The organism is Bacillus sp. FSL M8-0350, from assembly GCF_038593345.1.
GTDB lineage: Bacteria > Bacillota > Bacilli > Bacillales > Bacillaceae > Bacillus > Bacillus safensis.
Genome location: NZ_CP151985.1, coordinates 1 through 57,671 on the forward strand (window position 1 = coordinate 1; position 57,671 = coordinate 57,671).

Annotated in this window: 50 protein-coding genes, 5 tRNA genes, 6 rRNA genes, 1 other RNA gene and 1 other annotated feature (1 of these 63 running past the window's edge); of the genes, 55 read left to right on the forward strand and 7 right to left on the reverse strand. The window is 42.7% G+C overall.

The annotated features are described in order from the left end of the window. From dnaA to rrf (NSS80_RS00060), 12 genes are all read left to right on the forward strand, one after another. Window positions 1-1,341 (forward strand): chromosomal replication initiator protein DnaA, encoded by a 1,341-nt coding sequence (gene dnaA / locus NSS80_RS00005; RefSeq protein ID WP_024424073.1) that lies wholly within the window; start codon window positions 1-3, stop codon window positions 1,339-1,341. A 196-nt stretch (window positions 1,342-1,537) separates the two neighbouring features. After that, window positions 1,538-2,674 carry a DNA polymerase III subunit beta gene (dnaN, locus tag NSS80_RS00010; protein WP_317222426.1) on the forward strand — a complete coding sequence of 379 codons (1,137 nt, stop codon included), beginning with the start codon at window positions 1,538-1,540 and terminating at the stop codon, window positions 2,672-2,674. Window positions 2,675-2,824: 150 nt separating this feature from the next. Next, on the forward strand, window positions 2,825-3,040 hold the full coding sequence (yaaA, locus tag NSS80_RS00015; protein ID WP_008360916.1) for a S4 domain-containing protein YaaA: 216 nt from the start codon (window positions 2,825-2,827) through the stop codon (window positions 3,038-3,040). A gap of 16 nt (window positions 3,041-3,056) precedes the next feature. Beyond that, window positions 3,057-4,169: a DNA replication/repair protein RecF gene (gene recF / locus NSS80_RS00020; RefSeq protein ID WP_041105878.1), complete on the forward strand. Its 1,113-nt coding sequence runs from the start codon at window positions 3,057-3,059 to the stop codon at window positions 4,167-4,169. A gap of 17 nt (window positions 4,170-4,186) precedes the next feature. Next, entirely contained in the window at window positions 4,187-4,432 is a 246-nt protein-coding gene (locus tag NSS80_RS00025) for an extracellular matrix/biofilm biosynthesis regulator RemA family protein (protein ID WP_034283648.1), read from the forward strand. A gap of 57 nt (window positions 4,433-4,489) precedes the next feature. Continuing rightward, entirely contained in the window at window positions 4,490-6,406 is a 1,917-nt protein-coding gene (gene gyrB / locus NSS80_RS00030) for a DNA topoisomerase (ATP-hydrolyzing) subunit B (RefSeq protein WP_041118480.1), read from the forward strand. A 232-nt stretch (window positions 6,407-6,638) separates the two neighbouring features. After that, window positions 6,639-9,143 (forward strand): DNA gyrase subunit A, encoded by a 2,505-nt coding sequence (gyrA, locus tag NSS80_RS00035; RefSeq protein ID WP_034283649.1) that lies wholly within the window; start codon window positions 6,639-6,641, stop codon window positions 9,141-9,143. A 364-nt stretch (window positions 9,144-9,507) separates the two neighbouring features. After that, window positions 9,508-11,056: ribosomal RNA gene (locus tag NSS80_RS00040) — 16S ribosomal RNA — on the forward strand. Window positions 11,057-11,151: 95 nt separating this feature from the next. After that, window positions 11,152-11,228 (forward strand) — tRNA-Ile (locus NSS80_RS00045). A 14-nt stretch (window positions 11,229-11,242) separates the two neighbouring features. Next, window positions 11,243-11,318: transfer RNA gene (locus NSS80_RS00050), tRNA-Ala, on the forward strand. A 98-nt stretch (window positions 11,319-11,416) separates the two neighbouring features. Next, window positions 11,417-14,347: ribosomal RNA gene (locus tag NSS80_RS00055) — 23S ribosomal RNA — on the forward strand. A gap of 61 nt (window positions 14,348-14,408) precedes the next feature. After that, window positions 14,409-14,524 (forward strand): 5S ribosomal RNA (rrf, locus tag NSS80_RS00060). Together the 16S, 23S and 5S rRNA genes with 2 tRNA genes alongside form the textbook arrangement of a ribosomal RNA operon. An 11-nt stretch (window positions 14,525-14,535) precedes the next feature. On the opposite strand, the gene NSS80_RS00065 is transcribed toward rrf (NSS80_RS00060), so the two are convergent. Next, on the reverse strand, window positions 14,536-15,504 hold the full coding sequence (locus NSS80_RS00065; protein WP_041115184.1) for a YaaC family protein: 969 nt from the start codon (window positions 15,502-15,504) through the stop codon (window positions 14,536-14,538). A 121-nt stretch (window positions 15,505-15,625) separates the two neighbouring features. On the opposite strand from NSS80_RS00065, the gene guaB reads away from it, so the two are divergent. After that, window positions 15,626-17,092, forward strand: coding sequence for an IMP dehydrogenase (gene guaB, locus NSS80_RS00070; protein WP_024426749.1), 1,467 nt, complete (start codon window positions 15,626-15,628; stop codon window positions 17,090-17,092). 160 nt (window positions 17,093-17,252) lie between these two features. Then, window positions 17,253-18,578, forward strand: a complete 1,326-nt coding sequence (locus tag NSS80_RS00075; protein WP_041115182.1) for a D-alanyl-D-alanine carboxypeptidase family protein — start codon at window positions 17,253-17,255, stop codon at window positions 18,576-18,578. Window positions 18,579-18,620: 42 nt separating this feature from the next. Here NSS80_RS00075 and NSS80_RS00080 read toward each other — a convergent pair whose 3' ends face one another. Further along, window positions 18,621-20,099: a PLP-dependent aminotransferase family protein gene (locus NSS80_RS00080; RefSeq protein ID WP_041115180.1), complete on the reverse strand. Its 1,479-nt coding sequence runs from the start codon at window positions 20,097-20,099 to the stop codon at window positions 18,621-18,623. 246 nt (window positions 20,100-20,345) lie between these two features. On the opposite strand from NSS80_RS00080, the gene pdxS reads away from it, so the two are divergent. The 5 genes from pdxS (at window position 20,346) to NSS80_RS00105 (ending at window position 24,590) form a co-directional block, all read left to right on the forward strand. Then, window positions 20,346-21,230: a pyridoxal 5'-phosphate synthase lyase subunit PdxS gene (pdxS, locus tag NSS80_RS00085; protein ID WP_039175840.1), complete on the forward strand. Its 885-nt coding sequence runs from the start codon at window positions 20,346-20,348 to the stop codon at window positions 21,228-21,230. Between the two features lie 20 nt (window positions 21,231-21,250). Further along, window positions 21,251-21,841 carry a pyridoxal 5'-phosphate synthase glutaminase subunit PdxT gene (gene pdxT / locus NSS80_RS00090; RefSeq protein ID WP_041115178.1) on the forward strand — a complete coding sequence of 197 codons (591 nt, stop codon included), beginning with the start codon at window positions 21,251-21,253 and terminating at the stop codon, window positions 21,839-21,841. Between the two features lie 53 nt (window positions 21,842-21,894). Beyond that, window positions 21,895-22,111 (forward strand) — a binding site (T-box leader). A gap of 49 nt (window positions 22,112-22,160) precedes the next feature. Beyond that, window positions 22,161-23,435, forward strand: coding sequence for a serine--tRNA ligase (gene serS, locus NSS80_RS00095; protein WP_024426746.1), 1,275 nt, complete (start codon window positions 22,161-22,163; stop codon window positions 23,433-23,435). 101 nt (window positions 23,436-23,536) lie between these two features. Continuing rightward, window positions 23,537-24,367 (forward strand): methyl-accepting chemotaxis protein, encoded by an 831-nt coding sequence (locus NSS80_RS00100; protein ID WP_024425758.1) that lies wholly within the window; start codon window positions 23,537-23,539, stop codon window positions 24,365-24,367. Between the two features lie 130 nt (window positions 24,368-24,497). After that, window positions 24,498-24,590, forward strand: a tRNA-Ser gene (locus tag NSS80_RS00105). A gap of 89 nt (window positions 24,591-24,679) precedes the next feature. On the opposite strand, the gene NSS80_RS00110 is transcribed toward NSS80_RS00105, so the two are convergent. The 4 genes from NSS80_RS00110 to NSS80_RS00125 all read right to left on the reverse strand — a co-directional run bounded on the left by NSS80_RS00110 (window position 24,680) and on the right by NSS80_RS00125 (window position 27,946). Then, on the reverse strand, window positions 24,680-25,339 hold the full coding sequence (locus NSS80_RS00110; RefSeq protein ID WP_041115176.1) for a deoxynucleoside kinase: 660 nt from the start codon (window positions 25,337-25,339) through the stop codon (window positions 24,680-24,682). Next, window positions 25,336-25,959 carry a deoxynucleoside kinase gene (locus NSS80_RS00115; protein ID WP_024425759.1) on the reverse strand — a complete coding sequence of 208 codons (624 nt, stop codon included), beginning with the start codon at window positions 25,957-25,959 and terminating at the stop codon, window positions 25,336-25,338. Before NSS80_RS00115 ends, NSS80_RS00110 begins: the two co-directional genes overlap by 4 nt. Before the next feature lie 85 nt (window positions 25,960-26,044). Further along, entirely contained in the window at window positions 26,045-27,346 is a 1,302-nt protein-coding gene (locus NSS80_RS00120) for a glycoside hydrolase family 18 protein (protein WP_041115174.1), read from the reverse strand. Between the two features lie 45 nt (window positions 27,347-27,391). Continuing rightward, on the reverse strand, window positions 27,392-27,946 hold the full coding sequence (locus NSS80_RS00125; RefSeq protein WP_041115173.1) for an isochorismatase family cysteine hydrolase: 555 nt from the start codon (window positions 27,944-27,946) through the stop codon (window positions 27,392-27,394). Between the two features lie 79 nt (window positions 27,947-28,025). Between NSS80_RS00125 and tadA the strand changes: the two genes are divergently transcribed. The 25 genes from tadA (at window position 28,026) to rsmI (ending at window position 47,033) form a co-directional block, all read left to right on the forward strand. Beyond that, complete coding sequence (gene tadA, locus NSS80_RS00130; RefSeq protein ID WP_034284264.1) at window positions 28,026-28,502, forward strand: tRNA adenosine(34) deaminase TadA; 477 nt, start codon at window positions 28,026-28,028, stop codon at window positions 28,500-28,502. A gap of 76 nt (window positions 28,503-28,578) precedes the next feature. Beyond that, an RNA gene (gene ffs / locus NSS80_RS00135) (signal recognition particle sRNA large type) lies at window positions 28,579-28,843 on the forward strand. Window positions 28,844-29,173: 330 nt separating this feature from the next. Beyond that, window positions 29,174-30,886, forward strand: coding sequence for a DNA polymerase III subunit gamma/tau (dnaX, locus tag NSS80_RS00140; RefSeq protein ID WP_041115172.1), 1,713 nt, complete (start codon window positions 29,174-29,176; stop codon window positions 30,884-30,886). 26 nt (window positions 30,887-30,912) lie between these two features. Next, window positions 30,913-31,236, forward strand: coding sequence for a YbaB/EbfC family nucleoid-associated protein (locus tag NSS80_RS00145; RefSeq protein ID WP_008342011.1), 324 nt, complete (start codon window positions 30,913-30,915; stop codon window positions 31,234-31,236). Window positions 31,237-31,251: 15 nt separating this feature from the next. Continuing rightward, complete coding sequence (recR, locus tag NSS80_RS00150; protein WP_003218094.1) at window positions 31,252-31,848, forward strand: recombination protein RecR; 597 nt, start codon at window positions 31,252-31,254, stop codon at window positions 31,846-31,848. A gap of 18 nt (window positions 31,849-31,866) precedes the next feature. Then, complete coding sequence (locus tag NSS80_RS00155; protein WP_024425764.1) at window positions 31,867-32,091, forward strand: YaaL family protein; 225 nt, start codon at window positions 31,867-31,869, stop codon at window positions 32,089-32,091. Window positions 32,092-32,157: 66 nt separating this feature from the next. Continuing rightward, on the forward strand, window positions 32,158-32,421 hold the full coding sequence (locus NSS80_RS00160) for a pro-sigmaK processing inhibitor BofA family protein (protein WP_034284261.1): 264 nt from the start codon (window positions 32,158-32,160) through the stop codon (window positions 32,419-32,421). Between the two features lie 276 nt (window positions 32,422-32,697). Continuing rightward, a 16S ribosomal RNA gene (locus tag NSS80_RS00165) occupies window positions 32,698-34,246 on the forward strand. A 95-nt stretch (window positions 34,247-34,341) separates the two neighbouring features. Continuing rightward, window positions 34,342-34,418 (forward strand) — tRNA-Ile (locus NSS80_RS00170). Window positions 34,419-34,432: 14 nt separating this feature from the next. After that, window positions 34,433-34,508, forward strand: a tRNA-Ala gene (locus tag NSS80_RS00175). Window positions 34,509-34,606: 98 nt separating this feature from the next. Then, window positions 34,607-37,537, forward strand: a 23S ribosomal RNA gene (locus tag NSS80_RS00180). Between the two features lie 61 nt (window positions 37,538-37,598). Beyond that, a 5S ribosomal RNA gene (rrf, locus tag NSS80_RS00185) occupies window positions 37,599-37,714 on the forward strand. 171 nt (window positions 37,715-37,885) lie between these two features. Continuing rightward, the gene (locus tag NSS80_RS00190; RefSeq protein WP_024425620.1) at window positions 37,886-38,077 is read left to right on the forward strand and encodes a sigma factor G inhibitor Gin; all 192 of its coding nucleotides are present in this window, start codon (window positions 37,886-37,888) and stop codon (window positions 38,075-38,077) included. A gap of 128 nt (window positions 38,078-38,205) precedes the next feature. Beyond that, window positions 38,206-38,820 (forward strand): 5-bromo-4-chloroindolyl phosphate hydrolysis family protein, encoded by a 615-nt coding sequence (locus NSS80_RS00195; protein ID WP_041115189.1) that lies wholly within the window; start codon window positions 38,206-38,208, stop codon window positions 38,818-38,820. Window positions 38,821-38,838: 18 nt separating this feature from the next. Then, a complete protein-coding gene (locus NSS80_RS00200) occupies window positions 38,839-39,903 on the forward strand; it encodes a toxic anion resistance protein (protein ID WP_041115191.1) in 1,065 nt (354 codons plus the stop codon). Window positions 39,904-39,980: 77 nt separating this feature from the next. Continuing rightward, window positions 39,981-41,396 carry an aminotransferase class I/II-fold pyridoxal phosphate-dependent enzyme gene (locus tag NSS80_RS00205; RefSeq protein WP_041115193.1) on the forward strand — a complete coding sequence of 472 codons (1,416 nt, stop codon included), beginning with the start codon at window positions 39,981-39,983 and terminating at the stop codon, window positions 41,394-41,396. Then, the gene (gene tmk, locus NSS80_RS00210) at window positions 41,393-42,031 is read left to right on the forward strand and encodes a dTMP kinase (RefSeq protein ID WP_024427207.1); all 639 of its coding nucleotides are present in this window, start codon (window positions 41,393-41,395) and stop codon (window positions 42,029-42,031) included. The genes NSS80_RS00205 and tmk overlap by 4 nt, the downstream gene beginning before the upstream one ends. A 79-nt stretch (window positions 42,032-42,110) precedes the next feature. Beyond that, window positions 42,111-42,440 carry a cyclic-di-AMP receptor gene (locus NSS80_RS00215; RefSeq protein WP_024425625.1) on the forward strand — a complete coding sequence of 110 codons (330 nt, stop codon included), beginning with the start codon at window positions 42,111-42,113 and terminating at the stop codon, window positions 42,438-42,440. Window positions 42,441-42,452: 12 nt separating this feature from the next. Beyond that, complete coding sequence (locus tag NSS80_RS00220; RefSeq protein ID WP_024425626.1) at window positions 42,453-42,893, forward strand: YaaR family protein; 441 nt, start codon at window positions 42,453-42,455, stop codon at window positions 42,891-42,893. Window positions 42,894-42,904: 11 nt separating this feature from the next. Beyond that, the gene (holB, locus tag NSS80_RS00225) at window positions 42,905-43,894 is read left to right on the forward strand and encodes a DNA polymerase III subunit delta' (RefSeq protein WP_034624445.1); all 990 of its coding nucleotides are present in this window, start codon (window positions 42,905-42,907) and stop codon (window positions 43,892-43,894) included. Between the two features lie 2 nt (window positions 43,895-43,896). Then, entirely contained in the window at window positions 43,897-44,724 is an 828-nt protein-coding gene (locus tag NSS80_RS00230) for a stage 0 sporulation family protein (RefSeq protein ID WP_024425628.1), read from the forward strand. A gap of 14 nt (window positions 44,725-44,738) precedes the next feature. Continuing rightward, on the forward strand, window positions 44,739-45,092 hold the full coding sequence (gene yabA, locus NSS80_RS00235) for a DNA replication initiation control protein YabA (protein ID WP_024425629.1): 354 nt from the start codon (window positions 44,739-44,741) through the stop codon (window positions 45,090-45,092). A 55-nt stretch (window positions 45,093-45,147) separates the two neighbouring features. Then, entirely contained in the window at window positions 45,148-45,891 is a 744-nt protein-coding gene (locus NSS80_RS00240; protein WP_024427205.1) for a tRNA1(Val) (adenine(37)-N6)-methyltransferase, read from the forward strand. Then, a complete protein-coding gene (locus NSS80_RS00245; protein WP_034284140.1) occupies window positions 45,878-46,177 on the forward strand; it encodes a GIY-YIG nuclease family protein in 300 nt (99 codons plus the stop codon). The genes NSS80_RS00240 and NSS80_RS00245 overlap by 14 nt, the downstream gene beginning before the upstream one ends. After that, on the forward strand, window positions 46,152-47,033 hold the full coding sequence (gene rsmI / locus NSS80_RS00250) for a 16S rRNA (cytidine(1402)-2'-O)-methyltransferase (RefSeq protein WP_034284141.1): 882 nt from the start codon (window positions 46,152-46,154) through the stop codon (window positions 47,031-47,033). Before NSS80_RS00245 ends, rsmI begins: the two co-directional genes overlap by 26 nt. Before the next feature lie 45 nt (window positions 47,034-47,078). On the opposite strand, the gene NSS80_RS00255 is transcribed toward rsmI, so the two are convergent. Beyond that, window positions 47,079-47,369: an AbrB/MazE/SpoVT family DNA-binding domain-containing protein gene (locus NSS80_RS00255; protein ID WP_087975202.1), complete on the reverse strand. Its 291-nt coding sequence runs from the start codon at window positions 47,367-47,369 to the stop codon at window positions 47,079-47,081. A 520-nt stretch (window positions 47,370-47,889) separates the two neighbouring features. Between NSS80_RS00255 and metG the strand changes: the two genes are divergently transcribed. From metG to ridA, 11 genes are all read left to right on the forward strand, one after another. Then, the gene (gene metG / locus NSS80_RS00260) at window positions 47,890-49,890 is read left to right on the forward strand and encodes a methionine--tRNA ligase (RefSeq protein ID WP_041115197.1); all 2,001 of its coding nucleotides are present in this window, start codon (window positions 47,890-47,892) and stop codon (window positions 49,888-49,890) included. An 80-nt stretch (window positions 49,891-49,970) separates the two neighbouring features. Continuing rightward, window positions 49,971-50,738 carry a TatD family hydrolase gene (locus tag NSS80_RS00265; protein ID WP_024425634.1) on the forward strand — a complete coding sequence of 256 codons (768 nt, stop codon included), beginning with the start codon at window positions 49,971-49,973 and terminating at the stop codon, window positions 50,736-50,738. Between the two features lie 244 nt (window positions 50,739-50,982). Continuing rightward, a complete protein-coding gene (locus NSS80_RS00270) occupies window positions 50,983-52,185 on the forward strand; it encodes a G5 and 3D domain-containing protein (protein WP_034284147.1) in 1,203 nt (400 codons plus the stop codon). A gap of 161 nt (window positions 52,186-52,346) precedes the next feature. Next, a complete protein-coding gene (gene rnmV, locus NSS80_RS00275) occupies window positions 52,347-52,907 on the forward strand; it encodes a ribonuclease M5 (RefSeq protein ID WP_024427200.1) in 561 nt (186 codons plus the stop codon). Beyond that, window positions 52,900-53,778, forward strand: a complete 879-nt coding sequence (rsmA, locus tag NSS80_RS00280; RefSeq protein WP_034284149.1) for a 16S rRNA (adenine(1518)-N(6)/adenine(1519)-N(6))-dimethyltransferase RsmA — start codon at window positions 52,900-52,902, stop codon at window positions 53,776-53,778. The genes rnmV and rsmA overlap by 8 nt, the downstream gene beginning before the upstream one ends. Window positions 53,779-53,892: 114 nt before the next feature. Beyond that, window positions 53,893-54,777: a sporulation peptidase YabG gene (yabG, locus tag NSS80_RS00285; protein WP_041115201.1), complete on the forward strand. Its 885-nt coding sequence runs from the start codon at window positions 53,893-53,895 to the stop codon at window positions 54,775-54,777. A 213-nt stretch (window positions 54,778-54,990) separates the two neighbouring features. Then, a complete protein-coding gene (locus NSS80_RS00290; RefSeq protein WP_003217979.1) occupies window positions 54,991-55,248 on the forward strand; it encodes a Veg family protein in 258 nt (85 codons plus the stop codon). Between the two features lie 163 nt (window positions 55,249-55,411). Beyond that, complete coding sequence (locus tag NSS80_RS00295) at window positions 55,412-55,597, forward strand: small, acid-soluble spore protein, alpha/beta type (protein WP_012008653.1); 186 nt, start codon at window positions 55,412-55,414, stop codon at window positions 55,595-55,597. Window positions 55,598-55,743: 146 nt separating this feature from the next. Continuing rightward, on the forward strand, window positions 55,744-56,613 hold the full coding sequence (ispE, locus tag NSS80_RS00300; protein ID WP_019743558.1) for a 4-(cytidine 5'-diphospho)-2-C-methyl-D-erythritol kinase: 870 nt from the start codon (window positions 55,744-55,746) through the stop codon (window positions 56,611-56,613). Window positions 56,614-56,668: 55 nt separating this feature from the next. Next, window positions 56,669-57,502 carry a pur operon repressor gene (gene purR, locus NSS80_RS00305; protein WP_024427197.1) on the forward strand — a complete coding sequence of 278 codons (834 nt, stop codon included), beginning with the start codon at window positions 56,669-56,671 and terminating at the stop codon, window positions 57,500-57,502. Window positions 57,503-57,540: 38 nt separating this feature from the next. Next, a protein-coding gene (gene ridA, locus NSS80_RS00310; RefSeq protein ID WP_317222394.1) for a 2-iminobutanoate/2-iminopropanoate deaminase crosses the window boundary here: on the forward strand, window positions 57,541-57,671 show its 5' portion. 247 nt of this gene lie beyond the right edge of the window; 131 of the gene's 378 nt are visible here — the first part of the coding sequence; the start codon lies at window positions 57,541-57,543; the stop codon falls past the right edge of the window.

Below are 57,671 nucleotides of genomic sequence, written 5' to 3' on the forward strand. Positions count from 1 at the left end.
ATGGAAAATATTTTGGATCTGTGGAATAAAGCACTTCAAAAAATAGAGACAAAATTGAGCAAACCCAGTTTTGAGACATGGATGAAATCGACAAAAGCCCATTCTCTTCAGGGAGATACGCTTACAATTACGGCACCTAATGAATTTGCTAGAGATTGGCTAGAGTCAAGATATCTTCACTTAATTGCTGATACCATCTATGAACTAACAGGTGAAGAGCTCAGCATTAAATTTATTATTCCTCAAAATCAGGATGAAGAGGAAGCCATGCCAAAGTCTCCTATCAAAAAAATGTCTAAAGAAGAGCCCGTTGACATTCCACAAAATATGCTGAATCCAAAATATACATTTGATACTTTTGTTATTGGTTCAGGCAACCGTTTTGCTCATGCCGCTTCACTTGCAGTCGCGGAAGCACCAGCAAAAGCATATAACCCGCTTTTTATTTATGGGGGCGTTGGTTTAGGAAAGACTCACTTGATGCATGCGATTGGTCATTACGTGATCGACCATAATCCATCAGCCAAAGTGGTCTATCTATCATCTGAAAAATTTACTAATGAATTTATCAACTCAATCCGAGATAACAAAGCTGTCGACTTCCGTAACCGCTATCGGAATGTAGATGTGCTTTTGATAGATGATATTCAATTTTTAGCAGGAAAAGAACAAACACAAGAAGAGTTTTTCCATACATTCAACACACTTCACGAAGAAAGTAAGCAAATCGTCATTTCAAGTGACCGGCCTCCGAAGGAAATTCCGACACTTGAAGACAGATTACGCTCTCGATTTGAATGGGGCTTAATTACAGACATTACCCCGCCAGATCTAGAAACGCGTATCGCGATCCTGCGAAAAAAAGCAAAGGCAGAAGGCTTAGACATTCCAAATGAAGTCATGCTGTACATTGCCAATCAAATCGACAGCAACATTCGTGAGCTGGAGGGTGCTTTGATTCGTGTCGTTGCTTACTCATCTTTAATTAATAAAGACATTAATGCAGATCTAGCAGCTGAGGCGCTAAAGGACATCATTCCTTCATCAAAGCCTAAGGTCATTACAATTAAAGATATTCAAAGAATTGTAGGGCAGCAATTTAATATTCGATTAGAGGATTTCAAAGCAAAGAAACGTACAAAGTCAGTTGCTTATCCAAGACAAATTGCCATGTACCTCTCTAGAGAAATGACCGATTCCTCTCTGCCTAAAATCGGAGAAGAATTTGGCGGTCGTGATCATACGACTGTCATTCATGCTCATGAGAAGATTTCGAAATTAATTGTTGAAGATGAACAGCTTCAGCAGCATGTCAAAGAGATCAAAGAACAATTAAAATAATCAAGCTGATATAATGAGTACGGGAAAATGTGAATAACTAGAGCATAGTCATACACAGTCTGTCCACATGTGGATAGGCTGTCTTTCCTTTCTTTTTCTCGACTTATCCACATATTCACAAGCCCTACTATTACTTCTACGATTTTTATTAATAAAATATATATACATGTCATTAAGAAAATTTAGGAGGACCACTATGAAATTCACGATTCAAAAAGATCGTCTTGTCCAAAGTGTCCAAGATGTATTAAAGGCCGTATCCTCTAGAACAACGATTCCTATTTTGACAGGGATTAAAATTGTTGCGTCTAATGAAGGGGTTTCTCTAACAGGAAGCGATTCTGATATCTCAATTGAATCTTTCATTCCTCAAAGAGATGGAGATTTAGAGGTTATCACCATTGATCGTCCGGGAAGTATTGTGCTTCAAGCTCGCTTCTTTAGTGAAATTGTAAAGAAACTGCCTATGTCTACTGTCGAAATTGAAGTAGAACAAAATCACCTGACGATCATCCGCTCTGGTTCAGCGGAATTTAACTTAAACGGCTTAGATGCTGAAGAATATCCGCATCTTCCACAAATTGAAGAGCATCATGCATTTCAAATTCCGACAGATCTGCTTAAAAACTTAATTCGTCAAACTGTTTTTGCAGTGTCCACCTCAGAAACACGACCTATCTTGACAGGTGTAAACTGGAAGGTGGAAAAAGGTGAATTAATATGCACAGCAACGGATAGCCACCGTCTTGCATTAAGAAAAGCGAAGTTAGATATTAACGAGGAAAGTTCGTATAATGTCGTGATTCCAGGGAAGAGTTTAACTGAGCTAAGTAAAATTCTTGATGATGGACAAGATCTTGTGAGCATCGTCATTACAGAAACCCAAGTTCTTTTTAAAGCACAAAACGTACTGTTCTTCTCAAGGTTGCTGGATGGAAATTATCCAGATACGGCCCGTCTGATCCCGCAAGAAAGTAAAACGGATGTCGTGGTCAACACGAAAGAGTTCCTTCAGGCCATTGATCGTGCATCACTTTTGGCAAGAGAAGGACGTAATAATGTCGTGAAACTGTCAGCTGATCCTGAACAAAGCCTTGAAATCTCTTCTAATTCGCCTGAGATCGGTAAAGTGGTGGAGACGGTTCAAGCAGATGACATTAAAGGGGAAGATCTTAAAATCTCCTTCAGTCCAAAATATATGCTGGATGCGTTAAAAGTATTAGAGGGAACAGATATTCATGTAAGCTTCACTGGTGCAATGAGACCGTTCCTGCTGCGTACGCCAAATGATGATTCTATCTTGCAATTGATTCTTCCGGTAAGAACGTATTAATTCATTCTAAAATGGCTGCTGTGTGAGTGCACAGCAGCTTTTCTTCTCGTTTTCCATGCTTTCTTTCATCCCAGTTCGCTTTCCCCCTTTCCTTCTTGTCTTGTTTTTTAGTACAATTAGATATTAGTGATATTGAAAGAGGTCGATACAATGCCTAATCTTATAACCATTGAAACAGAAATGATTACATTAGGGCAGTTTTTGAAATTAGCCGAAGTCATCCAATCTGGCGGAATGGCGAAATGGTTTTTAAGTGAACATGAGGTGTTCATTAATCAAGAGCCAGATAATAGACGGGGACGCAAACTATACCCAGGAGATGTTGTCGAGATTGAAGGTTACGGCACATTTCAAGTTGTGAATTAGAAACGGGTGACAATACATGTACATTCAAAGTCTGGCGTTAACTTCATACCGAAACTATGAACACACCGAGCTTCAATTCGACAATAAGGTGAATGTCATGATCGGTGAGAATGCCCAAGGTAAAACGAACTTGATGGAAGCGATCTATGTATTGTCGATGGCAAAGTCTCATCGTACGTCAAATGATAAAGAACTTATCCGATGGGACCAAGACTATGCTAAAATAGAAGGTAGAGTTATTAAAAAAAATGGTCCACTCCCAATGCAGCTCGTGATCTCAAAAAAAGGGAAAAAGGGCAAGGTCAATCACATTGAACAACAGAAGCTCAGTCATTATGTTGGTGCGTTAAACACCATCATGTTTGCGCCAGAGGACTTAAGTCTTGTGAAGGGCAGCCCGCAAATCCGCAGAAGATTCCTCGACATGGAGATTGGACAAGTTTCTGCTGTCTACTTGCATGATTTATCGCTCTATCAAAAAATCCTTTCTCAGCGGAATCATTACTTGAAACAATTGCAGACAAGAAAGCAATCGGATCAAGCGATGCTGGAGATTTTAACAGAGCAGTTGATTGATGCGGCAGCGAAAGTGGTCAAAAGACGACTGACTTTTACGAAACAGCTCGAAAAATGGGCGCAGCCGCTGCATTTTGGGATTTCTAGAGAGCTAGAAACACTTACGCTCCAATACCAGACGGCAATAGAGGTATCAGAAGCGTCAGACTTGTCGAAAATAAAGAATAGCTATGAAGAATCGTTTCAGAAACTAAGAGAGAGAGAAATCGACCGAGGGGTGACACTGTGGGGACCTCACAGAGATGACCTGCTTTTCTTTGTGAATGGTCGGGATGTTCAGACATATGGCTCTCAAGGGCAGCAAAGAACAACAGCTCTTTCACTAAAGCTGGCAGAAATTGATCTGATACATGAAGAAATCGGAGAATATCCTATTCTTCTACTTGATGATGTGTTATCTGAACTTGATGATTACAGACAGTCTCATTTGCTCCATACCATTCAGGGGCGAGTACAGACCTTCGTCACCACAACAAGTGTTGAAGGCATCGATCACGCCACCCTGAAAGAAGCGGAAATTTTCAGAGTAGCCAGTGGAAAAGTAATTGACTGATAAATGAGGTGTGAGTCTTGTATATTCATTTAGGTGATGATTGTGTTGTTTCTACACGAGAGATTGTCGCAATTGTTGATTACAAAATGAGGTCGTCTTCTGTTGTAGAAGAATTTCTACAAAAACAGGAGAAACATATCATTTCGTTATCACAAGGGACACCCAAATCCATTGTCGTCACAACTGAGTCTGTTTATTACTCTCCTCTTTCCTCAAGCACGCTCAAAAAACGTGCTTCGTTTGTGATTGAAATTGAAGTCTAAAAGCTCAATTCATATAAATATATCGTTTAAGAAAAGTGTAGGTGAATGTACGTGGCAATGGAACAGCAACATAATAGTTATGATGAAAATCAGATACAGGTGCTTGAAGGACTAGAAGCTGTTAGAAAACGTCCAGGAATGTACATTGGGTCAACCAATGCAAAAGGACTTCACCATCTTGTATGGGAAATTGTCGACAACAGTATTGATGAGGCATTAGCTGGTTATTGTACAGACATTACAGTGCAAATTGAAAAGGATAACAGCATTACAGTAAAAGATAATGGCCGCGGGATTCCTGTTGGAATTCATGAGAAAATGGGGCGTCCTGCCGTAGAGGTCATTATGACTGTTCTTCACGCTGGCGGTAAATTTGACGGCAGCGGTTATAAAGTATCTGGCGGTCTGCATGGTGTAGGGGCATCTGTTGTAAATGCATTATCTACTACCTTAGACGTGACCGTATACCGTGACGGAAAAATTCATTATCAGCAGTTCAAACGCGGTGTTCCAGTGGGAGATTTAGAGGTTATTGGTGAAACAGATGTAACCGGGACAACAACCCACTTTGTGCCAGATCCAGAAATTTTCACGGAAACCATTGAATTTGATTACGATACACTTGCTAACCGTGTTCGTGAGTTAGCTTTCTTAACAAAAGGTGTAAATATCATCATAGAAGACTTGCGTGAAGGCAAAGAGCGGAGAAATGAATACTGCTACGAAGGCGGTATTAAGAGCTATGTAGAACATTTAAACCGCTCAAAAGAAGTCGTTCATGAAGAACCTGTGTACATCGAAGGTGAGAAAGACGGAATCACAGTTGAAGTAGCATTACAATATAACGATTCCTATACAAGCAATATCTATTCCTTCGCCAACAATATCAACACGTATGAAGGCGGAACACACGAAGCTGGTTTTAAAACCGGTCTAACGCGTGTCATCAATGACTATGCTCGTAAAAATGGCGTATTCAAAGATGGGGATGCGAATTTAAGTGGTGAAGATGTGCGAGAAGGCTTAACAGCCATTATCTCCATCAAACATCCAGACCCTCAATTCGAAGGGCAAACGAAGACAAAGCTTGGGAACTCAGAAGCGAGAACCATCACAGACTCCCTTTTCTCAGAAGCACTTGAGAAATTCTTGCTTGAAAATCCTGATTCTGCGAAAAAAATTGTGGAAAAAGGACTGATGGCAGCTCGTGCAAGAATGGCTGCCAAAAAGGCTCGTGAGCTGACAAGACGTAAAAGTGCGCTGGAAGTCTCCAGCTTACCTGGGAAACTGGCGGACTGTTCTTCTAAAGATCCTTCCATCTCTGAGCTCTATATTGTAGAGGGAGATTCTGCGGGCGGATCTGCTAAGCAAGGCCGTGATCGTCACTTCCAAGCGATCTTACCGTTAAGAGGGAAGATCCTAAACGTAGAAAAAGCTCGTTTAGATAAAATTTTATCGAACAACGAGGTTCGTGCAATGATTACAGCGTTAGGAACTGGAATTGGAGAAGACTTCACTTTAGAGAAAGCACGCTATCACAAAGTTGTGATCATGACAGATGCCGATGTAGATGGAGCGCATATCCGAACGCTTCTCTTAACATTCTTTTATCGTTACATGCGTCAAATCATTGAAAACGGTTATGTGTATATTGCGCAGCCGCCTTTATATAAAGTGCAGCAAGGAAAACGTGTGGAGTACGTGTATAACGATAAACAGCTGGATGAGCTGTTAAAATCACTACCTCAAACACCAAAGCCTGGACTTCAGCGTTATAAAGGTCTTGGAGAGATGAATGCTACTCAGCTTTGGGAAACAACAATGGACCCTGATGCGAGAACACTTCTTCAAGTCACACTTGAGGATGCGATCGATGCTGATGAGACATTTGAAATGCTGATGGGAGATAAAGTAGAGCCGAGACGGAACTTTATCGAAGAAAATGCACAATACGTGAAAAACCTTGATATTTAGATGAATCCCTCCTGAGAACAACCTTATTTCTTGTTTGGAATAAGGTTGTTTTTCAAGAAACAGGGGTGTGAAACGAATGTCCTGGTTTTCCGTGTTTTCGTTGATTTTCTAGTAAATTAATGTGTATAAAGCCGAGATTATTGATATAATGAAGAATAGTCTTGTGAAGATAAATACATATTTTACTCCCACATAATTTATTTCATGTGATACGTAAAGGGAGGTTCTTATAGTGAGTGAACAACATACACCAAATGTACGCGAAGTGAATATTAGTCAAGAAATGCGTACGTCCTTTTTAGATTATGCAATGAGTGTTATTGTTTCGCGTGCATTACCAGATGTGCGAGATGGATTGAAGCCCGTGCATCGAAGAATTTTGTATGCGATGAATGACCTAGGTATGACAAGTGATAAACCATTTAAGAAATCTGCACGTATCGTTGGAGAAGTTATCGGTAAGTACCACCCTCACGGTGACAGCGCTGTATACGAAGCGATGGTTCGTATGGCGCAAGACTTCAACTATCGAAATATGCTGGTTGAAGGACACGGAAACTTTGGTTCTGTCGATGGAGACAGTGCAGCAGCAATGCGTTATACTGAGGCGCGTCTATCTAAAATTTCAATGGAAATCCTTCGTGATATCACCAAGGATACGATTGATTATCAAGATAACTACGATGGCAGTGAAAGAGAACCAATCGTCATGCCTGCTCGTTTCCCGAACTTATTAGTCAACGGGGCAACAGGTATCGCTGTAGGGATGGCAACCAACATTCCGCCTCACCAGCTAGGTGAAGTGATTGATGGTGTACTGGCAATTAGTCAAAGTCCAGAAATGACAACACAGGAACTAATGGAGATCATTCCAGGACCAGACTTCCCAACTGCGGGACAAATCATTGGCCGAAGCGGAATCCGTAAGGCATATGAAACAGGCCGGGGCTCTATTACATTACGTGCTAAGTCTATCATCGAAGAAACATCCAGCGGTAAGCAGCGGATTGTCATCAATGAAATTCCATATCAGGTCAACAAAGCCCGTTTGATCGAAAAAATCGCTGATCTTGTGCGCGATAAAAAGATCGATGGCATTACAGATCTGCGTGACGAGTCTGATCGTAATGGAATGCGGATTGTGATTGAACTGCGAAGAGATGCGAACGCCCACGTTCTATTAAACAATCTTTATAAACAAACGACACTCCAAACATCATTTGGAATCAACTTATTGGCACTTGTCGATGGACAGCCTAAAGTCTTGTCCCTCAAACAATGTCTTGAATATTATCTAGAGCATCAAAAAGTGATTATTCGCAGAAGAACAGCATATGAACTTCGTAAAGCTGAAGCAAGAGCTCATATTCTAGAAGGTTTAAGAATCGCTCTTGACCACTTAGATGAAGTCATTGCATTAATTAGAAGCTCTCAAACTGCTGAAATCGCGAGAAATGGCTTAATGGAGAACTATAGCTTGTCCGAAAAACAAGCACAGGCCATTCTTGATATGCGTCTTCAGCGCTTAACTGGTTTGGAAAGAGAAAAGATAGAAGAAGAATACAAAGGGCTTGTTGATTTGATTGCTGAGTTGAAAGCCATTTTAGCAGACAATGAAAAAGTTCTTGAAATCATTAGAGAAGAATTAACAGAAATCAAAGAACGTTTCAATGATACGCGCCGTACTGAAATTGTGACAGCAGGTATTGAAACAATTGAAGACGAAGATTTGATTCCTGTTGAGAACATCGTGATTACGCTGACTCATAATGGTTATATCAAGCGTCTGCCTGCATCAACATACCGCAGTCAAAAAAGAGGCGGTAAAGGTGTTCAGGGAATGGGAACCAATGAGGATGATTTCGTAGAACAGCTGATTTCAACATCTACCCATGATACGATCCTCTTCTTCTCTAATAAAGGGAAGGTCTATCGTGCGAAGGGATATGAGATTCCTGAATTCGGACGGACAGCGAAAGGGATTCCGATTATTAACCTGCTTGAAGTAGAAAAGGGAGAGTGGATTAATGCCATTATTCCAGTAAGCGAATTTGATGAAGATTCGTATCTCTTCTTTACAACAAGACATGGTGTATCAAAACGAACTTCATTGTCTCAGTTTGCCAACATTCGAAACAATGGACTTATCGCATTAAGTCTTCGTGACGAAGATGAACTGATGGCTGTCCGTTTAACCAATGGAGAAAAACAAATCATCATTGGAACGAAAAAAGGTATGCTGATTCGTTTCGACGAGACAGATGTTCGTGAAATGGGGCGTACGGCAGCTGGCGTGAAAGGAATTACGCTTTCTGAAGATGACATCGTCGTTGGGATGGAAATCCTTGAGCCAGATGCAAACGTATTGATTGTCACCGAAAAAGGATATGGTAAGTTAACACCTGAAAAAGAATACCGTGTTCAAAGTCGGGGCGGTAAAGGTCTTAAAACATGTAAAATCACTGACAACAATGGTCCGCTTGTCGCAGTGAAGGCGACGAATGCTGAAGCTGAAGAGGACTTGATGATTATTACAGGAAGCGGTGTGATCATTCGTATGGCCGTTTCAGACATTTCAACAACAGGTCGAGTCACTCAAGGTGTCCGCCTGATCCGTCTAGGTGATGATGAACATGTCGCTACAGTGGCATTAGTTGAACAATCACAAGAAGATGATGAAGAGAATTCTGAAGAAAACGTAGAAACTATAGAGTCAGATCAAGAGCAATCTGAGTAAAAATAAAGCCGGTTTTTCACCGGCTTTATTTTTTTCTAAAAAAACATGAGTTTTTTTGAAATTTATAATGCTTTTTTCATAGATATGTGTTAATCTTTCAAAGGAGCAAAAAGAGGCTCTATTTTTTATCTCTGTTACAGTGGAAACTTCTTAAAAAAATAAAATGTTTTTCAAGAAAAATGTTGACTGTTGATAGAGATATATGATATATTTAAGTGGTCGCTTTAAGAGAGTGACAAACAAGTTCTTTGAAAACTAAACAAGACAAAACGTACCTGTTAATTCGAGTTTTTATAAAAAAATCCTATGAAACTTCATAGGTAGTCAGTCAAACTGGCGAAAAGCAAAACTTCGGTTTTGTATTTTTTCGGAGAGTTTGATCCTGGCTCAGGACGAACGCTGGCGGCGTGCCTAATACATGCAAGTCGAGCGGACAGAAGGGAGCTTGCTCCCGGATGTTAGCGGCGGACGGGTGAGTAACACGTGGGTAACCTGCCTGTAAGACTGGGATAACTCCGGGAAACCGGAGCTAATACCGGATAGTTCCTTGAACCGCATGGTTCAAGGATGAAAGACGGTTTCGGCTGTCACTTACAGATGGACCCGCGGCGCATTAGCTAGTTGGTGGGGTAATGGCTCACCAAGGCGACGATGCGTAGCCGACCTGAGAGGGTGATCGGCCACACTGGGACTGAGACACGGCCCAGACTCCTACGGGAGGCAGCAGTAGGGAATCTTCCGCAATGGACGAAAGTCTGACGGAGCAACGCCGCGTGAGTGATGAAGGTTTTCGGATCGTAAAGCTCTGTTGTTAGGGAAGAACAAGTGCGAGAGTAACTGCTCGCACCTTGACGGTACCTAACCAGAAAGCCACGGCTAACTACGTGCCAGCAGCCGCGGTAATACGTAGGTGGCAAGCGTTGTCCGGAATTATTGGGCGTAAAGGGCTCGCAGGCGGTTTCTTAAGTCTGATGTGAAAGCCCCCGGCTCAACCGGGGAGGGTCATTGGAAACTGGGAAACTTGAGTGCAGAAGAGGAGAGTGGAATTCCACGTGTAGCGGTGAAATGCGTAGAGATGTGGAGGAACACCAGTGGCGAAGGCGACTCTCTGGTCTGTAACTGACGCTGAGGAGCGAAAGCGTGGGGAGCGAACAGGATTAGATACCCTGGTAGTCCACGCCGTAAACGATGAGTGCTAAGTGTTAGGGGGTTTCCGCCCCTTAGTGCTGCAGCTAACGCATTAAGCACTCCGCCTGGGGAGTACGGTCGCAAGACTGAAACTCAAAGGAATTGACGGGGGCCCGCACAAGCGGTGGAGCATGTGGTTTAATTCGAAGCAACGCGAAGAACCTTACCAGGTCTTGACATCCTCTGACAACCCTAGAGATAGGGCTTTCCCTTCGGGGACAGAGTGACAGGTGGTGCATGGTTGTCGTCAGCTCGTGTCGTGAGATGTTGGGTTAAGTCCCGCAACGAGCGCAACCCTTGATCTTAGTTGCCAGCATTCAGTTGGGCACTCTAAGGTGACTGCCGGTGACAAACCGGAGGAAGGTGGGGATGACGTCAAATCATCATGCCCCTTATGACCTGGGCTACACACGTGCTACAATGGACAGAACAAAGGGCTGCAAGACCGCAAGGTTTAGCCAATCCCATAAATCTGTTCTCAGTTCGGATCGCAGTCTGCAACTCGACTGCGTGAAGCTGGAATCGCTAGTAATCGCGGATCAGCATGCCGCGGTGAATACGTTCCCGGGCCTTGTACACACCGCCCGTCACACCACGAGAGTTTGCAACACCCGAAGTCGGTGAGGTAACCTTTATGGAGCCAGCCGCCGAAGGTGGGGCAGATGATTGGGGTGAAGTCGTAACAAGGTAGCCGTATCGGAAGGTGCGGCTGGATCACCTCCTTTCTAAGGATATATGGAGCAGCGTACGTTTTCGTCTTGTTTAGTTTTGAAGGAACTTGCAAAAGATCCTACAACATCATATCTTCGATATGAAAGATGGGCCTGTAGCTCAGCTGGTTAGAGCGCACGCCTGATAAGCGTGAGGTCGGTGGTTCGAGTCCACTCAGGCCCACCATCTTCTATTAAATCGGGGCCTTAGCTCAGCTGGGAGAGCGCCTGCCTTGCACGCAGGAGGTCAGCGGTTCGATCCCGCTAGGCTCCACCAACGTGTTCTTTGAAAACTAGATAACAATAAGTAATACATTCACATTGAATGCAATGCAAAGTTCATCACACATAGTGATTCTTTCTAAAGTAAGAAATGGTTAAGTTAGAAAGGGCGCACGGTGGATGCCTTGGCACTAGGAGCCGATGAAGGACGGGACGAACACCGATATGCTTCGGGGAGCTGTAAGCAAGCTTTGATCCGGAGATTTCCGAATGGGGAAACCCACTGCTCGTAATGGAGTAGTATCCATACTTGAATACATAGAGTATGAGAAGGCATACCCGGGGAACTGAAACATCTAAGTACCCGGAGGAAGAGAAAGCAAATGCGATTCCCTGAGTAGCGGCGAGCGAAACGGGAACAGCCCAAACCAAGAGGCTTGCCTCTTGGGGTTGTAGGACACTCTATACGGAGTTACAAAGGAATGATATAAGCGAAGAGGTCTGGAAAGGCCCGCCAAAGAAGGTAACAGCCCTGTAACTGAAATGTCGTTCTCTCCAGAGTGGATCCTGAGTACGGCGGAACACGTGAAATTCCGTCGGAATCCGGGAGGACCATCTCCCAAGGCTAAATACTCCCTAGTGACCGATAGTGAACCAGTACCGTGAGGGAAAGGTGAAAAGCACCCCGGAAGGGGAGTGAAATAGATCCTGAAACCGTGTGCCTACAAGTAGTCAGAGCCCGTTAACGGGTGATGGCGTGCCTTTTGTAGAATGAACCGGCGAGTTACGATCCCGTGCAAGGTTAAGCAGAAGATGCGGAGCCGCAGCGAAAGCGAGTCTGAATAGGGCGCATGAGTACGTGGTCGTAGACCCGAAACCAGGTGATCTACCCATGTCCAGGGTGAAGTTCAGGTAACACTGAATGGAGGCCCGAACCCACGCACGTTGAAAAGTGCGGGGATGAGGTGTGGGTAGGGGTGAAATGCCAATCGAACCTGGAGATAGCTGGTTCTCTCCGAAATAGCTTTAGGGCTAGCCTCAAGGTAAGAGTCTCGGAGGTAGAGCACTGATTGGACTAGGGGCCCCTACCGGGTTACCGAATTCAGTCAAACTCCGAATGCCGATGACTTATCCTTGGGAGTCAGACTGCGAGTGATAAGATCCGTAGTCGAAAGGGAAACAGCCCAGACCGCCAGCTAAGGTCCCAAAGTATACGTTAAGTGGAAAAGGATGTGGAGTTGCTTAGACAACCAGGATGTTGGCTTAGAAGCAGCCACCATTTAAAGAGTGCGTAATAGCTCACTGGTCGAGTGACTCTGCGCCGAAAATGTACCGGGGCTAAACGTATCACCGAAGCTGCGGACTGTTCTGACGAACAGTGGTAGGAGAGCGTTCTAAGGGCTGTGAAGCCAGACCGGAAGGACTGGTGGAGCGCTTAGAAGTGAGAATGCCGGTATGAGTAGCGAAAGACGGGTGAGAATCCCGTCCACCGAATGCCTAAGGTTTCCTGAGGAAGGCTCGTCCGCTCAGGGTTAGTCGGGACCTAAGCCGAGGCCGAAAGGCGTAGGCGATGGACAACAGGTTGATATTCCTGTACCACCTCCTCACCATTTGAGCAATGGGGGGACGCAGGAGGATAGGGTAAGCGCGGTATTGGATATCCGCGTCCAAGCAGTTAGGCTGGGAAATAGGCAAATCCGTTTCCCGTAAAGGCTGAGCTGTGATGGCGAGCGAAATTTAGTAGCGAAGTTCCTGATTCCACACTGCCAAGAAAAGCCTCTAGCGAGGTGAGAGGTGCCCGTACCGCAAACCGACACAGGTAGGCGAGGAGAGAATCCTAAGGTGATCGAGAGAACTCTCGTTAAGGAACTCGGCAAAATGACCCCGTAACTTCGGGAGAAGGGGTGCTTCTTAGGGTGTTAAAGCCCCGAGAAGCCGCAGTGAATAGGCCCAGGCGACTGTTTAGCAAAAACACAGGTCTCTGCGAAGCCGTAAGGCGAAGTATAGGGGCTGACGCCTGCCCGGTGCTGGAAGGTTAAGAGGAGCGCTTAGCGTAAGCGAAGGTGCGAATTGAAGCCCCAGTAAACGGCGGCCGTAACTATAACGGTCCTAAGGTAGCGAAATTCCTTGTCGGGTAAGTTCCGACCCGCACGAAAGGCGCAACGATCTGGGCACTGTCTCAACGAGAGACTCGGTGAAATTATAGTACCTGTGAAGATGCAGGTTACCCGCGACAGGACGGAAAGACCCCGTGGAGCTTTACTGCAGCCTGATATTGAATGTTGGTACAGCTTGTACAGGATAGGTAGGAGCCTTGGAAACCGGAGCGCTAGCTTCGGTGGAGGCATCGGTGGGATACTACCCTGGCTGTATTGACCTTCTAACCCGCTGCCCTTATCGGGCAGGGAGACAGTGTCAGGTGGGCAGTTTGACTGGGGCGGTCGCCTCCTAAAATGTAACGGAGGCGCCCAAAGGTTCCCTCAGAATGGTTGGAAATCATTCGCAGAGTGTAAAGGCACAAGGGAGCTTGACTGCGAGACCTACAAGTCGAGCAGGGACGAAAGTCGGGCTTAGTGATCCGGTGGTTCCGCATGGAAGGGCCATCGCTCAACGGATAAAAGCTACCCCGGGGATAACAGGCTTATCTCCCCCAAGAGTCCACATCGACGGGGAGGTTTGGCACCTCGATGTCGGCTCATCGCATCCTGGGGCTGTAGTCGGTCCCAAGGGTTGGGCTGTTCGCCCATTAAAGCGGTACGCGAGCTGGGTTCAGAACGTCGTGAGACAGTTCGGTCCCTATCCGTCGCGGGCGCAGGAAATTTGAGAGGAGCTGTCCTTAGTACGAGAGGACCGGGATGGACGCACCGCTGGTGTACCAGTTGTTCTGCCAAGGGCATCGCTGGGTAGCTATGTGCGGACGGGATAAGTGCTGAAAGCATCTAAGCATGAAGCCCCCCTCAAGATGAGATTTCCCATTCCGCAAGGAAGTAAGATCCCTGAAAGATGATCAGGTTGATAGGTCTGAGGTGGAAGCGTGGTGACACGTGGAGCTGACAGATACTAATAGATCGAGGACTTAACCTATATTCTAATGTGAAGCATGAACATTGTTATCTAGTTTTGAGAGAACATTCTCTCCATCAGGTTTGGTGGCGATAGCGAAGAGGTCACACCCGTTCCCATACCGAACACGGAAGTTAAGCTCTTCAGCGCCGATGGTAGTTGGGGGTTTCCCCCTGTGAGAGTAGGACGCCGCCAAGCTTCTATTAGGATCAGTTCCAGTCGGAACTGGTCTTTTTTGTGTTTTCTTCTAACAGCATCATGATGTATGCTGGGAACTTCTCTTCTGCAATCTCCATGTAGCGTTCAATCATGACGTAATCATCGCTAATGTATTGAGACAGCAGCTCGTACCACCATTCTGTTTCGTAGCGGGCAATCATACTAAGGTTATACATCAATAAGTAATGGCTGATGATTTCAGGAATCCCTAGAAAAGCATCTCGTGTTGAGGGTATAAACCATTGATCCATTTCTAAATCATAATGAAGATGAGTAGCAAGTGCTGGGTTTTCTTCAAGAAATATATCAAACGTCAGTTTTTTAGCCTCTCTCTGTTTGAGTTTCCAGCTTGTATGAAACTCAAAGTATTCAATAAAGCGTTCAGCAGACATGTTATAAAGTAATGGAATATGATCTTGAATCATCATTCCATTAGCCTTTTCTACTTTAACTAAAGTCGAGGGCTGCTTTTGAAACTCAAGAATATGACTCATTTCAGGTATTTTAGACAGGAGATGGATCATCGTAAATCGTTCATCTTCAAGACCATTTAATTGAAATAGATGCTTTAACACATGCATACATAGCCCATTTCTTTGGATTTTCACCTCATCTTCACTAAAACGGTAATGCTGTTTCTTTCTCTTTCTCGATGTTACGCCATGAGCTAAAACAGAGGTTTGAGAAGGATAATGGGGATCCACTGTCAGCAAACATGCTTTAAGCAGCTGTGCCATTCCATAAAACAATAAAATGGGTTTAAGTTCTAGAGGCGCGATCGCTGCCTGTTCATAGAACGTATGGCCATGTTTTAGAAAGTAAATAAATCGTTCACAGTTTTTATAGGCTTGCTGGTTTGCATCTTGAATGTTGCGTTTCTCATATTGTTGAAATAGAAACTTTTGGGAGGTTTCGAGCGAGTAAAAACGTTTTAAATCCTTCCATCCTGAACTTTTCATCTTCTTCCTCAACTCTCTTTATATTTTCTAAAAATTGCAACTGTTTGTTGCTTCCTTGACATGCTGTTTGCTAGTTGATAATCTACATATAATATTTTGCCGAAAAGAGGGGGATTTACTAATGTGGGAAAGTAAATTTTCAAAAGAAGGTTTGACGTTTGACGATGTTTTGCTTGTTCCAGCAAAGTCTGAAGTACTTCCGCGTGATGTCGATTTATCAGTGGAGCTAACAAGCACATTAAAGCTAAACATTCCAATTATCAGTGCGGGAATGGACACAGTGACGGAATCACAAATGGCGATTGCAATGGCACGTCAAGGTGGTCTTGGTATTATTCATAAGAACATGTCCATTGAACAGCAAGCAGAACAGGTGGATAAAGTAAAACGTTCAGAGCGCGGCGTTATTACAAATCCATTCTTCTTAACACCAGAGCATCAAGTATTTGATGCAGAGCATTTGATGGGTAAATACCGTATTTCAGGTGTGCCGATTGTCAACAACGAACAAGACCAAAAGCTTGTTGGTATTATTACGAACCGTGACCTTCGTTTTATTTCGGATTATTCAATGAAGATTAGCGACGTGATGACAAAAGAGGAACTTGTGACAGCTTCTGTTGGTACAACATTAGAAGAAGCTGAAAAAATCCTACAGCAGTACAAGATTGAAAAATTACCTCTTTTAGATGACGAAGGAACGTTAAAAGGTCTTATCACAATCAAAGATATTGAAAAAGTGATTGAATTCCCTAACTCCTCTAAAGATGCACATGGCCGTTTAATTGTTGGTGCCGCTGTTGGTGTCACTGGCGATACAATGACACGTGTGAAAAAATTAGTCGAAGCCAATGTAGATGTCATTGTCATTGATACAGCACACGGTCATTCTCAAGGTGTTCTAAACACTGTATCGAAAATCCGTGAAACGTATCCTTCTCTTAACATCATTGCTGGTAATGTTGCAACAGCTGAAGCAACAAAAGCATTGTTTGAAGCAGGAGCAGATATTGTGAAAGTCGGTATCGGACCAGGATCTATTTGTACAACACGTGTTGTTGCAGGTGTCGGTGTACCACAAATCACAGCGATCTATGACTGTGCAACAGAAGCAAGAAAACATGGTAAAGCTATTATTGCAGATGGTGGAATTAAATATTCAGGTGATATCGTGAAAGCATTAGCATCTGGCGGACATGCTGTTATGCTGGGAAGCCTTCTAGCTGGTACATCTGAAAGCCCAGGAGAAACAGAAATTTTCCAAGGTAGACGTTTCAAAGTTTATCGTGGTATGGGTTCTGTCGCTGCAATGGAAAAAGGAAGTAAAGATCGTTACTTCCAAGAAGATAATAAAAAATTCGTTCCTGAAGGTATCGAAGGCCGTACACCATACAAAGGGCCAGTCGTTGATACAGTGTATCAACTAGTTGGCGGTATTCGTTCTGGTATGGGCTATTGTGGAACGCAAGATTTACGCACTCTTAGAGAAGAAGCACAATTCATTCGTATGACGGGTGCAGGACTTCGTGAGAGTCATCCACATGATGTACAAATTACAAAAGAATCACCAAACTACACAATTTCTTGATAAATTGTGACAATCAAATTACATTTGACAGGGTCTATGACTCTGTCTATTTTTTTTGTCTTTATTGTGATAAAATTTATACTGTTGTGTTGAGATAAGCCCTTGTGGATTACATATATATGAAAAACGTCGAAAAAAGATGAATACGGAGGTATGACGATTGAACAGCAAGATGATGAAACAGCTTATGGTCTCTATCCTTGCATTGGCATTGATTGTTACAGCATTTACACCAATGTCCAAAGCAAAAGCTGCTGAAGATCCATTCAGTGTGAATGCGAAAGCAGCGATCCTTATTGAAGCTTCTACAGGTAAAATTCTTTATAGTAAAAACGCAGATCAAAGACTGCCTATTGCAAGTATGGCAAAAATGATGACAGAGTATCTATTACTAGAGGCAATTGCTGAAGGAAAAGTGAAATGGGATCAAAAGTATACGCCAGATGATTATGTATACGAAATTTCTCAGGACCGCAGCTTATCCAACGTTCCTTTGAGAAAAGATGGTTCGTATACAGTAAAAGAACTTTATCAAGCAACGGCTATTTATTCGGCAAATGCAGCAGCGATTGGTTTAGCAGAAGTGATCGCTGGATCAGAATCGAAGTTTGTTGAAAAAATGAACGCAAAAGCAAAAGAACTTGGTTTAACAAACTACAAATTTGTGAATGCAACTGGTCTGGAAAATAAAGACTTACATGGCCAACAGCCAAAAGGTACAGGTCCTGATGAAGAAAGTGAAGTATCTGCAAAAGATATGGCTTTGCTTGCACAGCATCTCATCAAAGACCATCCAGAAATTCTTGAAACAGCAAGTATTGCGAAAACAAAGTTCAGAGAAGGCACTGACGATGAAATGGACATGCCTAACTGGAACTTCATGCTTAAAGGACTTGTGAAGGAATATAAAGGTGTTGACGGTCTGAAAACGGGATCTACAGATTCAGCCGGTTCTAGCTTCACAGGTACAGCAAAACAAGGTGACATGCGTGTCATCGCAGTTATTTTGAATGCAAAAGGTAATCTTCATACAGCACGTTTCGACGTGGCAAAAAAACTGTTCGACTATGCGTTTAAAAACTTCAAGATGAAAGAAATGTACAAAAAAGGTCAACAAATTAAAGGACATGAAAACATCGAAGTGGATAAAGGCAAAGATAAAGAAGTACCTGTTGTGACGAAAGAAGCATTTTCTGTGCCAGTAAAAAATGGTGACGAAAAGAGCTATAAAGCAAAAGTAAATATCGAGAAAAAGAAACTAGAAGCTCCTATTAAAAAAGGAACGAAGGTTGGCATGCTGACGACTTCTTATTCTGGTGATGAGAAGGACTACGGCTATTTAAATAAAGACCAATCAGGTGTTGAGCTTGTGACGAAAACAAGCGATGAAAAAGCAAACTGGTTCATCCTTGCAATGCGTGGTGTAGGTGGATTCTTCGCTGGCATTTGGGGTGGAATCGTTGACACAGTAAAAGGCTGGTTCTAATAAAAAAACTGCTCTCTATACATGAGAGCAGTTTTTTTATCGTTAAAAGAAGAGCGATTGCTTCTGATTTTGAGGAGTGGACAAGGCTTGCTGAAAAATACCACATAACTTTTCCACGCCCTCGGCCAGTGCTTTTTCATTCACATAAGAAAAGCTGAGGCGGATATAATTCTGTTTCGGCTCTCCAGGATAGCAGACAGAGCCAGGCAAAAAGGTAATTTGCTGCTTACGTGCTTCATGCAACAGTGCTCGTGTATCGACCCAGGAAGGAAAGCTGAGCCATAAATTGAGACCGCCCTGTGGAATTTGCCACGTTACATCTTTCGGTGCATGCTTCGTTAACACATCCATCATCAAATCGCGTCTCACTTTCAAGGCGGTTCTTAGCTTCTTCGTATGATCAATCATTTTCTTCGATGTCAGAAACGGTAATATGGCCTTTTGTGTGAGGAGAGGGCTGCCTAAGTCATTATTGGCCTTTGCAGCTAATAAACGGTTAAATATCGAGCCTGACGCTGTGATAATCCCTATTCTGCATCCTGGAGCCAGTGTTTTACTTAATCCTCGTAAATAAATGACATGTCCATCATGGTCCAAGCTTTTAATAGGTGCTGGCGGCTTCTTTTCAAAATAAAGCTCACGGTAAGGGTCATCTTCTACAATGAGACAATCAATGCTTTGAGCCAGTAGGAGAAGCTGTTTTCTACGCTTCATCGACATACTGGCCCCTGTTGGACTGTGGAAAGTAGGAATCGTATAGATGAGCTTCGGTTTATATTTATCACAAATGCTTTGAAGCTGCTTCATGTTCATTCCTTCATGATCGACAGGGACGGTAATGATTCTTGCTCCTCTGCCCATAAAGACATCAATGGCCCCGGGATAGGTCGGTGCTTCCATGACAACTACATCATCCGGCCCAATAAACGTACGTGCCACCAAATCAAGCCCTTGCTGAGAACCACTTGTTACAAGGATATTTTCAGGTGTAGAGGGCACATCCAACTTTTCTAAAAAGGACTGAATGACTTGTCGCAGCTGAAGATCACCTTGTATTTCTCCATACTTCGACATGATTTGAGGATGTCTGGCTAGTACATGCTGCATTTCTTTTTCTAAATACCGGTTTGGCAAAAGCCCTGGATCGATCATAGAGGAAGAAAGGTTAATGGCTTCTTCGACATAGTGATACTGAGCGAATTGAGACCGTGGTAAATAATCTGGAATCGACAACTGCCAATCGAAAGAGGTAGATGATGGAACCGGGGTCTCTGTCTGCTCTTGCTGCTCATTCACAAAAGTTCCTTTACCTTGCACCGTCGTTAAGTATCCGTCGTCTTTTAATCGGGTGTATGCCTTAGCTGCCGTGACAAGACTCACATTGAGCTGTTTAGCTAAATCACGGACAGTTGGCAGCTTTTCTCCTTGCTGAAGCAAACCCGATTGAATGTGATCGATGATTGAAAAGTAAATTTGATTTGAAAGAGATGTATCAGAATGTCGATGGATATCAATATGCATGAAACCCCTCCATTGAATGCAAAATTGTTATACATAATTTTTAATTGTTATAGTTGCATTATAGCATGTAAATCTCACTTGATAGAGAAAATGACATGTATTTAGCTGAAAACCCTTTATATACAAGGATTTATTCTTTTTTATCGGCTGATTGAATTGTTATACTATTCTCTTTATTGTTATACTTCCTCGCTTGTATGATAAAGATGTTGAATGAATCGAATAGACAAATGGGAGGAAACTATTGTGAGCAATAAGGGAACTGAACGAGTGAAACGTGGAATGGCAGAAATGCAAAAGGGCGGCGTCATTATGGATGTCGTCAATGCGGAGCAGGCAAAAATTGCAGAAGAAGCAGGTGCAGTGGCAGTCATGGCACTAGAACGAGTACCAGCTGATATCCGTGCTGCAGGCGGTGTTGCCCGTATGGCAGACCCAAGAATCGTAGAGGAAGTACAAAATGCAGTAACGATTCCAGTCATGGCAAAAGCACGTATCGGCCACATCGTCGAGGCTCGTGTTCTTGAAGCACTTGGTGTTGATTATATCGATGAGAGTGAAGTGCTGACGCCCGCAGATGAGGAATTCCATTTAAATAAAAATGAATACACAGTACCTTTTGTCTGTGGATGCCGCGATTTAGGTGAGGCAACCCGCCGTATCGCAGAAGGCGCTTCTATGCTTCGCACAAAAGGAGAACCTGGGACAGGCAACATCGTAGAAGCTGTTCGTCATATGAGAAAGGTCAATGCTCAGATTCGTAAAGTATCGGCTATGAGTGAAGATGAACTGATGACAGAAGCCAAGAATCTTGGCGCGCCTTATGAATTATTGCTGCAAATCAAAAGAGACGGCAAGCTGCCAGTTGTGAACTTTGCAGCAGGAGGCGTTGCGACACCAGCAGATGCTGCGTTAATGATGCAGCTTGGCGCAGACGGTGTATTTGTCGGATCTGGTATTTTCAAATCAGACAATCCAGCTAAATTTGCAAAAGCAATTGTTGAAGCAACGACTCATTACACTGATTACCGTCTCATTGCAGAACTTTCAAAAGAGCTTGGAACAGCTATGAAAGGAATTGAAATTTCAAATCTACTGCCAGAAGAACGTATGCAAGAGCGTGGCTGGTAATTAAGGGAGCGCAAACGAACATGCTGACAATTGGTGTACTAGGGCTTCAAGGAGCGGTGAGAGAGCATATTCAATCGATTGAAGCCTGCGGCGCAGAAGGAAAGATCATCAAACGTGTAGAAGAGCTAAAATCCGTTGACGGTTTGATTATCCCTGGTGGAGAAAGTACGACGATGAGAAGACTCATGGATACGTACCAATTCATTGACCCGATCAAAGCGTTCGCTGCTCAAGGGAAACCGATTTTCGGGACATGTGCCGGTTTGATTATGCTGGCAAAGCATATCGAAGATCGAGAAGATGCTCATCTTGGACTGTTAAATGTATCTGTTGCACGGAATTCTTTTGGCAGACAGGTAGACAGCTTTGAAGCAGATTTAGAAGTAAAAGGACTGGATGCGCCGTTTACAGGGGTATTCATCCGTGCGCCTCATATCATCAGCGCAAATGATGACGTAGAAATCATGGCTGAATATGATGGCAAGATTGTGATGGCGAAAGAAAACAATATCTTAGGCTGCTCCTTTCATCCAGAGCTGACAGACGATCACCGGTTAACACAGCTGTTTGTAGACATGGTGAAGTCCTACAAAACGAAGCTTGCTGTATAAAACGGTTGAAAAGAGATAAAACTTATAGTACATTAAAATCACAATCAAAGATCGAAAAAGCGTTGACGGGAAATAGTAAGAAGCCCCTCTTTCTCAGAGAGCCGATGGTTGGTGAGAATCGGTGAAAGATGCATTCTGAATCCATCCTTGAGCGAAATGCTGAAACTAGAGAAGTAAGCATTTACGGTGATACCGTTACAGAGGAAAGAGGAAAGCATGCCTTTGCATGTTTTCAATCAGGGTGGCAACGCGAGAGCTCTCGTCCCTTTCATGGGATGAGGGCTCTTTTTATTTTTCGATAAAAAAAGGAGTGTTACACATGCTGGATATTAAACAACTGCGCACGGACTTTGATCAAATCAAAGAAAAATTAGCACACCGAGGCGAAGATTTAGCGGATTTTGATAAGTTTGGTGAGCTAGATCAAAAAAGAAGAGAATTAATCGGGAAAACAGAAGAATTAAAGAGCCGAAGAAATGAAGTATCACAGCAAGTGGCCGTTCTAAAAAGAGAAAAGAAAGACGCCGATCACATTATTCAAGAAATGCGTGAGGTAGGAGATGAGATCAAGAAGCTGGATGATGAGCTAAGAACAGTAGAAGAAAGCCTGCAGCACATCCTGTTCTCAATTCCAAATATCCCCCATGACTCTGTACCAGTTGGTGAAACAGAAGACGACAACGTGGAAGTGAGAAAATGGGGCGAACAGCCAGCCTTCTCATTTGAACCAAAACCACATTGGGACGTAGCTGATGAGCTAAAAATCCTTGATTTTGAACGTGCAGGAAAAGTGACAGGAAGCCGTTTCGTTTTTTATAAAGGGCTTGGCGCACGCTTAGAACGCGCATTGTATAACTTTATGCTTGATTTACATGTGGATGAGTTTGGTTTTACTGAAGTGCTTCCACCTTATATGGTCAACAGAGCAAGCATGACAGGAACTGGGCAGCTTCCAAAGTTCGAAGAGGATGCCTTTAAAATACGTGAAGAAGATTACTTCCTCATTCCAACAGCTGAAGTGCCAATTACGAACATGCATCGTGACGAAATTCTCGAAGGTGAACAGCTGCCAATCAACTATGCAGCATTCAGTGCTTGCTTTAGATCAGAAGCAGGATCTGCCGGAAGAGATACACGCGGACTCATCCGTCAGCATCAATTTAACAAGGTAGAGCTTGTTAAATTTGTCAGACCAGAAGATTCTTATGAAGAATTAGAGAAACTAACAAATCAAGCAGAAAAAGTTCTTCAGCTATTGAACCTTCCATACCGTGTCATGAGCATGTGTACGGGAGATTTAGGATTCACAGCTGCGAAGAAATACGATATCGAAGTGTGGATTCCGAGCCAGAATACGTACCGTGAAATTTCTTCTTGCAGTAACTTCGAAGCATTCCAAGCAAGACGTGCAAACATTCGTTTCCGTCCAGAACCTAAAGCGAAGCCAGAACATGTCCACACATTAAATGGATCTGGATTAGCGGTAGGAAGAACCGTAGCGGCTATTTTAGAAAACTATCAACAAGAGGACGGCACAGTAATCATTCCTGAAGTACTGCGTCCTTATATGGGAAATAAAGAAGTGATGAAATAAGATGCCGTCAAGGCATCTTTTTCTTTTTACCAAAAGTCCTACAGTTTTCCTGAATTTAGCCGATAAAAAAATTAAAAGCTTCTAGGAAAGAAGGAATAACCGTGAATAGGCTTGACTATTATGTTGAAATGGCTCATTTACTTAGAAAGGTACTAGATGAAAGTATTCTTTTCGGCATCACAGATACAGAGAAGATACTTTGTTATTACCCGTCTAACACAATAGATTTTGGTATGAAAGTTGGAGACCCATTGAACCCAGAAGACCAAAATGTGGCGACGACATTAAGAGGACAAGAATATGACGGTCATTTACCAGAGCATTTATATGGTTATGAAATTGCTGTAAAAGGTTACCCGATTTTTGATGAAGATAGAAAAGTAATCGGCTCTTTTTTAGTGGCATTTTCACATCATCGCGAAAAGAAATTAAGCGGTTATATGGAGCAAATCAATAAAGTAGCGAAAGAACTCCAAGGTGGAATTGAGCAAATTGCTGCACATTCACAAGAACTGGCTGCCACAAGTTTAGAAATAAGCGAACAGGCAGGAAGAGCGGAAGAGAAATCTGCGAATATTGAAGAAGTCGTCAAAACCATTGGCGGAATTGCTAGACAAACAAACCTGCTTGGTTTAAATGCTGCAATTGAAGCCGCAAGAGCAGGTGAGAACGGAAAAGGGTTTGCTGTCGTTGCTGATGAAGTTCGCAAATTATCAGATGGCTCGAAGGAAGCGGCTGAAACCATTAATACATTTTTAAAAGAAATCCAAGACAGCATTGGCACTTTGTCTGAAAACATCTCACAAATCAGCAGCTCAACAAATGAACAAGCCAAACAAGTGACAGACTTTACGAAGATTATCGAGTCATTAAATGAGTTTAAAGTAGAGATGAATCAGTTTATTGAAGAAATTAGACAGGATACGAAATAGATCAAGAGCAGCCGTCAATGGCTGCTTTTTTATAGGCAAACATCATGCAAAAATCACATATTGAAATTTTTTTTACGAAAAGGTGTTGACTTCAAATAAAATGATATGGTATATTAATTCTTGTCGATACGGAGGAATACCCAAGTCCGGCTGAAGGGATCGGTCTTGAAAACCGACAGGGGTGTCAAAGCCCGCGGGGGTTCGAATCCCTCTTCCTCCGCCATATTGATTTTTTACCTTAGTTGAATTGAACGCAAGCATAAAAATTGGAAATTGTCAAACCGCTGCATTTCGCGAATGCAGCGGTTTTTTTTATTTTGTTTGATTGCGATTTTTTTGAATAACAGAAGCTATTTCATGAAGAATGGGATCAAGTGAGCTTTCATCATGAAGTAAGTCGTAATCTTCAATATTAATTTTAATCACTGGGCATAAATCAAATTGTTCGATCCATTCCGTGTATCGAGTGTACATTTCTTCCCAATAAGCCCGGTCAGTTTGAGTTTCCATCTCTCTGCCGCGTTCCTCAATACGATGTAAAATATGATCTAAATTCCCGTGTAGATAGATGAGGACATCAGGGTGAGGGAAGTAAGGTGTCATCACCATCGCCTCAAATAGGCTTGTATACGTTTCATAATCGACCTCAGACATCGTACCTTTGTCCGCATGCATTTTTGCAAAAATGCCAGTGTCCTCATAAATGGAACGATCTTGTACATATCCTCCGCCAGATTCAAAAATCCGCTTTTGCTCCTTAAAACGCTCAGCTAGGAAATAGACCTGTAAGTGGAAGCTCCATCTTTGGAAATCTGAATAAAAAGGCTCTAAATATGGGTTATCATCTACTTTTTCAAGAGAGGTTTGAAACCCTAGCTTGTCCGCTATTGTTTTGGTCATAGTTGATTTGCCGACACCAACAGTCCCGGCAATTGTGATGACTGCGTCCTTTGGTATTTTGATATTGTTCATAGCACTTGCTCCTTTATGTTCTGTACAATTTGCTGGTAATCTTGCTGTGAGGAAACGAAGTCTGTATGATCTCCTTCAATTGTAATGATGGGAAGCCCTGGCTCAGTCTGTTTTAAATGTTCAATGGCCAGCTCGTAATCTTCAATGAGTGTTTTTAAATAAGCTGGGTCAATGTCTTCTTCAAAAGAGCGTCCTCTCATCTGTATTCTTTCAAGTAAGGTGGGAAGGCTGGCTTTTATATAGATCATGGCATTTGGTTTAGGAAGATCATCTGTTAGCAGGTGATAGATCTTTCTGTATTTATCCATGTGCTTTTTTGATAATGTTCTTTCTGCAAATATCATATTTTTATAGACGTGATAATCAGTGACAACCGGCTGCTGTTTATTCACATAGTTTTCTTCAATTGATTCTAACTGTTTGAACCGATTGCATAAAAAGAACATCTCAAGCTGAAAGCTCCATTGTTCCATATCTTCATAAAATTTATCTAAGAATGGATTTTCTTCTACAATCTCTTTTACTAAAGGAAATTGAAATTCCTTCGCAAGCATTGTAGCCAAAGTTGTTTTTCCGGCTCCAATTGGGCCTTCCACTGCAATAAAAGGGGCAGGATACATAGGCGTTCTCCTCTATCTATAAAGTTAAAGTTGTCAAACCAATGTATATTGTACCATACCCCTTCTAATAGATAGAGTGAATGGATTACGATGTCGTTCTTTTTTCAATATTAAATTGATCTGATAATAAGAGCCAATTTTGTGGGAAAGATAGACCTAATTTCCAATAAGCAATGCCGTTCAATTTTAGCTCTTTGATGAGATTGAATTTTGCTTGAATCGATCTAGCGTCTTCGAACCAGACCTCATGCTCTTTGTTGTTGGCATCTGTATAACGAAAATGGGGTGCTTGTGCTGTTTCGTCGTATAAGATAGAGACATTGTGCTCTCTAGCAAGTGCAATTGCTTGTTGAGGACTGACGGCTTTGGCGATGGGGCCGCCCTGGACGAAAGGAAGTGTCCAATCATAGCCGTATAAATTCTGCCCCATTACAATTTTATTGGCCGGTATGACAGTTAGTGCATATTCAATGACTTGGCGGACAGGTCCAATTGGAGAGACAGCTTGTGGAGGGCCGCCGCTGTACCCCCATTCATAGGTCATCAGCACAACATGATCGACGATCTTACCGATCGCTTCATAGTCATGGGCTTCATACCATTTGCCCTTTTGCTGACTACTTGTTTTTGGTGCAAGAGCAACAGATATTGTCCATCTTTCTTGATGGAAACGGGCTGTTGCTTCTTTTAAAAATTGAATATAAGCATCTTTATCAGCAGGGCGTAAATATTCAAAATCAAAATGGATTTCCTTGAATTGATACTTTTTGGCAACACGAACAATTTCATCTAAAAATGCCGTTTTGACAGATTGGTTAGTTAAAAGAATACGCCCAAGTTCATCACTGAATTTTTCATTCTCTAGATTTGTCACCACCATGGTTAATACAGTTCTGTTCTGAGCGGCAATCTGGGGTAGTTGGTCTAACGGTGGTTCTCGCAGTGTCCCATCTCTTTGTGCTTGAAAACTAAAGATGTCTAAATGGGTTAAGTATGGGGAGGCCTCTCTAGCTGCCTGCTTTAAGTTTTCACTGACTTGATTTCCCCGTGGTTCAATATAAGCATTGGAATTAATGTTCCTTTTCGGTCTTTGTGGAATATAGAGCAAGAAACGAACAGGCAGTATTGCTTCAGGCCGAATTCTGTTCACGCGTGCCAATTCTTCCACTGAGATTTGAAACCGTCTACCAATTTGATATAGTGTGTCATTTTGTTTGACCTCATAAAATTGACCTCTAATTGGAATGACAATTGTTTGTCCAATGACGAGTTGATTTGGTGTTTCGATTTCGTTAGTACGGATGATTTCATTGACTGTCGTTTTAAAACGCATAGCAATGTCGTTTAAAGTATCTCCTCTTTTGACAACATAAATTTGAATAGTCAACGCCCCCTTTGTTATTGCTAACAATTTATGAGGGTTATGGCTAAATCATGTTTGATTTTCATTCGTGATTTCCTTAGCGGTAGTGATTTTGGCTAGAAGAACGTTCTCCATCATTGTTAAAGCGTAGTCGTTATCTCTGTCGTCGTTTGAAGCGATACAATCTTTAGGTACAATTAGATTGTATTCTCGCATGTATGCGTCATTTGCAGTGAACAAAACGCAAATGTTTCCGGCAATTCCAGTTAGAATAATGTCCTCAACACCTAATTCATTTAAGAGTGTCTCTAGTGCAGTACCGTAGAAGGCAGAATGCTTAGGTTTAATTAAGAAGTAATTATCTTTAGATGGTGTCATTTTCTCTAAAATAGGAGCGCTTCTTTCGTTTTTGCATGTTTCCAGAACAGCTTGGATATCAGCCTTCCAAAGTCCGTAGTGATCGTTGATATAAATGATTGGCCAATTTTCCTTGAAAGCATGTTGTTTAAGAGCTAAAATTTTATTGGTCATTTGCTCTGTTTTTTCTGCAAGCACATGTCCCATTTCAAAATCAAAATCATTAATCATGTCGATAATAAGTAGCGCCTTTTGCTGCTTTGACAAAATAAGACCCCCTTTAAAAGATTGTGATAATATGTTAACCTCAATTTCCTTTTAAAAAACATGAAAAGAGAGCCGTGCTATGACGAAAGATGAACAGTTTATGCAAGAAGCCATTTCTGAAGCCTTAAAAGCAGAACAAATAGGGGAAGTGCCGATTGGTGCGATCATTGTTGTTGATGATCAAATTGTGAGCCGGGCTCATAATTTAAGGGAAAGTGAGCAGCGTTCGATTGCACATGCAGAATTACTTGCTATTGATGAAGCATGTAAAGCGACAGGGAGCTGGCGTTTAGAAGATGCTGTGCTTTACGTTACGCTTGAGCCATGCCCAATGTGTGCGGGTGCTATTGTTCTCTCTAGAGTGAAAAAGGTCGTTTTTGGTGCATACGATCCAAAAGGTGGATGCGCAGGTACTTTAATGAATTTACTGGATGATGAACGGTTCAATCATCAGTCTGAGGTCATCGGTGGTGTACTTGAAAATGAGTGTGGTGAGCTGTTAAGTCAGTTCTTCCGAAATCTCCGTCAGCGAAAGAAACAAGCCAAAAGTAAATGAATGGATGCCGTTTGCAATTTGAGCTATAAGAAGGTATACTTATGTCTGCGTCACTAACAATTTAATATTCATTTTGCCGTGCTAAGCGGGGAGGTAGCGGTGCCCTGTACTCGCAATCCGCTCTAGCGAGGCCGAATCCCTTCTCGAGGTTCGTTTACTTCAAGGTCTGCCTTAAATAAGTGGTGTTGACGTCTGGGTCCTGCGCAATGGGAATTCATGAACCATGTCAGGTCCGGAAGGAAGCAGCATTAAGTGAAACCTCTCATGTGCCGCAGGGTTGCCTGGGCCGAGCTAACTGTTTAAGTAACGCTTGGGGTAGCGAATCGACAGAAGGTGCACGGTAAATCAATATTAAATGTAACTCATCTAGTTTAACTAGGTGAGTTTTTTGTTGCTGTTCAAAGAATAGCTGAATTGCTTTGGTTATACAAATAGATAAAAAGTCTTTTTGGTTCCATTTGTTTGTTTCACTAATCGCGATAAGAACTGGTGTTCTATTTGGGGTTTCGGGTCTTTTTACAAAGCTAGAAAATACGTTTTTAATGCATGGAAAGTAGAAAATCTATAGTCGAAATCATCTTTTTGGCATATTAGAAAATAAAGGTGTGCTTTTGAATTGATCGGTGCATCATGTATAATGAAAAAGATGATAAATGGAGGAGGGCGTATTTGTGAGTTATCAAGCTTTATATCGAGTGTTCAGACCTCAAGTTTTTGAGGATGTTGTTGGACAAGAACACATCACAAAAACGTTGCAAAATGCCCTTTTGCAGAAAAAGTTTTCTCATGCTTACTTATTTTCAGGTCCTAGAGGAACAGGTAAAACAAGTGCTGCCAAAATCTTTGCTAAGGCAGTGAACTGTGAAAAGTCACCTGTTAGTGAGCCGTGTAATGCATGTGATGCCTGTAAAGGGATTACAAACGGTTCAATTTCAGACGTGATTGAAATAGATGCTGCCTCGAATAACGGGGTAGATGAAATCCGTGATATACGTGATAAAGTGAAATTTGCTCCTTCGGCGGTTACGTATAAGGTTTATATTATAGATGAAGTACATATGCTCTCTATCGGTGCATTTAATGCCCTCCTTAAAACGCTGGAAGAACCGCCTGCTCATTGTATCTTTATTTTGGCTACCACAGAGCCCCATAAGATTCCTCTTACCATCATATCTCGTTGTCAGCGATTTGATTTCAAACGAATCACGACTAAAGATATTGTTGGAAGAATGGAGAAAATTGTAGATGCAGAAGGCCTTAACGTACAGGAGGATTCGCTCGAGATTATTGCTAGTGCAGCTGATGGCGGTATGCGTGATGCACTAAGTCTCTTGGATCAAGCGATTTCATTTAGTGGTGAACAATTGACAATTGATGATGCGCTGCTCATTACAGGTGCTGTATCTCAGCATTTCATTAGTCAGCTTGCTGAAGCAATTTTTGATCAAAATATTGCGACAGCGTTAGATACATTAAATGAGTTGCTCCAGCAGGGGAAAGATGCTGCTAAATTAATAGAGGATATGATTTTTTACTTTAGAGATATGCTGCTTTATAAAACGGCACCAGATCTCGAGGGGGTCCTTGAAAAGGTAAAGGTCGACGAAAGTTTCGTGGCGCTGTCAGATCGTGTGACACCTCAATTTCTGTATGAAACCATTGAAGTCCTGAATAAAAGCCACCAAGAAATGAAATGGACAAATCATCCAAGGATTTTCTTTGAGGTAGCTGTTGTAAAGCTGTGTCAGTCAACAGCAGGATTGACACAAGGTCATGCTGACGCTGATTTAACTGCGCTAACAGATAAAATAAACAGGCTGGAACAGGAACTATCAAGGCTAAGAGCCGAAGGTGTACCAATGTCTCCATCTCATAGTCCTCAAGAAAAAAAGGAAGCGCCTCGACCACAAACAAGTAACAAAAATGGCTATCGTGCTCCTGTCGGCCGAATTCATGAGATTCTAAAAGAAGCGAAACGGCCTGAGTTAGAAAAAATTAAAGGCAAATGGGGAGAGCTCCTTGCCCAGTTGAAACAGCAGAATAAGGTGTCTCACGCTGCGTTATTAACGGACAGTGAGCCAGTTGCGGCTGCTTCGCATGCCTTTGTTTTAAAATTCAAATTTGAAATACATTGTAAAATGGTTGCTGAAGATAAAAGTGGTGTTCGGACCAATCTTGAACAACTGCTAGAGTCTATGTTAGGAAAAAGAGTGGAATTAGTTGGCGTTCCTGACGCTCAATGGGGTAAAATAAGAGAAGAATTTTTAAGAGATCATCAGCCGGATGAACAAGCAGATGGTCAGGAAACTTCTTCTGAAGAGGATCCATTGATTGCGGAAGCAAAGAAATTAGTAGGAACCGATTTAATTGAAATTAAAGATTAATAAAAATGAAAGAGAGTGGTGTTCATATGCGCGGTGGAATGGGAAATATGCAAAAAATGATGAAACAAATGCAAAAAATGCAAAAGGATATGGCGAAGGCTCAAGAAGAGCTTGCAGAAAAAGTCCTTGAAGGTACAGCTGGTGGCGGTATGGTCACTGTAAAAGTAAATGGACAAAAAGAAGTCGTTGATGTAGCAATTAATGAAGAAGTTGTTGATCCAGAAGATATCGATATGCTTCAAGATCTTGTACTTGCTGCGACAAACGATGCATTGAAAAAAGTCGATGAGCTAACGAATGAAACGATGGGTCAATTCACAAAAGGAATGAACATGCCAGGTTTATTCTAGGAGGAATAACTGAAGATGCAATATCCTGAACCAATATCAAAGCTGATTGACAGCTTTATGAAATTGCCAGGAATCGGACCGAAAACTGCGGTCCGTCTGGCTTTTTTTGTTCTTAGTATGCAAGAAGATGTCGTACTAGATTTTGCGAAGGCGCTTGTAAATGCAAAGCGTAATTTAACTTATTGTTCGGTATGCGGTCATATCACAGACCAAGATCCTTGCTATATTTGTGAAGATACAAGAAGAGATCAATCTGTTATCTGTGTAGTGCAGGATCCAAAAGATGTAATCGCAATGGAAAAAATGAAAGAATACAACGGCTTATATCATGTGCTTCATGGTGCCATTTCGCCAATGGACGGAATTGGCCCAGAGGATATTAAAATTCCTGACCTATTAAAAAGATTGCAAGACGATCAAGTGACAGAGGTGATCCTTGCAACCAATCCAAACATTGAAGGAGAAGCAACAGCCATGTATATCTCCAGATTGTTAAAACCATCAGGAATTAAACTCTCTCGCATTGCTCACGGACTTCCAGTAGGCGGGGATTTAGAGTATGCGGATGAAGTTACACTGTCTAAGGCTCTAGAAGGCAGACGTGAGATGTAGGAAGGAGAAGTACGGTACATGGGTTTTCTTCGCAGAAAATCAATTCGAAAAGAATTCGATGAGAAATTAATTCAACAGCTTTTTAAGCAAAAGGAAGAATGGAACAGACAAAAAAAGCTTGTCGCAAATAGCGTTGAGCCTTCACCGGACATTCTATTCGAATTAAAGCTTGCTCAAGCGAAGTACTTTTTCTATCTGAGAGAAGCGAAAAAGAGGAATTTACGTTTAAACAACTGGAAATAGCAGGTCTATTATACATAGTCCTCTCATATGCTTGTACTATTCATATGAAGAGGAGATGAGAGGATTATGGAACCTGTTATTGTGATCGGGTCAATTTTGCTAGCTGTGCTATTGTTGTTTATGTCAGGTGTGCAGGCGAATCCATTCAAATGGTTAGGGCTTATCGGAGTGAAGTTTGTAGCAGGCGCTCTTTTTTTATTTTGCCTCAACCTATTTGGCGAGAGTCTAGGATTACATGTCTCTATTAACCCTGTAACGAGTGGAATTAGTGGTTTATTGGGTATTCCGGGCGTAGCAGCTTTAATCGTCATTGAAAAGTTTATTATTTAATGAAAAATATTGTTGACTTTGATTGGATAGGGTGGTAAATTAATATACGTCGCTGATGACGAAGAAACGAAAAAACATAATAACAAAAAAAGTTGTTGACACTAACAACTTGGATGTGATAAGATGTTCTAGTCGCTTCTGAAGCGGTAAACAAGTTCTTTGAAAACTAAACAAGACAAAACGTACCTGTTAATTCGAGTTTTTATTAAAAAAATCCTATGATACTTCATAGGTAGTCAGTCAAACTGGCGAAAAGCAAAACTTCGGTTTTGCACTTTTTCGGAGAGTTTGATCCTGGCTCAGGACGAACGCTGGCGGCGTGCCTAATACATGCAAGTCGAGCGGACAGAAGGGAGCTTGCTCCCGGATGTTAGCGGCGGACGGGTGAGTAACACGTGGGTAACCTGCCTGTAAGACTGGGATAACTCCGGGAAACCGGAGCTAATACCGGATAGTTCCTTGAACCGCATGGTTCAAGGATGAAAGACGGTTTCGGCTGTCACTTACAGATGGACCCGCGGCGCATTAGCTAGTTGGTGGGGTAATGGCTCACCAAGGCGACGATGCGTAGCCGACCTGAGAGGGTGATCGGCCACACTGGGACTGAGACACGGCCCAGACTCCTACGGGAGGCAGCAGTAGGGAATCTTCCGCAATGGACGAAAGTCTGACGGAGCAACGCCGCGTGAGTGATGAAGGTTTTCGGATCGTAAAGCTCTGTTGTTAGGGAAGAACAAGTGCGAGAGTAACTGCTCGCACCTTGACGGTACCTAACCAGAAAGCCACGGCTAACTACGTGCCAGCAGCCGCGGTAATACGTAGGTGGCAAGCGTTGTCCGGAATTATTGGGCGTAAAGGGCTCGCAGGCGGTTTCTTAAGTCTGATGTGAAAGCCCCCGGCTCAACCGGGGAGGGTCATTGGAAACTGGGAAACTTGAGTGCAGAAGAGGAGAGTGGAATTCCACGTGTAGCGGTGAAATGCGTAGAGATGTGGAGGAACACCAGTGGCGAAGGCGACTCTCTGGTCTGTAACTGACGCTGAGGAGCGAAAGCGTGGGGAGCGAACAGGATTAGATACCCTGGTAGTCCACGCCGTAAACGATGAGTGCTAAGTGTTAGGGGGTTTCCGCCCCTTAGTGCTGCAGCTAACGCATTAAGCACTCCGCCTGGGGAGTACGGTCGCAAGACTGAAACTCAAAGGAATTGACGGGGGCCCGCACAAGCGGTGGAGCATGTGGTTTAATTCGAAGCAACGCGAAGAACCTTACCAGGTCTTGACATCCTCTGACAACCCTAGAGATAGGGCTTTCCCTTCGGGGACAGAGTGACAGGTGGTGCATGGTTGTCGTCAGCTCGTGTCGTGAGATGTTGGGTTAAGTCCCGCAACGAGCGCAACCCTTGATCTTAGTTGCCAGCATTCAGTTGGGCACTCTAAGGTGACTGCCGGTGACAAACCGGAGGAAGGTGGGGATGACGTCAAATCATCATGCCCCTTATGACCTGGGCTACACACGTGCTACAATGGACAGAACAAAGGGCTGCAAGACCGCAAGGTTTAGCCAATCCCATAAATCTGTTCTCAGTTCGGATCGCAGTCTGCAACTCGACTGCGTGAAGCTGGAATCGCTAGTAATCGCGGATCAGCATGCCGCGGTGAATACGTTCCCGGGCCTTGTACACACCGCCCGTCACACCACGAGAGTTTGCAACACCCGAAGTCGGTGAGGTAACCTTTATGGAGCCAGCCGCCGAAGGTGGGGCAGATGATTGGGGTGAAGTCGTAACAAGGTAGCCGTATCGGAAGGTGCGGCTGGATCACCTCCTTTCTAAGGATATATGGAGCAGCGTACGTTTTCGTCTTGTTTAGTTTTGAAGGAACTTGCAAAAGATCCTACAACATCATATCTTCGATATGAAAGATGGGCCTGTAGCTCAGCTGGTTAGAGCGCACGCCTGATAAGCGTGAGGTCGGTGGTTCGAGTCCACTCAGGCCCACCATCTTCTATTAAATCGGGGCCTTAGCTCAGCTGGGAGAGCGCCTGCCTTGCACGCAGGAGGTCAGCGGTTCGATCCCGCTAGGCTCCACCAACGTGTTCTTTGAAAACTAGATAACAATAAGTAATACATTCACATTGAATGCAATGCAAAGTTCATCACACATAGTGATTCTTTCTAAAGTAAGAAATGGTTAAGTTAGAAAGGGCGCACGGTGGATGCCTTGGCACTAGGAGCCGATGAAGGACGGGACGAACACCGATATGCTTCGGGGAGCTGTAAGCAAGCTTTGATCCGGAGATTTCCGAATGGGGAAACCCACTGCTCGTAATGGAGTAGTATCCATACTTGAATACATAGAGTATGAGAAGGCATACCCGGGGAACTGAAACATCTAAGTACCCGGAGGAAGAGAAAGCAAATGCGATTCCCTGAGTAGCGGCGAGCGAAACGGGAACAGCCCAAACCAAGAGGCTTGCCTCTTGGGGTTGTAGGACACTCTATACGGAGTTACAAAGGAATGATATAAGCGAAGAGGTCTGGAAAGGCCCGCCAAAGAAGGTAACAGCCCTGTAACTGAAATGTCGTTCTCTCCAGAGTGGATCCTGAGTACGGCGGAACACGTGAAATTCCGTCGGAATCCGGGAGGACCATCTCCCAAGGCTAAATACTCCCTAGTGACCGATAGTGAACCAGTACCGTGAGGGAAAGGTGAAAAGCACCCCGGAAGGGGAGTGAAATAGATCCTGAAACCGTGTGCCTACAAGTAGTCAGAGCCCGTTAACGGGTGATGGCGTGCCTTTTGTAGAATGAACCGGCGAGTTACGATCCCGTGCAAGGTTAAGCAGAAGATGCGGAGCCGCAGCGAAAGCGAGTCTGAATAGGGCGCATGAGTACGTGGTCGTAGACCCGAAACCAGGTGATCTACCCATGTCCAGGGTGAAGTTCAGGTAACACTGAATGGAGGCCCGAACCCACGCACGTTGAAAAGTGCGGGGATGAGGTGTGGGTAGGGGTGAAATGCCAATCGAACCTGGAGATAGCTGGTTCTCTCCGAAATAGCTTTAGGGCTAGCCTCAAGGTAAGAGTCTCGGAGGTAGAGCACTGATTGGACTAGGGGCCCCTACCGGGTTACCGAATTCAGTCAAACTCCGAATGCCGATGACTTATCCTTGGGAGTCAGACTGCGAGTGATAAGATCCGTAGTCGAAAGGGAAACAGCCCAGACCGCCAGCTAAGGTCCCAAAGTATACGTTAAGTGGAAAAGGATGTGGAGTTGCTTAGACAACCAGGATGTTGGCTTAGAAGCAGCCACCATTTAAAGAGTGCGTAATAGCTCACTGGTCGAGTGACTCTGCGCCGAAAATGTACCGGGGCTAAACGTATCACCGAAGCTGCGGACTGTTCTGACGAACAGTGGTAGGAGAGCGTTCTAAGGGCTGTGAAGCCAGACCGGAAGGACTGGTGGAGCGCTTAGAAGTGAGAATGCCGGTATGAGTAGCGAAAGACGGGTGAGAATCCCGTCCACCGAATGCCTAAGGTTTCCTGAGGAAGGCTCGTCCGCTCAGGGTTAGTCGGGACCTAAGCCGAGGCCGAAAGGCGTAGGCGATGGACAACAGGTTGATATTCCTGTACCACCTCCTCACCATTTGAGCAATGGGGGGACGCAGGAGGATAGGGTAAGCGCGGTATTGGATATCCGCGTCCAAGCAGTTAGGCTGGGAAATAGGCAAATCCGTTTCCCGTAAAGGCTGAGCTGTGATGGCGAGCGAAATTTAGTAGCGAAGTTCCTGATTCCACACTGCCAAGAAAAGCCTCTAGCGAGGTGAGAGGTGCCCGTACCGCAAACCGACACAGGTAGGCGAGGAGAGAATCCTAAGGTGATCGAGAGAACTCTCGTTAAGGAACTCGGCAAAATGACCCCGTAACTTCGGGAGAAGGGGTGCTTCTTAGGGTGTTAAAGCCCCGAGAAGCCGCAGTGAATAGGCCCAGGCGACTGTTTAGCAAAAACACAGGTCTCTGCGAAGCCGTAAGGCGAAGTATAGGGGCTGACGCCTGCCCGGTGCTGGAAGGTTAAGAGGAGCGCTTAGCGTAAGCGAAGGTGCGAATTGAAGCCCCAGTAAACGGCGGCCGTAACTATAACGGTCCTAAGGTAGCGAAATTCCTTGTCGGGTAAGTTCCGACCCGCACGAAAGGCGCAACGATCTGGGCACTGTCTCAACGAGAGACTCGGTGAAATTATAGTACCTGTGAAGATGCAGGTTACCCGCGACAGGACGGAAAGACCCCGTGGAGCTTTACTGCAGCCTGATATTGAATGTTGGTACAGCTTGTACAGGATAGGTAGGAGCCTTGGAAACCGGAGCGCTAGCTTCGGTGGAGGCATCGGTGGGATACTACCCTGGCTGTATTGACCTTCTAACCCGCTGCCCTTATCGGGCAGGGAGACAGTGTCAGGTGGGCAGTTTGACTGGGGCGGTCGCCTCCTAAAATGTAACGGAGGCGCCCAAAGGTTCCCTCAGAATGGTTGGAAATCATTCGCAGAGTGTAAAGGCACAAGGGAGCTTGACTGCGAGACCTACAAGTCGAGCAGGGACGAAAGTCGGGCTTAGTGATCCGGTGGTTCCGCATGGAAGGGCCATCGCTCAACGGATAAAAGCTACCCCGGGGATAACAGGCTTATCTCCCCCAAGAGTCCACATCGACGGGGAGGTTTGGCACCTCGATGTCGGCTCATCGCATCCTGGGGCTGTAGTCGGTCCCAAGGGTTGGGCTGTTCGCCCATTAAAGCGGTACGCGAGCTGGGTTCAGAACGTCGTGAGACAGTTCGGTCCCTATCCGTCGCGGGCGCAGGAAATTTGAGAGGAGCTGTCCTTAGTACGAGAGGACCGGGATGGACGCACCGCTGGTGTACCAGTTGTTCTGCCAAGGGCATCGCTGGGTAGCTATGTGCGGACGGGATAAGTGCTGAAAGCATCTAAGCATGAAGCCCCCCTCAAGATGAGATTTCCCATTCCGCAAGGAAGTAAGATCCCTGAAAGATGATCAGGTTGATAGGTCTGAGGTGGAAGCGTGGTGACACGTGGAGCTGACAGATACTAATAGATCGAGGACTTAACCTATATTCTAATGTGAAGCATGAACATTGTTATCTAGTTTTGAGAGAACATTCTCTCCATCAGGTTTGGTGGCGATAGCGAAGAGGTCACACCCGTTCCCATACCGAACACGGAAGTTAAGCTCTTCAGCGCCGATGGTAGTTGGGGGTTTCCCCCTGTGAGAGTAGGACGCCGCCAAGCTTCTATTAGGATCAGTTCCAGTCGGAACTGGTCTTTTTTGTGTTTTAAGAAAAGGAACAAACACTCGATCTGACATGGATACATATACTAAACTACCATCTAAAACATTCTCAATTTTGTATACAATTGAAAGCGCTAGGGCATACTGAAGCTATAAGTGGAGGTGTCACAATGAGCAAAAAAGAGCGAGAAGCGATTTGTTTGATTTGTGAAGAGAAAAAAACAAAGGGAATTTATTTATATCATCAGTTTTTGTGCCGAGAATGTGAGAGAAAGTTAATTTCTACATCGACCTCGGATCCTAGCTATGCCGATTATGTTAGAAAGCTAAAAAATCTTCATACACCGCCTTTGTATTCATAGACCATTAGATGGTCTTTTTTTATGATCTATGGAGGATTGGGCCTGTTTTTTGGAACTTAGTTTGGACATCATCCGTAATTAATAATAAGATAAACAGAGAGCCTGATTATTCATAGGAGTCGATGAACATGAAATCAATCTTTTATACATTTATATGGGCCATCCTCTCTACTTTTTTTTCGCTTGTGATTTTAACCGTCAGTATTGGGGTTTTCCATCATCATGTTGGACTATCGATACTGTATGCGATGATGGGGTGGGGCGTAATGTTTGCAGGGAGCAGATGGGTTGCTTTCCAGTTGTTTTTAAAGAAACACGGACTGTCTCGTAGTGATTATGTATATATCAAACAGCATTTAAAAGAAGCAGGACAAAAGCTCGTACGTTTAAAGAAGGCTTTATTTGCTGTGAAGAACGTACAGACGATCAAACATAATTATGAAATTCTCCGACTTGCACGACGAATCTATACGATTACAAAAAAAGAGCCGACCCGATTTTATGATGTACAGCGTTTTTATTTTGAAAGCTTGGATTCTGTCGTTGAACTAACTGAAAAATATGCACTATTGTATAACCAGCCTGATCGCAGTCATGAGTTGGAAATGACACTAAGCCAAACTCGAGTGACGCTGACAGAGCTGCAAAAGCAATTGACGAATGATTTGCAGCAAGTATTAGGAAGAGACATAGAAGCCCTTCATATTGAGCTTGAAGTGGCAGATAAAATGATAAAGAAATAATGAAAGGAGTCAAACGCAATGAAACCAGAAGATCACATCCCAACATCATCTGCTGCCACTACAGATCTTCAGTTTCAAGTGTTTGATACCTTATCTGATGAGGAGAAACAAGAAGCCTTGCAGCGTGCTGAGCAAATCCCTGACAATCCGCAAAAGCTGCTTTTCTATGGTACACGTGTTCAGGAACGATTATTGGAACAATCACAACAAATGATGAAATATGTTGAGAAAAAAGATATCGATCAAATAGGAGACGTGCTTGAGGCCTTTTTGCACCAGCTCCAAGTAGTAGAACCGGAGGACTTACTGCCAAAGAAGCAGGGCTTTTTTTCGAAGTTATTTCGGCGGGAGAAGCGTTCTACTCAGGAAATCATATCGCGTTTTCAACATGCAAAATCACAGATCGAGAGATTATCAGCAAGGCTTCGTTACGCAAAAGGCGGATTAATTTCCGATCACATGTTATTAGAGCGTTTATTTGAAGAAAATCAAACCTTTTTCCAAGAGATGACGCTGCAGGTTGCAGCAGTTGAAGCGAAAATGACAGATTTAGAGAAGCAGATCATATCAGAAACGGAGCAGACTGGTAATCGGACTATAGAGGAGCAATTGATGAGTCAGGAAGTCAATGCAGAAGAATATATGGAGAGGTTGAAAGAACGGAAATATGATTTGCTGCTAAGCCGGCAAATTGCGTTGCAATGTAATGCCCAAATTCGAATGATCCAGCATACGAATCATACATTGGCCAATCAGATTCAATCAACTGTTTCTGCATCTATTCCTCTATGGATCAACCAAATGTCGATTGCGTTAACCCATATTCAGCAGCGTGCCAATTCAGCTCTTGAGAATCGAATCAAAAAAACATATGAAAAGGTATCAAAGCAGCAGGGGGAGCTTCTTGAAGATGCAGCTTTTGCACCTATAGATACGTTGAAAAAGGTTCAACGCCAATTAGCTGAAACCTTACAGGAAACGTTACAGGTGAAAGAGCATGGAAGCCAAGAGCGAGCCCAATTGAAAAACAGCATGTATGAGGCAGAACAGCAGATGACGAATCACCAGCCAATTAAGGAATGAGAATCCATCTTTCGGTTCCCTTGTATGAACGTTATAATAGACATAAGATATCGTTAAAGTGAAAAGGGTCGATTTGTTTGAAAACACCTTTATATACAGCATTAGCACAACATGCGGAAAAGAAACCTTATTCTTTCCACGTTCCAGGACATCACAATGGAGATGTCTTTTTTGATGAGGCACGGACTTATTATGACTCAATTCTTCAGCTGGATGTAACAGAGCTTGAAGGGTTAGATGATCTCCATCATCCAACTGGTGTTATTCAAGAGGCTGAACATTTATTGGCAAAGCTATATGGATCAGATCAAAGCTTTTTCCTTGTGAATGGGACAACTGTCGGAAATTTAGCGATGGTGATGGCAGCCTGTCGTGCGGGAGATGAGATTTTCGTCCAGCGAAATTGTCATAAGTCTGTTTACCATGCGATTGAGCTTGCAGGAGCCACGCCTATTCTGATAGAAGCTGAGGTAGATCCACACCTGCATGTACCAACACATGTGACGGATGAAACAGTCAAAAAAGCCATAGCCAAACATCCTAATTGCCGGGCGATCGTTTTGACTTATCCGAACTACTACGGACATGCAGCTGATTTATCAAAGCTGATTGACATGTGCCACGAAGCAGGCATGATCGTTTTGGTTGATGAGGCACATGGTGCACATTTTGTATTAGGCGGCGCTTTTCCCCCATCTGCTCTTTCCTATGGAGCTGACGTGGTGGTACAATCAGCACATAAAACCCTTCCGGCCATGACGATGGGATCCTACCTTCATCTACAGGGGGAGCGAATGGATGCAAAACGTTTGAAAACATTCCTCACGATGCTTCAAAGCAGTTCTCCATCCTATCCAATTATGGCCTCATTAGATGTGGCAAGGGCCTATGTCGAGGAGATCAAGAAAAAAGGGATCTTGGATGGAATCATGAAAGAGCTGGCAGAGCTGAAAAATGAGTTCAATCGTATACCGCAGCTTGAAGTGATCGAGTCTGAATTGCTTTCTAACGATCCATTAAAATGTGTGATTCGATCAACAAAAGGGCTGACTGGTTATGAACTAAAACGAGTACTTGAATCAGTGGAGGTTCACCCAGAGCTTGCCGACGAACATCAGGTTTTACTTATCTTTGGTTTAGAACAGAAGAAGGATATTCCTTTTAAACAGATAGAGCAGGCCCTTAATCAAAGCGATTCATTGCTCAAGCTCAAAGGAAAAGATCATTTCCAAAGAGAGGCGCCGGCTAATGACAACGATGAGCATAGACAGGATATAGAAGCCGTCCCATTTGAACATGCAGCAGGACGGGTTAGTGCAGAATCGGTTATTCCATATCCACCGGGTATACCTTTGATCGTTAAAGGAGAGCGTATTGAAATCGATCAGATTGCGGCTTTAAGCCGTTTGCTTGGACATCAGGTTCATGTTCAAGCCAGTCAGGTGATTCATCAGAGAAAATTATATGTTTATATAGAAGAGGAGACACTATGAGCGGTATGTTTATTACGTTTGAAGGGCCAGAGGGTGCTGGAAAAACGACAGTGATTCGAAAAGTGTATGAAGAAATGGAACGCCAAGGATATGCAGTGATGGCGACACGTGAGCCTGGCGGCATTGACATTGCAGAGCAGATACGTGAAGTCATTTTAAATGAAAAAAACACCAAAATGGATGCGAAAACAGAAGCTTTGCTGTATGCAGCCGCAAGAAGGCAGCATTTGGCTGAGAAGGTAGAACCGGCATTACAGCGCGGGCAGACGGTTTTATGTGATCGTTTTGTTGATAGCTCCCTTGCTTATCAAGGCTATGCGAGAGGGCTTGGGATTGAAGAAGTAAAGTCAATTAACGACTTTGCTATCAATGGCACGATGCCGCAAATGACCATTTATTTTTCTATTACACCTGAGGAAGGGCTAAAGCGAATTGATGCCAACCAGGGAAGAGAAAAGAATCGATTAGACATGGAGACGCTGAATTTCCACCAGCTTGTCAGAGAAGGCTATGAACTGCTTATTGCACAATCGCCAGAACGATTCCGTGTAGTGGATGCGTCTCAGCCGATGCAGGCTGTCTATGAAGAAGTCCTTCAATTGATTCAGGACACATTAAAGCAAAATCAAATATGACCTAATTCCCAATCGTTGTTATAATATAGAGGAAGACATCGGCATGTCATCTGTGCCTAAAATAAAGGAGGCCAATCAAATGAAATTAATTGTTGCCGTTGTACAGGACCAAGATAGCAGCAAGTTGTTGAAAATATTGACTGAACATCATTTCGGCGTGACAAAATTAGCTTCAACTGGTGGGTTTTTAAAGTCTGGGAATACGACTTTTATTATTGGTTGTGATGATGTCCGGGTGGATAAAGCATTACAGCTTATAAAAGAAAATTGCCGTAAACGTGATCAAATGATCGCGCCTGTCTCCCCAATGGGTGGAAATGCAGATTCATACGTACCATACCCTGTTGAGGTTGAAGTTGGCGGAGCTACTGTTTTTATTCTGCCAGTTGAACAATTTCATCAATTTTAAGGATGGGTTGCTGTGAAAATTAATCAAGATATGCGGCTGCGTTTAGAAAAGCGTGAACTTCAAGCGATGAAAGGAAGCCAGACATCTGCCTCCTTTAAAGCTTCGATGGAAACGCAAAGCGGCAAACTGCGCTTAGAACAGCTGACGGTCATGCTGAGTGATATCGAAGTGTTCGGGAAAAAGCTCGCAAAGTCACGAAACCTAAAGGATTTGGCTAGGTTTAAAGGACTGGTGAAGCGCTTTGTGAAAGAGACAGTCGATAATGGACTAAATATAGAAACATCAAGGAGCTTTGACATTTATGGCAACACACGTACACTTGCTTTGGTCAAAGCCTTAGATGAAAAGCTGATTGAATTAACCGAGGAAATGATGGATCAAGAGAAACCATCTATTGATTTACTTGAACGTATTGGAGAAATAAAAGGTTTATTGATTAACCTTTACACATAGAGAGTGATAACATGGCAATTAGCTGGGATGACATGAATGATTTGCAGCCGCGCGTCATGCGGCTGATTTTTAATAGTATTGATAAAGACCGACTTGCGCACGCCTACTTATTTGAAGGAAAAAAAGGAACCGGAAAACTGGATGCAGCGATGCTTTTGGCTAAGAGCTTTTTTTGTTTGGAATCAGGAGTGAAACCATGTGAATCCTGTCAAAACTGCAAAAGGATTGCATCAGGAAACCATCCCGATATACATCTTGTGCAGCCTGATGGCCAATCAATTAAAAAGGCGCAAGTGCAGGCATTGCAAGAGGAATTTACAAAAGCAGGTGTAGAATCTCACCGGAAAATGTATATTATTCTTCATGCGGACAAAATGACGGTCAATGCCGCGAACAGTTTATTGAAGTTCCTAGAGGAGCCTAATCGGGAAACGATGGCGGTTTTAATCACTGAGCAATCGCATAAAATGCTGGATACGATTATTTCAAGATGTCAGATGCTCAGCTTTCAGCCGCTGCAGCCACAATCCTTAGAGCAGCAGCTTTTACAAGAAGGCGTATCTCAGCATCTCGCAAGGCTTTTGTCGAATTTAACCAATAATTTAGCAGAAGCACTCGAATTAAGTCGAAATGATCAGTTTGCAGAGTCTAGAGCGAAAGTGATAAAATTGTATGAAGTCTTACACCAGCGAAAAGAACATGCATTTTTTTATATACAGGATCAATGGATGCCTTTTTTCAAAGAGAAAGACCTTCAAGAAACAGGTCTGGATATGCTTTTATTTATATATCGTGATGTATTGTCGATTCAAATAGGAAATGAAGATAAAGTCATTTATCAAGACTTATTCCAGACAATGAAGCAGCATGCGCTGCATTCCACACAGCAGATGGTGACCAGCCAGATCCTTGCTGTATTAGAAGCGAAAAAGAGACTTCAATCCAACGTGAATGCCCAAGGGCTGATGGAGCAATTGGTGTTGATGTTGCAGGAGGGATAAGCTTGTACAACGTAATTGGTGTTCGCTTTAAAAAAGCGGGCAAAATCTATTATTTCGATCCTAATGGATTTCATATAGAAAATGATAGTTGTGTCATTGTAGAAACGGTTAGAGGGGTTGAGTACGGACAAGTGGTCATTGCCAACAAAAAAGTAGATGAACACGATGTGGTTCTCCCTCTGCGTAAAGTCATTCGTGTAGCAGACGAACGTGACCGGCTCATCGTTGAGGAAAACAAAGAAGCAGCGATGACAGCCTTTGATACATGTCTTCAGAAAGTAAGTGAACATGGGCTGGAAATGAAATTGGTTGATGTTGAATTTACATTTGACCGAAACAAGGTCATCTTCTACTTCACAGCAGATGGCAGAGTTGATTTCCGTGAGCTAGTGAAGGATCTTGCATCAATCTTCAAAACGAGAATTGAACTTCGCCAGATTGGTGTAAGAGACGAGGCAAAAATGCTTGGCGGCATTGGGCCTTGCGGGCGAATGCTTTGCTGTTCGACATTTTTAGGAGACTTTGAACCAGTGTCTATTAAGATGGCAAAGGATCAAAACTTGTCGTTAAATCCGACAAAAATTTCAGGACTTTGCGGCCGTTTGATGTGCTGCTTGAAATATGAGAATGATGAGTATGAAACAGCGAAGGAACAATTACCGGATATCGGCGAAACGATTCAAACGTCTAATGGCTCTGCCAAGGTAGTAGGGCTCAATATTTTAGAACGAATTTTGCAAGTTGAATTAACCGGGCAAGAAAAAGTGATAGAATATACATGGGAAGAATTATTACAAGAAGGCGTTGTATCTGCACAAACAACTGAGTAACGAGGTGTGCCACCTTGGATAAAAAGGAACTATTTGATACGGTGATTAATTTAGAAGAACAAATCGGTTCTCTTTATCGCCAGTTAGGTGATTTGAAAAATCATATCGGTGAAGTGATTGAAGAAAATCATCAGCTGCAGATGGAGAATCAGCACTTGCGTGAACGTCTGGATCAGTCCGATCGAGACAAATCGTCTGAGGCAGAGAATGATTCTGCCCAGAAGCCAAGTCATTCTGATATAGGAGAAGGTCATGATAACCTGGCCCGGTTATATCAGGAGGGCTTCCATATTTGTAATGTACATTATGGAAGCATTCGTAAAGAGGGAGACTGTTTGTTCTGTCTGTCATTTTTAAATAAAAAATGAGAAAAGGCTTCCGCTGAATCGGGAGCCTTTTTCACAGGAAAAGAAAGGATACATCATGGTTTCGTTAAGAGAAGATGAACGTTTAGATTACCTGCTCGCCGAAGATATGAAGATTATACAAAGTAAAACTGTGTTTGCCTTTTCATTGGACGCAGTGTTATTAGCTAAATTTGCGTATGTACCGATCCAAAAAGGGGAGATCATTGATCTTTGTACCGGAAACGGTATCGTGCCATTGCTGCTTTCGACTCGTTCTAAGGCCTCGATTACGGGTGTTGAAATTCAAGAACGGCTGTTTGATATGGCAAAAAGAAGTGTGGAGTATAATCAACTTGCGCACCAGATTGAATTGATTCATGGTGATTTGAATGATATGCCGGAACGCTACGGCAACCATAAAGTTGATGTGATTACATGTAACCCGCCATATTTTAAAACACCTTCTAAGGATGAAATCAATGAAAATGAATATTTGGCGATTGCACGGCATGAAATTCATTGTACATTAGAAGATGTCATTCGTGTTTCTTCCACGCTGCTAAAGCAAGGGGGAAAACTGGCGATGGTTCATCGACCAGGACGGCTGCTTGAGATAGTGGAATTAATGAAGAAATACCGAATTGAGCCAAAACGAATTCAATTTGTTTATCCCAAACAAGGGAAAGAAGCCAATACCATCTTGGTAGAGGGCATAAAAGATGGAAAACCAGATCTGAAAATTCTCCCGCCTCTTTTTGTTTATGGGGAAGATCAGGAGTATACAGATGAAATCAGGACGATACTGTATGGAGAAGCATAATCATTACTTCTATGTATTAAAATGTGCAGATGGCAGCCTGTATGCGGGTTATACAAATGATTTACAAAAGAGATTGATGACCCACAATAGTGGAAAGGGAGCAAAGTATACAAGAGCGAGACGGCCGGTTGAGCTTTTTTATCATGAATGTTTTGCAACCAAAAGAGAAGCCATGCAGCAAGAATATCGTTTCAAAACGTGGACGCGGAAAAAGAAAGACATTTATATAGAAGAAATGCGAATAGAAAAGGAGGCGGCACATGAAAAAGACACAGAAAAGCTTTGATGGTCAATCTGGTATGGGGATTCTTTATCTTGTCCCAACCCCGATCGGAAATCTAGAAGATATGACGTTCCGAGCGATACAAACATTAAAAGATGTAGACTATATTGCCGCAGAAGATACAAGGCAAACGAAAAAGCTTTGTCATGTATACGAAATTGATACACCCTTAACCAGCTACCATGAGCATAACAAAGACAGCAGCGGCCACAAGTTAATCGAATGGCTAAAAGAAGGGAAAAATATCGCACTCGTGAGTGATGCCGGTTTACCGACGATTTCAGATCCAGGGGCCGAAGTGGTTCGAGATTTTACTAGCATTGGGGGCTATGTCATTCCGTTACCTGGCGCTAATGCTGCACTAACGGCACTCATTGCATCAGGAATCGCGCCTCAGCCATTTTTCTTTTACGGTTTTCTCGACCGTCAAAAAAAAGAAAAGAAAAAGCAGCTTGAAGCCTTGAAGAAACGTCAAGAAACGATCATTTTCTATGAAGCACCCCATCGATTAAAAGAAACGCTGACTTTGATGAAGGAAGTGTGGGGGAATCGGAACATCGCAATTACGAGAGAACTGACGAAAAAATTCGAAGAGTTTATTCGTGGAGATTTAGAGTCTGTGCTGACATGGGCTGCGGAGAATCAAATCCGAGGTGAATTCTGTCTTGTGGTACAAGGAAATGATCAAGCTGAAGAAGAGCTGAATGAAGAAGCTTGGTGGACGTCCTTATCTGAAAAAGAACATGTGATCCATTACATAGAGGAAGGATTAACGTCGAAGGAAGCCATTAAACGTACAGCTGTCGAACGTGGTGTGCCAAAGCGCACGATATACGATGCCTATCATATTGAACAATAAAGAAAGGTTCTTGCAAACGGTGCAAGAACCTTTTTTATATGAACCTTATTTTTGTGATTGAAGTTGGTTTTGGATTTCGTTAATGATTTGCTCTGCACCTTCACGGCTAAGAACTAATTTACCATTAGCAAGCTTAAGGTTATCGTCTGATACTTCACCTGTTACTTGGCAAGTCATGTTTGGTTTATATTTTTTTAGGATAATTTTTTCATCATCAACATAAATTTCCAAAGCGTCTTTTTCAGCGATTCCTAACGTACGGCGAAGTTCGATTGGAATCACCACGCGTCCTAATTCGTCAACTTTACGTACAATACCTGTAGATTTCATCTTCATTCTCCTCCCAAAAAGAACTTATTCTTAATATAATATTATCTTCGTCATTATTCGACAAATTCCTTACATTCCTAGCATAACAAGGTTTCCATAAATCGTCAATCATTTTGTTTACTATTGTTTGTAAAATATGACTCTTAAAGTCAAAAGACCTTGAAACTACTGGTGTATAAGGATTTTGTAGGCTTTTTCTATGAAAATATAAGAAATGACGAGATCAGATTAACAAGACTTTTGCCCTAATTTAGCCAATTGTAAATCTGGAAATAGATTTCATACGACAATATTCGACAAAATGTCGACGGGTTTGTCGTTTTTTTCGAAAAACTCATCTTTTTCGATCATTTCATCTTGTTCTATGTATATATGCTTGATCTTAAAGGCTAAGATGGTATCATAGAGAAAGCACAAGTGCAAAATTGAATGAATTGATCTGACACATTTTCATGTAATGATGATAACCGCTCTCGTCCATTGGGCGGGAGTTTTTGACATTTACACACACGCAGGAGGTTCCGACATGCCAGAAAAGAAAAAAACGTTTTATCTGACAACACCTATTTACTATCCGAGCGGAAAATTACATATTGGACATGCTTATACGACAGTAGCAGGAGATGCTATGGCTCGTTATAAACGTCTTCAAGGCTATGATGTGATGTATTTAACAGGTACAGATGAGCACGGACAAAAAATTCAGCAAAAAGCTGAAGAACAAAATATCACACCGATCGAGTATTTAGATCCAGTTGTTGAAGACATTCAATCATTATGGAAGAAACTCGACATTTCTAATGATGACTTCATCCGTACAACGGAAAAAAGACATACGAAAATCATTGAACAAGTCTTCCAAAAACTACTTGATCAAGGCGATATTTATTTAGATCAATATGAGGGCTGGTACAGTATTCCTGATGAGACATTCTATACAGAAACACAGCTTGTTGATGTTGAGCGTAATGAGAAAGGGGAAGTCATTGGCGGGAAAAGCCCTGACAGCGGCCACCCTGTTGAATTAATTAAAGAAGAATCATATTTCTTCCGCATGAGTAAGTATGCGGACCGTTTGCTCGATTATTACGAAAAAAATCCATCGTTTATTCAGCCTGAATCAAGAAAGAATGAAATGATTAATAACTTCATTAAACCAGGTTTAGAGGATTTAGCAGTATCAAGAACAACCTTTGATTGGGGAATTAAAGTTCCTAACAATCCAAAACACGTCATTTATGTATGGATTGATGCGTTGTTCAACTATTTAACTGCGATTGGCTATGGAACAGATCAAGATGAAAAATATAAAAAATATTGGCCTGCCAACGTACATCTCGTAGGAAAAGAAATTGTACGCTTCCATACGATTTATTGGCCGATTATGCTGATGGCATTAGATCTGCCTCTGCCGAAACAAATTTTCGCACACGGCTGGCTGCTCATGAAAGATGGCAAAATGTCTAAATCAAAAGGGAATGTGGTAGATCCGGTCACATTAATTGATCGCTATGGCCTCGATGCCCTTCGTTATTATCTGCTTCGCGAAGTACCATTTGGTGCAGATGGTGTGTTTACACCAGAAGGATTCGTGGAACGTGTAAACTATGACCTTGCTAATGATTTAGGTAACTTGCTTAATCGTACAGTTGCGATGGTGCAAAAATATTTTGACGGCACTTTAAGCAACTATAAGGGTCCTGTTAATGAGTTTGATGAGGAGCTGAAAGCAGTAGCTGAGCAAACAGTCAAAGCCTATGAAGAGGCGATGGAAAACCTTGAATTCTCTGTGGCTCTTTCAAATGTTTGGACATTAATCAGCAGAACCAATAAATATATTGATCAAACAGCTCCATGGGTGCTGGCAAAGGATGAAACAAAACGAAAAGAACTGCATTCTGTTATGTATCATTTAGCAGAATCACTTCGAATCACAGCAGTACTCTTAACGCCATTCCTAACGAAAACACCTGAGAAAATCTTCTTCCAGCTTGGAATTGAAGAAGAGAAACTCAAAAGCTGGGATAGTATCCTATCATTTGGTGCGATTCAACAAGCGACGGTACAAAAAGGAGAGCCTTTGTTCCCGCGTTTAGAGGTTGAAGAAGAAGTAGCCTACATTAAAGAAAAAATGCAGGGAAGTGCACCTAAGGTAGAAGAAGAGAAAGTGGAAATCGAAGAAACGGAATTACCTGAGCTGGGAGCAGAAATTGCATTTGATGATTTCTCAAAAGTTGATCTTCGAGTTGCACAGGTATTGGAAGCAGCTCCAGTTAAAAAAGCGGATCGTCTCTTAAAGCTTCAGCTTGATTTTGGATTTGAAAAAAGACAAATAGTCTCTGGGATTGCCAAGCACTATCAACCAGAGGAATTAGTAGGGAAGAAGCTTGTTTGCGTAGCGAATCTTACACCAGTTAAACTCCGAGGGGAAATTTCCCAGGGAATGATTTTAACAGGAGAAACTGGCGGGAAATTGCAGGTTCTTGAAGTAGATCAATCTCTAGCAAATGGAACAAAAATTTTATAAATTAACAAAGGTGTTCCACGTGTAACATTTCGTCGAACACCTTTTGTTTTTAGGAGAATTGTCGAAAGGAGCAATCAACCATGTTATTTGATACACATGCCCACTTAAATGCAGAACAATACAATGAAGACTTAGAGCAGGTGATCGAAAGAGCGAAAAGCGAAAAAGTTGAGAAAATCGTGGTGGTAGGGTTTGACCGCCCAACCATTACGAGGGCGATGGAGTTAATTGAAGAGTATGATTTCATATATGCAGCTATCGGCTGGCATCCAGTCGATGCTATTGATATGACAGATGAGGATTTGGCTTGGATCAAAGATTTATCTCAACACGAAAAAGTGGTTGCAATTGGAGAAATGGGTCTGGATTACTATTGGGACAAGTCGCCAAAAGATGTGCAAAAGGAAGTATTTAGACGCCAAATTGCTCTTGCGAAGGAAGTGAAGCTTCCAATCGTTATTCATAATCGTGACGCAACGGAAGATGTCGTGACGATTTTAAAGGAAGAGGGAGCAGCTGAGGTTGGAGGTATTATGCACTGCTTTACTGGCAGTCTGGAAACTGCAAAAGCGTGTATGGAGATGAACTTTTATATTTCATTCGGTGGACCCGTGACATTTAAAAATGCCAAAAAGCCAAAGGAAGTTGTAAAGGAGATACCAAGTGACAAGCTTTTGATTGAAACAGACTGCCCATACTTAACGCCAGTGCCATTTAGAGGGAAACGTAATGAGCCAAGTTATGTCAAATATATCGCGGAACAGATTGCGGAGCTGAGAGAAATCAGCTTTGAAGAGCTTGCTGAATTGACAACAAAAAATGCAAAAAAAGTTTTCCGTATAAACTGACAGTATATGATGTCAATCCTTGTTTAAGCTTGTCCAATTGTGAAACATAACGAAAAAGTTCTACACGTTTGCGCCTCCTCATAGGATAAGTTGTCGATAAGTCTTTCTTCCCTTCCTTCCATAAATCTCCCATAATAGGTTTACAATCGAGCATTTTTGTACAGTGGGTGGAAGGGTTGACAGGTTTTGAGATACTCTATATAATCTCTCCGAGGAGAAGGAGGCGTTTTTCATCGTACAAAAAATGAAAAATCTGTTTTCTGTGAAGCTAGGAAAAGGCAAGGTTTTATTACTAGTTGTTTGCTTGCTTTTAGCTGGAACTGGAACGGCTTACGGTGCGCATGAGCTCACTAAGCAGTCTATTACCATTTCAATCAATGGTAAAGAGAAGACAATTCGTACACATGAAGAGACAGTAGCACAGCTGCTTTCAGACCTTGGCATAAGGACCAAGGCGGAGGATCATATCTCTCCAAGTCTAAATACAAAGATTCAAGACAATATGAACATTGTGTATGATGCGGCTATACCGGTTCATCTGACCCTAGATGGGAAAGAGAAAACGATATGGACTACAGATCAGACGGTTGGAGCATTATTGAAGAATGAGAAGATAGATATAGGGAAGCACGATCAAGTAACACCAGGAAAGAATGACAAGTTAAAAAAGGATATGAATCTTGTGGTTCAGCAGGCCTTCCAGGTCAGCTTAAATGATGGAGGAAAAGATAAAAAAGTGTGGACCACTTCGACTACGGTCGCTGACTTTTTAAAGCAACAAGAGCTAAAGCTCAAGAAGCACGATAAGATCAAGCCTGCGTTACATAGTAACCTTTCTAAAAAGAGCGCAGATATAAAGATCACTCGGGTGGAAAAGGTCACCGATGTAGTGGAAGAGAAAATTGCTTTTGATACCAAACATAAAAAGGATCATTCTCTTGAAAAAGGGAAAGAGAAGGTACTTAAAAAAGGTGAAGAAGGTAAATTGAAGAAGCACTATGCCATTGTGAAAGAAAACGGCAAAGTGGTGTCTAAAGAATTGATTAAAGAAGTGACCGAAAAAGATAGTAAGGACCGCTTAGTGGCCATTGGTACACAAGTGGCCAAAAAGGAGCCTACAGCGTCCCCTGCGGTTTCACGAAGCAATGAATCGTCAGGAAAAGAATTTTATGTAGCATCAACAGCCTATACAGCGGGCTGTGCTGGATGTACGGGCAGAACGTCTACAGGCTTTGATTTAAAAGCGAATCCGGGTGCAAAGGTCATAGCAGTTGATCCGAGTGTCATTCCGCTGGGCTCAAAAGTGTATGTGGAAGGCTATGGATATGCCGTTGCATCAGACACTGGATCTGCTATAAAAGGGAATAAAATTGATGTGTTCGTCCCAAGTAAGTCGGCAGCTTATCAATGGGGAAATAAACGAGTAAAAATTAGAGTACTCAAATAAACACATCAAATCATTTATATGAACAGAGGGCTTTGCGCACCCTCTGTTTTTTTGGTTATAATAGAAGCACTGTTTTCTAATTAATTAGACGCAAAAGCAGCATGAAAGGTTTCGTTTTTTTAACCAAAAAATGTAGATTGTTTTTGCAAGCGGAGGAATACATGAAAATCAAAGAAATCATTGTGGTGGAGGGTCGTGATGACACTGCCAGAGTGAAGATGGCAGTGGATGCAGATACGATCGAAACAAACGGATCTGCCATTGGCGATACAGTCATTCAACAAGTGCGTCTTGCTCAGGAGACGAGAGGGGTCATTATTTTAACAGATCCTGATTTTCCTGGTGAGAAGATCCGTAAAACCATCGCAGAGGCAGTTCCTGGCTGTAAGCATGCTTTTTTGCCAAAACATCTTGCGAAGGCGAAGCGGGATAAAGGAATTGGTGTCGAACATGCTTCCTTGGACAGTATTCGGGAATGTCTTGCCCATGTCCATGAAGAAATGGAAGTAACGGAAAGTGACATTACTTTAGATGACTTATTTGACGCAGGTCTTATCGGAGGCGAAGCATCGAAACGCCGCCGCGAACGACTAGGAGTGCTTTTAAATATAGGATATACCAATGCGAAGCAGCTGCAAAAGCGCCTTCACATGTTCCAAATAACCAAACATGATTTTATTGCGGCCTTAAAGACCGTCATGCAGGAGGAAGCCGATGAATAAAGATATTGCGACACCCGTCAGAACGAAGGAAATACTGAAGAAGTACGGTTTCTCTTTTAAAAAGAGCTTGGGGCAGAACTTCTTAATTGATACAAATATTTTAGATCGCATTGTCGATCACGCGGAGGTTACAGATGAGACCGGCGTCATTGAAATTGGGCCTGGTATCGGCGCATTGACAGAGCAGCTCGCTAAACGTGCAAAGAAAGTCACCGCTTTTGAAATCGATCAGCGTTTATTGCCTATTTTAAACGATACGCTCTCTCCATATGATAATGTCACGATCATTCATCAAGATGTATTAAAAGCCGATGTGAGAAAGGTCATCGAGGAGAATTTTGCTGACTGTAAAGAAGTGATGGTCGTAGCCAACCTTCCATATTACGTGACAACACCGATTATTATGAAATTGCTTGAAGAAAACCTTCCATTGAAAGGGATTGTGGTCATGCTGCAAAAAGAAGTAGCAGATCGTATGGCAGCTGCCCCTTCATCAAAGGAATATAATTCACTGTCTATCGCAGTTCAATTTTATACCGAAGCAAAAACGGTGATGGTTGTGCCTAAAACGGTTTTTGTTCCTCAGCCCAATGTTGATTCGGCTGTGATTAAGCTGACTGTTCGTGAAACGCCTGCTGTCTCAGTAGAAAATGATGCGTTTTTCTTTCAATTGATCCGAGCAAGCTTTGGCCAGCGCCGGAAAACATTGATGAATAATTTGATGAACAATCTCCCTGATGGAAAAAAACATAAAGCCATCATCGAAGAAGCACTTCAAACAGCAGATATTGATGGAAAGCGCCGCGGAGAATCATTATCCATTGAGGAATTTGCCCGTTTGTCGAATGTTTTACAAAAAGCCCTATCGTAAGGGCTTTTTTCTTTTGTTTTTCACCACTTCAACTGTTCGGGCATAGGCTAGAAAGAACAGCATATATGAAAGACGATACCAACAGGATATGAGCCTGATTGTGGAGTGAACAGCATGCAATTTCAAATAGGAGATATGGTGACGAGGGCATCCTATCAAATGGATATTATGTTTCGAATCATTCGAATTGATGAGACAGATCAGCACGAAGCCACTGCCATATTGCATGGGAATGAAGTAAGGCTGATTGCTGATGCTAAGATGTCGGATCTCGTCTTAATTCAAAAAGAGGAGCAGCTGACAAGGGAAAAGGACGACGAACGGAAAATTAACGAATCGCTCGACTTACTAAGACAGGATTATCAGCTGCTGCGTGAAAAACAAGAGTATTATACATCTGGACAATATCAGCATCAGGAGCAGTATTTTCACATGCCTGGAAAGGTCCTTCATTTAGATGGAGATGCTTCATACTTAAAGAAATGCTTAGATGTATATGAACGAATTGGTGTACCTGTGTACGGAGTGCATTGTCATGAGAAGAAAATGCCAAGCGTGATCGATTCGTTACTTGATCAATATCGGCCTGATATTTTGGTCATTACAGGGCATGATGCGTATTCCAAGCAAAAGGGCGGCGTAAATGATATCGGTGCCTATCGCCATTCTCGTCATTTCGTTGAGACGGTTCAAAAAGCAAGAAAGAAAATTCCTCATTTAGATCAGCTTGTGATCTTTGCAGGCGCCTGTCAATCTTATTTCGAATCATTGATCCAAGCAGGTGCCAATTTTGCAAGCTCACCTTCACGTGTGAACATCCATGCGCTCGATCCCGTCTATATCGTTGCGAAGATCAGCTTCACTCCATTTGTAGATCGAATCAATGTGTGGGATGTGCTTCGTAATACATTAACAAGAGAAAAAGGTCTCGGAGGCATCGAGACGAAGGGTGTTTTAAGGGTAGGTATGCCATATAAAAAAGACCATGAATCGACATAACCCGACTGATTTCAGTCTGGTTTTTTTTATGTGTAAAAAGAAATTTCAAACGGATACATAATTCACCGGAATTTGAGAAAAATAGGGAGGAGAAAAGGTAGAAGTTTGTCAAAATTATTTTGTTGACAATGGCTCGTGTTGGTTGATATAATTTAATTTTTATTTGACAAAAATGGGCCGTTGTTGTATAATTATCTCAGTGAGGTGGATGCAATGGCGAAGACTTTGTCCGACATCAAAAGATCGCTTGATGGTAACTTAGGTAAACGTTTGACGTTAAAGGCTAACGGAGGCCGCCGTAAAACAATTGAGCGTTCGGGCATTTTAGCTGAAACGTACCCTTCTGTATTTGTGATTCAATTAGATCAAGATGAGAATTCGTTTGAAAGAGTTTCTTACAGTTATGCAGATATACTGACTGAGACGGTCGAATTAACGTTCGATGATACCGCTAGCTCAGTCGCCTATTAATGGGCAGTGAACTTCTTGTTTACTGCTTTTTGTTTTGCCTTTTTTTCTGAATGGGAGTCTGTCCATTTTTTGAAAGGGGTAAAAGAAAGGATTCGATACAAAATAAGAAAGCCACAAAAGCAGTGGCACTGATTCGAATTCTCGACTAAAGGGGCTGTTTCGTTTGGGTAGACGCCGAGGCATTATGTCAGATGAGTTCAAATACGAGCTGGCGAAGGATCTTGGATTTTATGATACCGTCAAAAATGGAGGCTGGGGAGAAATTCGTGCGCGTGACGCAGGTAATATGGTCAAACGTGCCATCGAATTAGCTCAGCAGCACATGGCTCAGGATGAGAATCAACGATAGAAAAATGGTCAGGGATACCTCAGGTGTCTCTGGCTTTTTTTGCTGAAAAAGTCAGTGTGCTGGGCGTAAAAGCCAATATTCATCAGATCCATCAAATGTGATACAATATTGATACTTATGTTTAGATGGAGAAGTAGGTGAAATGTTTGCGTATTTTAGAAAAAGCACCGGCAAAAATTAATCTCTCACTTGATGTTCATGGAAAAAGACCGGATGGATATCACGAAGTAGAGATGGTGATGACAACAATAGACCTTGCAGATCGACTTGAGCTGACGGAGCTGGACAAAGACGAAATCCGTGTATCATCTCATAATCGATTTGTGCCAGATGATCAGCGTAACTTGGCTTATCAGGCGGCTAAATTACTCAAAACAAGGTTCGGTATTCAAAAAGGAGTATCGATTGTCATCACAAAAGCAATACCTGTTGCAGCAGGTTTAGCTGGAGGCAGCAGTGATGCTGCAGCAGCGCTTCGCGGTTTAAACCGTTTGTGGAAGTTGAATCTCACGTTAGATGAACTAGCTGAGCTTGGAGCGGAGATCGGCTCAGATGTGTCTTTTTGTGTACACGGAGGCACAGCACTAGCGACAGGACGTGGAGAAAAACTGAAGCATATCGCGACACCGCCGCATTGCTGGGTGATTTTAGCGAAGCCGGTGATTGGGGTATCTACAGCTGAAGTTTATAGACAATATGACGCAAGCAAAGTAGAACACCCAAATGTACAGCGTATGATTGAAGCCATTGAAGCGAAAGATTATAAAGAGATGTGCGGCTCACTCGGTAACGTTCTGGAGTCTGTGACATTAAAGATGTATCCGGAAGTAGATATGATCAAAAGACAGATGAAGCGTTTCGGTGCTGATGCTGTATTAATGAGTGGAAGCGGCCCAACTGTATTTGGCTTGATTCAATATGAATCGAAGGTACAAAGAATATATAACGGACTGAGAGGATTTTGTGATCAAGTATACGCTGTCCGCATGATCGGCGAACAAAATGCCCTTGATTAAATCCGTATATTAAGTTATATTATTCATAAATTATTCGGGTTCTGGGGGTAAGTTCATGAAGTTTCGTCGAAGCGGCAGATTGGTGGACTTAACAAATTATTTGTTAGCCCACCCGCACGTACTAGTACCTTTAACTTTTTTTGCAGAACGTTATCAATCTGCAAAGTCCTCCATTAGTGAAGACTTAACGATTATCAAACAGACCTTCGAACAGCAGGGAATAGGCACATTGCTTACTGTACCTGGCGCTGCTGGCGGAGTGAAATATATTCCTAAAATTCACCTAAAAGAAGCAGATGACGTAGTAAACGATATCGGAGAGGCATTATCAACTCCTGAACGTGTACTTCCTGGCGGTTATTTATATTTAACCGATGTTTTAGGTAATCCATCGATTCTTGCGAAAATCGGTAAGCTGTTTGCGACCATCTTTGCGGACCGTGCGATTGATGTCGTCATGACCGTTGCGACAAAGGGTATTCCAATTGCCTATTCTGTTGCGGGTTATTTAAATGTGCCTGTTGTGATCGTTAGAAAAGATAATAAGGTAACCGAAGGATCAACAGTCAGTATTAATTATGCGTCAGGTTCGTCTAACCGAATTCAAACCATGTCCCTTGCAAAGCGCAGCTTAGATAAAGGCTCCAATGTGCTGATCATTGATGACTTTATGAAAGCGGGCGGAACCATTAACGGCATGATGAATTTGCTTGAGGAATTTAATGCAAATGTTGCAGGGATCGGTGTTCTTTTAGAAGATGAAGGCGTAGATGAACGTCTTGTCGATGAATATGTCTCATTGTTAAAGCTTTCAACCATTGATATGAAGCAAAAAATCATTGAGATCAATGAAGGCAATTTCCACGAGTTTTTTCATCCGAAAGCGTAAGCTTTGATTAAACATGTATTTGAATGGGAGAGATTGATATGACAAAAGTTGTTCAAACCAAACATGCACCAGCAGCCATTGGACCTTACTCTCAAGGAATTATTGTCAATAACATGTTTTACAGCTCAGGGCAAATTCCATTAACCACAGCTGGAGATTTTGTCAATGG

Bases quoted from the DNA above. Each gene is read 5' to 3' on its own strand.
- dnaA (WP_024424073.1), top strand. From the start codon at position 1: ATGGAAAATATTTTGGATCTGTGGAATAAAGCACTTCAAAAAATAGAG.
- dnaN (WP_317222426.1), top strand. From the start codon at position 1,538: ATGAAATTCACGATTCAAAAAGATCGTCTTGTCCAAAGTGTCCAAGAT.
- yaaA (WP_008360916.1), top strand. From the start codon at position 2,825: ATGCCTAATCTTATAACCATTGAAACAGAAATGATTACATTAGGGCAG.
- recF (WP_041105878.1), top strand. From the start codon at position 3,057: ATGTACATTCAAAGTCTGGCGTTAACTTCATACCGAAACTATGAACAC.
- gyrB (WP_041118480.1), top strand. From the start codon at position 4,490: ATGGAACAGCAACATAATAGTTATGATGAAAATCAGATACAGGTGCTT.
- NSS80_RS00065 (WP_041115184.1), bottom strand. From the start codon at position 15,504: ATGAAAAGTTCAGGATGGAAGGATTTAAAACGTTTTTACTCGCTCGAA.
- guaB (WP_024426749.1), top strand. From the start codon at position 15,626: ATGTGGGAAAGTAAATTTTCAAAAGAAGGTTTGACGTTTGACGATGTT.
- NSS80_RS00080 (WP_041115180.1), bottom strand. From the start codon at position 20,099: ATGCATATTGATATCCATCGACATTCTGATACATCTCTTTCAAATCAA.
- pdxT (WP_041115178.1), top strand. From the start codon at position 21,251: ATGCTGACAATTGGTGTACTAGGGCTTCAAGGAGCGGTGAGAGAGCAT.
- serS (WP_024426746.1), top strand. From the start codon at position 22,161: ATGCTGGATATTAAACAACTGCGCACGGACTTTGATCAAATCAAAGAA.
- NSS80_RS00110 (WP_041115176.1), bottom strand. From the start codon at position 25,339: ATGAACAATATCAAAATACCAAAGGACGCAGTCATCACAATTGCCGGG.
- NSS80_RS00115 (WP_024425759.1), bottom strand. From the start codon at position 25,959: ATGTATCCTGCCCCTTTTATTGCAGTGGAAGGCCCAATTGGAGCCGGA.
- tadA (WP_034284264.1), top strand. From the start codon at position 28,026: ATGACGAAAGATGAACAGTTTATGCAAGAAGCCATTTCTGAAGCCTTA.
- NSS80_RS00145 (WP_008342011.1), top strand. From the start codon at position 30,913: ATGCGCGGTGGAATGGGAAATATGCAAAAAATGATGAAACAAATGCAA.
- recR (WP_003218094.1), top strand. From the start codon at position 31,252: ATGCAATATCCTGAACCAATATCAAAGCTGATTGACAGCTTTATGAAA.
- NSS80_RS00155 (WP_024425764.1), top strand. From the start codon at position 31,867: ATGGGTTTTCTTCGCAGAAAATCAATTCGAAAAGAATTCGATGAGAAA.
- NSS80_RS00160 (WP_034284261.1), top strand. From the start codon at position 32,158: ATGGAACCTGTTATTGTGATCGGGTCAATTTTGCTAGCTGTGCTATTG.
- NSS80_RS00190 (WP_024425620.1), top strand. From the start codon at position 37,886: ATGAGCAAAAAAGAGCGAGAAGCGATTTGTTTGATTTGTGAAGAGAAA.
- NSS80_RS00195 (WP_041115189.1), top strand. From the start codon at position 38,206: ATGAAATCAATCTTTTATACATTTATATGGGCCATCCTCTCTACTTTT.
- NSS80_RS00200 (WP_041115191.1), top strand. From the start codon at position 38,839: ATGAAACCAGAAGATCACATCCCAACATCATCTGCTGCCACTACAGAT.
- tmk (WP_024427207.1), top strand. From the start codon at position 41,393: ATGAGCGGTATGTTTATTACGTTTGAAGGGCCAGAGGGTGCTGGAAAA.
- NSS80_RS00215 (WP_024425625.1), top strand. From the start codon at position 42,111: ATGAAATTAATTGTTGCCGTTGTACAGGACCAAGATAGCAGCAAGTTG.
- holB (WP_034624445.1), top strand. From the start codon at position 42,905: ATGGCAATTAGCTGGGATGACATGAATGATTTGCAGCCGCGCGTCATG.
- NSS80_RS00240 (WP_024427205.1), top strand. From the start codon at position 45,148: ATGGTTTCGTTAAGAGAAGATGAACGTTTAGATTACCTGCTCGCCGAA.
- NSS80_RS00245 (WP_034284140.1), top strand. From the start codon at position 45,878: ATGGAGAAGCATAATCATTACTTCTATGTATTAAAATGTGCAGATGGC.
- rsmI (WP_034284141.1), top strand. From the start codon at position 46,152: ATGAAAAAGACACAGAAAAGCTTTGATGGTCAATCTGGTATGGGGATT.
- NSS80_RS00255 (WP_087975202.1), bottom strand. From the start codon at position 47,369: ATGAAGATGAAATCTACAGGTATTGTACGTAAAGTTGACGAATTAGGA.
- metG (WP_041115197.1), top strand. From the start codon at position 47,890: ATGCCAGAAAAGAAAAAAACGTTTTATCTGACAACACCTATTTACTAT.
- NSS80_RS00265 (WP_024425634.1), top strand. From the start codon at position 49,971: ATGTTATTTGATACACATGCCCACTTAAATGCAGAACAATACAATGAA.
- NSS80_RS00270 (WP_034284147.1), top strand. From the start codon at position 50,983: ATGAAAAATCTGTTTTCTGTGAAGCTAGGAAAAGGCAAGGTTTTATTA.
- rnmV (WP_024427200.1), top strand. From the start codon at position 52,347: ATGAAAATCAAAGAAATCATTGTGGTGGAGGGTCGTGATGACACTGCC.
- rsmA (WP_034284149.1), top strand. From the start codon at position 52,900: ATGAATAAAGATATTGCGACACCCGTCAGAACGAAGGAAATACTGAAG.
- yabG (WP_041115201.1), top strand. From the start codon at position 53,893: ATGCAATTTCAAATAGGAGATATGGTGACGAGGGCATCCTATCAAATG.
- NSS80_RS00290 (WP_003217979.1), top strand. From the start codon at position 54,991: ATGGCGAAGACTTTGTCCGACATCAAAAGATCGCTTGATGGTAACTTA.
- purR (WP_024427197.1), top strand. From the start codon at position 56,669: ATGAAGTTTCGTCGAAGCGGCAGATTGGTGGACTTAACAAATTATTTG.